A 57,671-nucleotide genomic window follows, 5' to 3' on the forward strand; every position below is an offset into this window, starting at 1 on the left:
CCTTTTGGTGTATAATAGTCTTGCATCTCAGAGTCCTTCTAATTGTGGTTGTCGTAGATTACAATTATATCTCTTTGAGATGTTTTTTTATACACTTAAGTGGCTAACTTCATTTTAGAACTTTCCTTCATTGAAATGATTTCACATTTCCCACGTTCTATGCCTTTTCTATTAGAGGAATATAGGCAGCTATGTTATAATTAAGTGATTAACTCTAAATTATGAGGAGAAATAGAATGAAAAAACAAAAAGTTGCAATTTTAGGTCCTGGTTCTTGGGGGACTGCATTGTCACAAGTATTAATTGATAATGATCACCAAGTCATCCTTTGGGGGGACTCTGAGCAACAAATCACTGAAATCAACACAAAACATACAAACACACGCTACTTCAAAGATATTGTTTTGGATGAACGCATTACTGCGACTACTGACTTAAAAGAAGCCTTAAAAGATACAGATGCCATTCTCTTTGTTGTCCCAACAAAAGTGACTCGCCTAGTTGCTAAGCAGGTCGCTCAAGTACTTGACCATAAAGTCACCATTATGCATGCGTCTAAAGGATTGGAACCTGGTAGTCATGAAAGATTATCAACAATTATTTCAGAAGAAATACCAGAAAACTTACGTAGTGATATTGTCGTTGTTTCTGGACCAAGCCATGCTGAGGAAACAATTGTTCGTGATATCACATTAATCACTGCCGCTTCAAGAGATTTAGATGCTGCTAAGTATGTTCAAAGCTTATTTAGCAATCATTATTTCCGACTATATACAAACAGTGATGTCGTTGGTGTTGAAACAGCAGGTGCCCTAAAAAATATCATTGCCGTAGGTGCGGGAGCCCTCCATGGATTAGGTTACGGGGATAATGCCAAAGCAGCGGTTATTACCCGTGGTTTAGCAGAAATCACGCGTCTAGGGGTCAAACTTGGTGCCAACCCACTGACATATAGTGGCTTATCTGGTGTTGGTGATTTAATTGTCACTGGTACCTCTATGCACTCTCGAAACTGGCGTGCTGGGGATGCCTTAGGTCGCGGTGAAAAATTAGAAGATATTGAACGTAATATGGGTATGGTTATTGAAGGTATCTCGACAACAAAAGTGGCTTATGAATTAGCTCAAGAATTAGGAGTTTATATGCCAATTACAAGTGCAATTTATCGTGTTATTTACGAAGGAGCCGATGTCAAATCCAGCATCCTTGAAATGATGTCAAATGAATTCCGTTCAGAAAATGAATGGCATTAAGAAGTAATACTGGAGGTATAAATGATTAAAGTAAGAAAAGCAATTATTCCTGCCGCAGGACTTGGTACTCGTTTTTTGCCAGCAACGAAAGCTTTGGCTAAGGAAATGTTGCCAATTGTTGATAAGCCAACAATTCAATTCATCGTGGAAGAAGCCTTGAAATCAGGGATTGAAGAAATTTTGATTGTAACTGGTAAATCAAAACGCTCTATTGAAGACCACTTCGATTCTAATTTTGAATTAGAGTATAACCTTAAAGAAAAAGGTAAAATAGAACTACTCAAACTAGTTGATGAGACGACATCTATTAATTTGCATTTTATTAGACAAAGCCATCCAAGAGGCCTTGGCGATGCTGTTTTACAAGCGAAAGCATTTGTTGGAAATGAACCTTTTGTTGTCATGCTTGGTGATGATTTAATGGACATTACTGATAGCTCTGCTATTCCCTTAACAAAACAATTAATGAACGATTTTGAAACAACACACGCGTCAACAATTGCTGTTATGAAAGTTCCTCACGAAGATGTTTCTTCTTATGGGGTAATTGCTCCGCACGGTCTAGCTAATGAGGGCTTATACAGCGTTTCCACTTTTGTAGAAAAGCCAAAACCTGAAGATGCTCCTAGTGATTTAGCAATTATTGGACGTTATCTGCTAACTCCTGAAATTTTCAATATTTTAGAAAAGCAGACCCCAGGTGCAGGAAATGAAATCCAACTGACCGATGCCATTGACACCTTGAATAAAACACAGCGTGTCTTTGCTCGTGAATTTACTGGCAATCGTTATGATGTTGGTGATAAATTTGGTTTCATGAAGACTTCAATTGACTATGCTTTAAAACACCCACAAGTTAAAGATGATTTAAGTAACTACATTATCCAATTAGGAAAAAACTTGGAAAGTAAAGCTAACGAAAAATAAAAAAAAAAGAGGATCTCATCCTCTTTTGTGTGAAGGCATTTGCAACTGTCTTCACTTTTTTATTGTTTAAACCCGTTATCTGTCCAAAAGCGTGCTCTCTTATCACTTCTTTTTTAGTGTAAATAAGTGTAAGCTAAAATAGCAAAGCTTATTAAACTAAAAAGAATTAGTGTCAGAAGTCGCAAAGACAATCTAAAACTGCCTTCTGGCCCCTTGTTATTAAGAAAAACCGCACCTAATAAGCCTCCAACTATTCCTCCAATATGTCCTGCTATACTAACATTTGGCATGAAAATATTCATAATTAAGTTGATGACAATTAAAGATTGGTAAGACTTAGATAAGGTTTTCAATGATACATTTTGACTATAATAACCAAGAATGGTAATAGCAGCGAATAAACCAAATAAGGAAGTTGATGCTCCCGCAGCCACTGTTGTTGGTGTAAAGGCCAAAACAAAGAGATTGCCCATTATGCCCGATAATAGATATAAAAGAAGGTAATTCAAGGATCCCCACAGTTTTTCTGCTAATTGCCCGACAAATACCAAGGTAAGACCATTGAGCAAAAAATGCTCCCAACCGATATGAACAAATATGGCACTTACTACTCGCCATAATTGTGAAGGTAGAACTTTAATAGCTAAACCGTACATGCCACCAAATTGGTAAATAGCTTGAACCGATTTAGCCTCTTGCCCGTAGTAAACTTGCATTGCTAAAAAGACAATTGTCATCAAAATGAGCAGAAAAAGAGTTGCTGGTTTTTTTCGTAAATCATAAATCATAATGTATACACCATTTCTACTGCAAGATCATGTGATTCAGGTATAAATTCAGCAACTTGACACTGATAAATAGTTGAACAAGTGCGACCTTGATAATCACTTAAATAACGATCGTAATAACCGCCACCATAGCCGATTCGATACCCTTCAGCATTAAAACCAACACCAGGAACATGAATCAAATCAATTTGGTCCTTTGGTAGTTCGACATCACTGATGGGCTCCATTAATCCAAAAGATGTCCTTTGTAACTCTTTTGGATGATATAATACAAAAATCATTTTCCCTTTACCATAAGTTTTTGGGATTGCAATTTTTTTACCATCACCAAGCGCACGCTTTATCAATAGGGAGGTTTTAAATTCGTGAGGCATTGCAAGATAGGTCGCAATAATTCTTGCATTCTGGTAAGACTCTGACTGACAAACCAAATCCAATAATTGCAAATCTTTCTGACTTTTTTCCTTTTTATCCATCTCTTTCATAGATGAAATAACTTGTGATCTTAATTCTTTTTTTATCATATGATTAGTTTACCATAAAACTCTTTATTTTCCTGTTTTGGTTGTTATTGAATTTTACTAGGACAAAGGTTAGAATAGAAGGGTATTGATAACATTTTTAGGGAGTGCAGATGCAACATTTAACCAAAGGAAATCCTCTTATAGTCATATTGGCCTTTACAGTGCCTTTACTTATTGGTAGTTTTTTTCAGCTTACTTATAACTTTGCAGACAGTATCATTGTTGGCCATACGCTTGGTCAAAATGCCTTTGCAGCTGTAGGTGCCACTGGGAGCTTAATGTTTTTGGTTATTGGTTTTGCAATGGGGTTAACTTCTGGATTAACCATTGTTACTTCTCAACGTTTTGGTGCTCAAGATTATACTGGTGTGAAAGCCAGTTTTGTACATGGTCTCTTTTATTCAACTGTCGTCAGTCTAGGATTATCCTTCATTTCTGTCCTTTTCTTAAGTCCTCTACTCTATCTCATGCAAACCCCTTCTAATTTAATTGATAATTCCTATCAATTTTTATTAGCCATGTTTTCAGGATTAATTTTTACAATTATTTTCAACTACCTATCAAGTGCCATTCGAAGTTTAGGTAATTCTCGCACGCCCTTAATTGCGTTAATTTTGGCCAGCATTCTCAATATCATCCTGGAATTTCTATTCATCCTCGGCTTTAAAATGGGGGTACTTGGAGCAGGTATTGCAACAATAGGGGCACAAGCCTTCTCTGTTTTTTACCTTATCATTTATATTCGAAAATACATTCCTTTTTTAAAATTAAGTCGTAAAGACTTAAAACTAGATAGAGAAAATTTAAAAACACACGCACGACTAGCATTTCCAATGGGATTTCAGGCTAGTATTATTGCTATCGGTGCCATTACACTTCAAATTACACTTAATAAATTAGGAACACAGGCTATTGCAGCGCAAGCTATTGCCAGCAAAACTGACCAATTGGCTATGCTTCCGATGGTTAACTTAGGTCTTGCGATTTCGACATTCACAGCACAAAACTATGGTGCTAAAGAATTCCAGCGTATCCTGCAAGGTGTAAAGAGTTCGCTCATTCTTTGTATAACCTGGTCTATCTGTTTTGCTATCCTACTTATCACTTGTCATCACTTCTTTTCTTCTTTGTTCATCGCTAACGCAGATCAGGAAGTCTACCATTTGGCATTACGCTATTACATTATTAATGCTTCCCTCTATTGGCTTTTAGCTATACTATTTATCCTACGTAGCTTCATCCAAGGTTTAGGATATGGATTTGTTCCTACACTTGCTGGTATAATGGAATTAATTATGCGAGCTGGCGTAGCAATCCTAGGATTAATTTATTTTGGTTTTACAGGTATCGCGGCAGCTAATCCTGCGGCATGGTTAGGAAGTGTTTTGATTCTTATTCCTTCAACTATTATCCTAATCAAACGACTGAAAGAACAAGAAAAGCAAAAAATTTCAAATTAAGAAAATTTTAAGCTAACTATATTATTATTAGTGCATCCTAAACAACGGTTTACCCAAACCGTAGGGTAGAAAGAATAATCTCTTTACCCTTTTCATAAATCTCCGGGGCACCTCCCTCATAGGTGCCTCCTTTTTTGTCACGAAATTACCTCCATGATTTTTTAATCAAGGAGGTATTGTCTTATAATAGTTTTCTAGAATTAATCTATATCAAAAATATCTCTTGTGTAAACTTTTTGCTCAACATCAGCTAAGGAATGATCAAAACGATTGGAAATAATAATCGTCGATTCTTTTTTGAAATCATCCAAATCAGTACTAATTTCATAATCAATTTCTTCTTCTAACATTGGTTCATAGATAAGTACACGAATTTGATAGCGACTCAATAAATCAATCACATCTTTAATGGCACTTTCCCTGAAGTTATCTGAATTACTCTTCATAATCAAACGATGAACACCAACGGTAGGAATTGCTGTAAAGTCTGTCTTATCTGTCAGCAATTCTTTAATGCGATTTGCAATAAATTCCTTTCGTGTTTGATTAGATGCAACAATAGCCGAAATCAAAGACTGTGGTGTATCTTCATAATTAGCAAGTAATTGCTTAGTATCTTTAGGTAAACAATAGCCACCGTAACCAAATGATGGATTATTGTAGTGCCCACCTATACGTCGATCACGACAATGCCCTTCAATCACTCGCTCTGCATCTAAACATTTTGCTTCAGCGTAAGTATCTAATTCATTGAAGTATGAAACACGCATAGCTAAATAAGTATTTGCAAATAACTTGACTGCTTCAGCTTCTTCTGCCCCATAAAAAGTAAGGGAACATCTTCAGCCAAAGCTGCATCCTTAAGAAGTTGACCAAATTGTTTTGCTGCTTCTTTTGTCGCCTGTGAATCATTATCCTCATAAGAAACAATAATACGGCTTGGATACAAATTATCATGCAAAGCTTTTGATTCTCTCAAAAATTCCGGGCTAAAAATAATTCTATCTGTCTGATATTGCTCTCTGACAGATGCAATAAATCCCATTGGAATTGTTGACTTAATAGCAATAATCGCTTTATCATTGACTTTAAGAGCTTGAGAGATAACTGATTCTACGTGTTTTGTATCAAAGAAATCAATATCACTATTATAATTTGTTGGTGTGGCAACAATAATTAAATCTGCTTGGCTATATGCTAAATCACCATCAAGTGTTGCTTGTAAAGATAAGTCTTCTTGAGCTAAATAGCGTTCAATCTCTTTATCTTGAATTGGTGATATTCTTTGATTTATTAAATTAACTTTTTCTTTAACAATATCAACTACGGTTACGTCATTGGTTTGTGACAGGAGAACACCTAACGATAAACCAACATATCCGGAACCTGCAACAGTAATTTTCAATTCTTTTTTCCTTTCTACGAATAATTAAGTAAGAGACTCTTTTTTACGTGTTCCCCAGTCGGCATTTCGAATAGTTAGGAGTGAATAAAGTTTTAAAGGTTGCAACACAAAAAGGTGAAGGAAGCCATAAAATGGTGATAAAAGAAATGCAAGTGGATGCTTAATCATATAGTGGACATTTCGGCAAAGGGCCACAATGAAGATAATGACAAGAAAAGCTAATAGTTTTAGCCATGAGAATGATTGAACTTCTCCGATGAACAAATTGCAAACTGAGTAAACCAACATCATAAACATTGAGACTTCAACTAGTGTCCAAACAGCAACAAGTGGACAAGAAAGTAATTTCTTAGCAGAAATCAATGACTTTCTAAAGAAAGATTTATTCCAACGGTTTTGCTGTTTCAGATAGGTTTTAAATTCATGAGGCACATCTGTATCGCATTTAGCTGTCGATTGGTAAACAGTCTTACCTAGATCAGTCGCATAATTAGTTAGACAGCGGTCATCACCGATACTAACAGGAACCCCTAAAAATGTTTGATTAGTATAGCGTTCAATGTTTGGGATAACTACTTGACGACGGTAGATACTCAAGGGACCTGAACACACTAAGATATTTCCAGTAACAGATTGAGCTGAACGCTCAACTCCAAAAGCGTTGTCATAACGAATATCTGTTAGTCTTGTAAGTAGATTAACATCTCTATTGCGTGCATTCAAATGACCAGTTGCGGCATAAACCTGTTCATCATTAAATGTTTTCAATAGTTCCTCTAAAGCATTAGGGTAAATATAGCTATCTGAGTCAACTGTTAAAAAGACATCCGCCTTTGAGCGTTCAAAAGCCCATGCTTGCGCATGACGTTTCCCCACATTTTCAGGTAGGCGCTTCACAATAATCTGATCAGCTTTGTTATTTTCTTTAACATAGTTCTCAATCAAATTAATACCAGATTGATCTGCACTCCCATCGTCTATGACAAAAATTTCTCTAATCGGATAATTTTGTGCCTCAACACTTTTTAGTGTTTCTAGTAATGATTCTCCATCTTCGTTATAAGATGGAATAATTGCTGCAACATGATAGTTGCCAGCTTGGCCTTTATATGGACAATACCAAAATGACAAACCCATTTTCACTGAAAGATAGATCATTAAGACAATCCCATAAACAGCTAAGCTCCCCTTTGTTCCAAAGACAAAAACATTAAGTGTGACTAAAAGTAGCCACAAGACTATAAAAGTGACGAAAGTGATTCCGTTTTTTAATTTTTCCATTATTACCTCTCTTTTTTATTTTTGACCCCCATCAGCAAATGGAGCTCACAAACTAAAAAATATTATAGTAAAGTGAAATCTGACTTTCAAACCTTTTTTTGATACAAAAATTTAGAAATTGAACTTGTCATTTTTTAAAAACAATGTAAAAAGCCTACCTATTTTTAAAATAGATAGTCTTAAAATTAATTGATAATTAATTGATGTAAAAAAGCCCCAACCTCTTCAACCGCAAAAGAAATAGCTTTTTCATTAGGACTCATTTTAGCATGATGTAAAGGATATGGGGTATCGACACCTAGCCAAAACATAACTCCCGGAATCTTACTGAGCAGATAACCAAAATCCTCACCTGTCATAGCAGGTAAGCATTCAATCATATCTACTTCTTTACGCTGGTTAAAAAAAGCCATTAATTCTTTAGTTAGTTGAGGATTATTTTCAACTGGCAGATAACCACCTTGTTTTAAGGTAATTTCCACCTTTAAACCAAAACTAGTAGCAACGCCTTCTGCTATGGCCCTAATGCGTTCTTGTGTTAACAAATTCATCTCTTGTGTTAAAGTGCGAATTGTTCCATGTAGATCTGCCCGTTCAGAGATAATATTGTTTGTGGTACCAGCATGCATTGATCCAAAGGTCACTACAGCTCCTTCGATTGGGTCAACGTTTCGACTGACAATTGTTTGAACCTGCGTCAGAAAATAGGCCGAAGCAATTAAAGCATCATTAGACTGGTGAGGAAAGGCTGCATGCCCTCCTTTACCTAGAAAGGCTACTTTAACTTCACAGGTTCCGGCAAACAAGGTTGAAGTATTAGTAGCAAGTTGACCAACTTTAAGATCAGGTCGGACATGCAAAGCATAGCAGGCATCTGGCATCCATCTATCAAAGGCTCCGCCTTGGTACATAAGCATACCTCCAGCTTCATTTTCTTCAGCTAGTTGAAAAATAAAGAGCATATTATGTTTTGGTTGGCGAAGGGACAATTGCTCTAGTAGGCCCAATGCTACTGTCATGTGAACATCGTGTCCACATGCATGCATATATCCCTCATGCTGGCTAACAAAGTCCAACCCCGTCTCTTCTTTTACGGGTAGCCCATCAATATCGGTCCGCCAAGCAATTGTCTTTTCTGGTCCATAACCTTGTAGATGGACCAAAATGCCTGTTTGCCAAGTTTGGACCGAAATAAAATCTTTTTGTTTGCTAATTGTGTCAATAATCTGAAGCAAGTATGTTTGTGTCTTATATTCCTCAAGGCCAATTTCTGGAATTTGGTGTAATTGTCGTCGTATCGCTAACAGATCTATCATACGGTTTGTCTCTTTCTTATATCAAACGGAGTGCTTCTTCAAGTGCCGTTTTTTGTTGCGTTTGAACATCTATTTCCTTGATAATTCGAGCTGGAACTCCTGCCACAACAACATTTTCAGGGACGTTTTGGGTAACAATTGCTCCCGCAGCAACGACTGAGCCATTGCCTACTTGTACGCCTTCAATGATGACCGCATTGGCACCAACTAACACATTATCCCCAACACGAACAGGTTCCGCTGAGGCTGGTTCAATAACGCCAGCTAAAACAGCGCCAGCGCCAATATGACTATTTTTCCCAACAGATGCTCTTCCACCAAGAATGGCCCCCATATCAATCATTGTCCCTGCACCAATTTCTGCACCAATGTTAATAATAGCTCCCATCATAATGATAGCGTTATCATCAATAGTCACTCGGTCACGAATAATAGCACCTGGTTCAATGCGAGCATTAATTGCACGCTTATCTAATAGAGGCACAGCCGAGTTACGACCATCTTGTTCTACAACATAGTCTTGATTCTCAGTTAAGTTCACCAGTAGTGGTTCAACATCTTTCCAATCACCAAATAGGACATTTCCCAAATTTAGAACACCTTCAGATACTGGTCCAGCTAATTCTCCTTGAAAAGTAACTTTAACAGGTGTCTTCTTTTGTGCATTACCAATAAAGGCAATTATTTCTTGTGCTGACATTTTTTGTGCTGTCATCCATCTATCTCCTTCAAATCGTTTTTCTTATTATAACAAATTATCAGAAAATTTGGAGATTTTTCGATTTGAAAGACAAAAAGCCCCCCATTCAATAGATTATTTATCTAACGAACGAGGCGCTATATATCATGGATATTTTTAGTTCAAAAAATTATAGTCGAGCATTTAATTCTGCACTAAGGTCTTCAAAGCCTGGTTTGCCAAGAAGAGCGAACATGTTTTTCTTGTATGCTTCTACACCTGGTTGGTCAAACGGGTTAACACCGTTTAAATAACCTGACATGGCAATGGCAATTTCAAAGAAGTAGATTGTGTAACCAAGTGTAAATTCATCTTGACCTGGTAATGTGAGGAAGGCATTTGGAACGCCACCATCTGTATGGGCCAATAATACACCGTCTGTAGCTTTTTTGTTTACAAAGTCAACATCTTTGCCTTGTAAGTAGCCAAGTCCATCAAGGTCAGCTTCTTCTGAAGGGATAGTGATGTTTTTACGTGGCTTGTCAACACGAATAACTGTTTCAAATAAGTTACGGTAACCTTCTTGGATAAATTGACCAAGTGAGTGCAAGTCAGTTGAGAAGTTCGCTGAAGTTGGGTAAATCCCTTTTTGGTCTTTACCTTCTGATTCACCAGCTAATTGTTTCCACCATTCACCAAAGTATTGGAGTGATGGTTCATAGTTAGCTAAAACTTCTGTGATATAACCTTTACGGTAAAGGATATTACGTAAGACAGCATATTGGTAAGCTTCATTTTCAGCAATTTTTTCTGATGAATAAGCTGTGCGAGCTGCGTTAGCTCCCTCCATCAACTTAGTGATGTCTGCACCTGATGCAGCAATTGGCAATAAACCAACTGGTGTCAACACTGTGAAACGACCACCAACGCTATCTGGAACAACGAAAGTTTCCCAATTGTTAGCATCCGCTTCAACTTTTACAGCACCTTTAGCTTTATCAGTTGTTGCATAGATACGACCATTTGCTTCTTCTTGACCATATTTCTCAATAAGCAGTTCTTTGAAAACACGGAAAGCAATTGCTGGCTCAGTTGTTGTTCCTGATTTAGAAATAACGTTAACCGAGAAATCTTTGTCTTTCACATACTCTACTAAGTCAGCAAGGTAGTTAGATGAAATTGAGTTTCCAGCGTAAAGAATTTGTGGTGCTTTACGTTCCTCAGCAGTTTGTAAATTAACAAATGATGAACTTAAGAAATCAATCGCAGCACGCGCTCCTAGGTATGATCCACCAATCCCAATAACAACTAGGACTTGGCTATCAGATTGAATTTTTTCAGCTGCTTTTTGAATACGAGCAAATTCTGCTTTGTCGTAGTCTTCTGGTAAGTTTAACCAACCCGTCATTTCAGCACCAGGACCAGTTGCTTGGCGCAAAGCAGCATCTGCAGCAGATACATGCATTTGCATATAGTCCAACTCATGCGGTGCAACAAATTGACCTAATACTTTTGAATAATCAAATTTAATGTGTGACATAATTTACCCCTTTTATTTTTTCCGTTCACTACTATATTAACTCTTTGAAAGCATTTTTTCAATCTTTTTGAATAATTTTTCACAAAAAAGAAAATAATTTTCAAACCAAAAATTTTCTAATTAAATTTATGTTTTTCCCTATCATTTGGCCTCTTTTAGCAGACTATTACTTATTATCTTGCTCCAATAGTTAATTTTCAGAATTTCACATTTCTAAAATCTTGCACATTTGTCAAAACTACACTTAAAGTGTATAATAGTCTTCTTGAGAAAATACGAGGAGAAAACATGTCAACTTTAGCAGAGAAAATCAAATTTTTCAGAAAAAAATGGCACTTGACCCAGAAGGAATTGGCTCATTTACTTGATATTGCACCAACTGCTGTTTCTGCTTGGGAAGTTGGACGAAACAAACCATTAATAGACCATATTGAGCAAATGGCAGATATTTTTCAGATTAAGAAAGCCCAATTATTAGGAGATGACTCATTAACAAGTAATGATTCTCAGAAAAATCAACTAGCTGACCTCTTTGAAAATCTCAATAGCGAAGATAAAAATAAATTACTAGAAATGGCCCAAGACATGCAAGAAGATACAAAAGAATTTTATGAAGTAACTGTAACAACAAAATTAGCAGCTGGAATCGGCTATGCCTTTAATGACTACGATCAAGAGAAAGTAATTGTAGGAAATCGCCCTCCCCGTTATGACGTCGCTTCCTTTGTCTTCGGCGACTCCATGGAACCCAAATACCATAATGGTGATATTGTCTATCTTGCTGACCGAGGTCTATCGAGCTATTCTGGTGAAATTTGCGCTGTTGCTTATGAAGGCAAAACTTACATCAAACGGCTCTATACAGAAGCCGGTTACTTGCGACTTGAATCCTTAAATTCAAAGTATGATGATATTTTTATTGATTTTCCACCTCAAGATGGTGGCTACATCAAAATTTATGAAGTCATTGGTTCTGATACATCAATTCCTGCTTAAAATCCATGCATCATTAAAATAAGCCCTTATGACAACATCTCACATGGGCCTTTTTGATGCAAAAAATAGAGCACACACCTGAAATCGCTTAGGGCTGCTGGATTCCTCCCCTGACCCACTTCACGCACAAGTGTTGCTCCGAATTCTATTATAACATACTCACTGGCATTCTGGCAAGTTGGACTTTTCAGCCTCTTGGGCTAATCGTTTAGCTTCTTTTTTGCGCAAGCGATTCTGCCGAAAGAATGATTGCATAATAGCTGCACAGTCAGCTTCCAAAACACCCCTTTCGACCTCGACACGATGATTAAGTCGCTCATCGGTCAAAATCTGATAGAGACTTTCTGTACCCCCAAATTTTTGATTAGCAGCACCATAGATAACCTTGGGAATTCTAGCCAGACCAATGGCCCCAGAACACATAACACAAGGTTCAATAGTCACAAACATAGTTGTCTCAAGTAGACGCCAATTTCCTTCATGGGCATTTGCTTCATTAATAGCCATCATCTCGGCATGCATAATGGCTTGGTTTAACTCCTCACGCGCATTATGCCCACGACCAATGATTCGTCCGTCCTTGACAATAACACAGCCAATCGGAATTTCCTCCTTGGCCAGTGATTTTTCAGCCTCATGAAGGGCCTCACGCATAAACTGTTCTTTTTCTTCTAGACTATATTCCATTAGGATAATGACCCCAAATCCCATGACAAATGTGGCATGGCTAAGTCGACTGGAATGTCTCCAGCATATTTCTGCGTTTCATCTTTTAAGATGGCCAAATGGTTTTCGGGGTCAATCCCTTGCGGAGCCACAGGTGGCATATGGGTCAAAACAAGTTTCTTAACCTTAGCTTGCTGAGCAATTTGCCCTGCTTCTTTACTAGTTAGATGAGCGAAATGATTCTCCTGCCCTTCATAAAGATATACATCTGCAAGAAATAAATCTGCCTCCTCTGCAAAGTCAGCTAGGTCATCAAAGTATCCAGTATCCCCAGTGAAAACAAAAACTTGACTAGTCTTTCGCTCAACAATCCTGAAAGCATAGCAAACAACTGGATGAACCGTTTTAATAAAAGCAATATCAAAAGGACCAATTGACTGGGTACCAGCAACATCGTAAGCAATTCCAACAGAGACTTCTGGCAAGGTTAATTTAGCAAACTCAAATTGATCTTCATTATGGCCATAAATAGGTAAGACTTTGGGTTCCCACAAATGCTTTGGATAGAGTTGACGGTAGTGTCTCAAGACACCTAAATCCGCCACATGATCTGGATGATAGTGGCTGATAATAACAGCATCTAAATCCAATGGACTGATTTCTTTTTCTAATTCATTTAAAGCTCGGCTTCCAGCATCCATTAGTAGTTGAAAACCATTATCTCCAGTAATTAAATATGAGGTTGTCCCACCATCTTGATAGGGATAGCCTCCCCAAGAGCCTAAAGTTGTCACTTTCATCTGTCTACCTGCCTTCTTCTTTTCCTCATATTATACCAAAATCTGATTAACTTTGGTTTTGAAGGCTTCTTTAGGCCAAGCTTTTTTTAGGACTCCTTGATTCTAGCTTGACACGGCTAGCTACTAAACAGGCTAAAATAGCTTTGATGGTGTCCCCAGGAACAAATGCTAAGTTAGATAATAAGGCTGTTTTCAGTGGCATGCCAATTCGGAAGGCTAGGCCAATTGACCCCAAAACATCAACCCATAAGACGCCGGTCAGAAAAATAGCTAGGAAGATCCAAATTGGATTTTTAGAGGCCTTGTTTGCCGTTAAAAGGCTGTAGAGACTTGGCACAAATAGCCAAGCAATAACATAACCAGTAGTTGGTCCTGAAAGTACTGGTAGAAGGGTGTTCCCTCCAGTAAACGCAGGAACAAAGATACTAATAGTGAGAAATAGAAGAATTGAGAGGGTCCCCTTTTTCCAACCTAATAGCAGCGCTGCCATCATAATGCCTAAGTTTTGCAGAACAATAGGAACTGGAATAAAGCCAAGTGGAATAGGCGGGATAAAGCCCAAGACAATGATTAGGGTCGTCATTAAGGCAATTTGGGTAAGTGTACGTGTATCTTTCATGAGGTCTCCTTTTGAAAATAGATTGATTTGTGAAGTTGACAGTTGGGATTGAATTGACTGAGGCAAGAAGGGCAAAAACCTTTGGCATAAATTTCTGCTGACAAATAGGTTCGACAGTTGCCACAGACAACTGGAAATTTTTCCGAACTTGGATTAGCGTGAAAAAGATGGTCTTCTAAGTTATCGTGACATTTGTAGCAAGCATAATACTTTTGACAAACTTGACATTTGAGTGCCACAATATCTAGCTCAGTATGATAATGCTGACAGCGTCCAGCATTATCCAGTTGTAGTCCATAAATTGTCATGTCTTCTCCTTACTTTGATAGTTTAAAAAATTTTAGTCTTTATGTCAACCTTATTTTTAAAATAGGTTAACATAAAGACAACAAAAAAACAGAGACCAGCTCTGTTTTAAAAATTTCGACTTGATTTATTATAGCCATAGCGTTCTAAAAAGTCTTCACGGAATTCTAATAAGTTATCATCCATAATGGCTTGACGCACTTTTTTCATCAAATTAACTAGGAAATAAAGATTGTGGTAACTTGTTAAACGAATACCAAAAGTTTCATCTGCTTTAAGTAAGTGACGAATATAAGCACGTGTGTAATTTTGACATGTATAGCAATCACAATCATGGTCAAGTGGCGTAAAGTCTTCCGCAAACTTAGCATTTTTAACCACAAGACGACCTTCACTGGTCATACATGTTCCATTTCTAGCAATCCGTGTTGGTAAAACACAATCAAACATATCAACCCCACGAATTACACCATCAATCAAGCTATCTGGTGCACCTACACCCATTAAATAACGTGGTTTGTTTTCTGGTAATAATGGTGTTGTGAAGTCAAGAACGGCATTCATTTCGTCATGGGTTTCACCAACAGCAAGTCCACCAATTGAGTAGCCAGGGAAATCCATTGACACTAAATCAGCTGCTGATTGGCGACGCAAATCTTCAAAACCAGCTCCCTGAACAATCCCAAATAAGCCTTGATCATGTGGACGACGGTGAGCATTTAAACCACGTTCTGCCCAACGACTAGTCCGTTCAATTGATTTCTTAACATAGTCATAGGGTTGATAGAACTGAGGACACTCATCAAAGCTCATCATAATATCTGAACCCAAATTATTTTGGATTGAGATAGCTTTTTCTGGTGAAAGGAACATTTTTGAGCCATTCAAATGGTTTTTAAAGGTTACACCTTCTTCAGTGATATTACGTGAATCAGCAAGTGAATAAACCTGAAAACCGCCTGAGTCTGTTAAAATGGGTTGGTCCCAGTTCATAAATTTATGAAGTCCACCGGCACGCGCAATTAGCTCATCACCAGGTCGGAGCCACAAATGATAAGTATTTGATAGGATAATACCTGAACCCATTTGCTTCAACTCTTCTGGTGATTGTGTTTTAACAGTGGCTTGTGTACCAACTGGCATAAACATGGGCGTTGGGAAGGTACCGTGTGGGGTAATGATTTCACCTAGACGGGCACCAGTACGTTTGTCTTTTTTGATTAATCTGTATGTAATCGGATAATCTGTCATTGGTTCCTCGCTTTCAAGATAAACAGTCCTGAGCATTTTTTATTTATTTGGCAAAGCCAAATTTCTGTAACTTACAGCCTTATTATTCTATCAAATTTCAATCAGCTTGTCATATGTTCTGAGAAGATTTTTCCAAATCTCAGTCTATTTCTAATCTGATTAGACTATGTTATAATATTTGAAAGGAGAAACTATGTCTATTTCACAACTAAAAAAAGAAGCCAAACAAGCTTTGAAGGGACTTCCCGGAAAAATAGCTTTGTTCATTGTACCCATCTTAATTCAATTTGCCTTAATTTTCATTCAAGCCCGTGAAGTCATACTTCAAAAACAAGGGATTGAACCAACTTTTGCAGCCTCCCTATTTCCATTGATTCTCAATATCATTTCAGCATTCTTTATTACCTCTGCAGCATTTACCATGTTACAAGTTCTCAGAGGCCGTCACAATGAAGTGTCCTTTCAAGATGCCACTATTACCCTTTCTAGTCAACTAGCCTGGAAATTAATCGGCCTATTCTGTTTACGTTTCTTATTAATTTTACTTTGGAACCTCATCTTTATTATTGGCCTAGTCATGTCAATTGTCGGATATGCTATCTTAAGAATCCAAGGCTCTTCTGCTCTCGCAATTGCTCTGCTTTTTATTGGTGTGCCAATTGCTCTTGGTGGCCTTTGCCTAGCAATCAATCGCCAGCTGGCTTACGCTATGGCAGAATACGTTTTATATGATCAAACAGTTGCCGATAATTATCAAGGTGCAGTAGCAGTAATTGATAAAAGTAAAGAATTAATGAAGGGTAATAAGTGGAAATTTTTCCTCTTACAATTAAGCTTTCTTGGTTGGTATATTTTAGCTTTCTGTAGTTTAGGAATACTACTCTTCTACGTGACACCATATTTCACAACTGCTTGTGCTAATTTCTACCGTCATTTAGATGATAAACTTGCAGCTGTACCAGTTGAAGAAATCACTGAAAAAGAAGAAAAGTCAGCCCCTATTTATGAAGAGCCTAAAGTTGATGTCCTTCCGCCAATCGAGCCAAAAGCTGACTCAGCAAACACACAAAAAAGTACCAATAAGTAAGACAAACAACTATGTCTTTACACTAAAACGAGAGTGGGACAAAAATCAGTAATTTCGTAGAGTTTTGATTTTGTCGTCCCACCTCCGCAAAGTTGAGTAGGGCTGTAACAGTTGATTTTCAACGTATTAGAGCCCACTCAACCACTGCGTTACATACATAAATCTATAAAAAATAGAGTCTGAGACAAAATGTTCTCAGACTCGTTTTAAAATAGTCGTTTTTTTGTTGATTTTTGACATTCTGGACAAATCCCGTAGGCAATAATTGGAATACGTGTAATTTGGTAGCCAGTTTGGTCATGAGCTTCCTTTGAAACATCCATAACATCCACATCCATAAAGTCAGCTATTTTCCCACAAACTTCACAAACAACATTAACGTGCTGGTGCCCCATAAAGTCATAGTAAGTTGTTAAATCATTTGAAATTTTAATTTCTGAAACAAAACCTTCATCAACCAAAACTTTCAAATTATTATAAACCGTTGCTAAACTCATATTGGGGTAGTCATCTTTTAGATCACGATAGATTCGATCTGCACTGGGATGCTCAGTCGACACAATCATATAGGAAATAATAGCCTTACGAGTTTCCGTAATTCTGATGTGTTTTTCGCGCAAATGCTCTAAGACATTTTCGAACATGTCCAAAGCTTGTTGATTATGTGAGTGAACGTCCATTGGCATCTCCTTTTCTATCGTTTATTTTTTGGTTAAAGAACTAATCTAATTGGTGCATGAGTGAGCGGTATTCGATTTTAAGACATTTGTTCATGACAATATTTTGACGACCCGCTGATCGTAAAATAGCTTCAGCATCTTGACTTTCTAAACCTAATTGCGCCCAAAAAATCTTGGCATCTGTTTGGACAAAATCCTTTGCAACTTCTGCAAGAGCATGACTAGGACGAAAAACATCTACCATATCAACCGAAAATGGAATATCTCTTAAACTAGCATAAACTTTTTTACCTAAAATTGTTTGCCCAACCATAGTCGGATTAACAGGAATAATCTCATACCCCATCGCTTGCATAAACTTTGCTACGCCAAAAGAAGCAGCTTCAGGCTTACTTGATAAACCAATCACAGCAATCTTATGTGTCATTTTCAAATAGTCTGCAATAACATCCTCACTAGGATTACTAAACTGATACGTCATTAAAAACTCCTATCCTATCAATTGGACTTTCTGTGCCTTATTATAACACAAAAAGTAAAAATCAAAAAGAAAGCTTGGCATTACTTAGCCTCATACCAGGTTTTACCTGTATTTTCATCAGCCAAGAGAGGAACAGATAAGGTAACAGCCCCTTCCATTGTTTCTTTCACCAAAGTCTTCACAGCATCTAATTCATCATTTGGAACTTCTAAGACAATTTCATCATGCACTTGAAGAAGCATTTTTGCCTTAAACTGCCCTTCAACTAAAGCTTTATCTAAGTTAATCATGGCAATTTTTAGGATATCAGCTGCGCTACCTTGAATTGGTGAGTTAATAGCTGTTCGCTCCGCAAATGACCGAATGTTGAAATTACGAGAATTGATATCTGGTAATTCACGACGTCGGTTAAAGAGCGTCTCAACATAACCCGTGTCTTTAGCATCGCGCACAACATTTTCCATGTAAGCCTTAATGCCTGGATAACGGTCAAAGTAAGTTTCAATGTATTCTTTAGCTTGTTTACGCGTAATCCCAAGGTTATTTGATAAGCCAAAATCAGAGATACCATAGACGATACCAAAGTTAACAGCTTTAGCATTACGACGATCATTTGGCGTAACATCTTCTTCTTTGTCAATACCAAAGACACGCATAGCAGTCGACGTATGGATATCAGCATTTTCTTTAAAAGCTGATATCAGATGCTCATCCCCAGAAATGTGGGCAAGCACGCGCAATTCAATTTGTGAATAGTCAGAACTTAATAAAACGGCATCTTCTGAAGAGGGTAAGAAAGCCTTCCGAATTAAACGTCCTTGTTCCAAACGAACAGGAATATTTTGCAGGTTTGGATCAGAACTTGAGAGACGACCAGTCTGGGTCAAATCTTGCACATAACGGGTATGAATTTTGCCATCCGCCATGATGTAATCTTGTAAACCAATCACATAAGTTGACTGTAATTTACTAATCTGACGGTAGTCTAAAATCTTAGCAACAATTGGCGCAATTGGTGCTAGACGTTCCAAAACATCCACGGCTGTTGAGTACCCTGTTTTAGTTTTCTTCGTCATTTCTAGAGGTAATTGCATCTTCTCAAACAAGATTGAGCCCAATTGTTTTGGTGAGTTAATATTGAACTCTTCGCCAGCCATCTCATATATTTCCTGAGTAAGGCTTTCAATGACTGCTTTGTTTTGCTCTGCCATCTCTTGCAGACTTGACTTATTAACCGTGATTCCCGCAATTTCCATCTTAGCTAAGACGTTGGCCAGTGGCAACTCAATATCAAAAAAGAGGTCTTCTTCCTTATTAACTGCCAACTTATCTAAGATAATTGCTCTGCTATCAACCAGAACCTGAATCTTCCGAGCCAAGTGCTCAAATAATAGGTCTTCTTCAGGAAAGGCACGCTTGACACCTTTGCCATAGACCAGTTCATCGGCTTCCAGACTGTGGTTGGTATGGAGGCGTGCTATGGTCGCTAGCTCATTGTCCTCGATATTTGATAGGAGGTAATTAGCTAGGCGAGCATCATATGTCGCTTGAGGCAGGTCGATTCCTAGGTGACTAAAGAGCACCTTACTACGCTTAAAATCATAGGTTGCAATTGGTTCTGCTAAGCGTTTTTTAAAACGAGGACCAGTCAGGAGTGTCCGATCTTTTGAAACATAAATATGGTCACTATTGCCCCATGCAAAAGCATGAATGTCTTCTCTGTGATAATTATCTTTGAGAATTTCAAAGTAGAAAAGGTCTTGATCCGTGAAAATAATTTGATCTTCACTGGTTACTACTTCAAAATGAATCGATTCCTTTTCTTGCGGTACTTCTGCCTCTAAAGCGGCTTTAAGCTGTTTAAAGTCCATTTCATCATAGAAGTCCATCAGAACTTGAACATTAGGACCATGATAAACTAAATCATCCAAACCAATTGTGATTGGAGACTCGGTATTGATTGTAGCCAAAGTTTTAGAAAGAAAAGCTTGTTCTTTGTCATTAATCAAGTTTTCTTTCATTTTAGAAGCTTTGAAACTATCAATATTAGCATAAATGCCTTCTAAACTGCCATATTCATGAAGTAATTTCAGACCTGTTTTTTCACCAATCTTAGTGACTCCAGGGATATTATCTGATTTATCACCCATCAGGGCCTTCAAGTCAACAAACTGTTCTGGTGTAAGCCCCATTTTTTCCATAAGGTAGTCTGGCGTAAATTCTTCAAATTCAGCAACACCTTTTTTAGAAATTTCAACCACCGTATTGGCATCTGTTAACTGAATTAAGTCCTTATCACCACTAACGATAGTCACATCAAATGGCACTTCTGTTTTTTCAGCCATCTTATCCAAGGTACCAATGATATCATCAGCTTCATAATTGGCAAGATCATAAAAAGGCACGCCTAGAGCTGTTAACATCTCACGGACATAGGGAAACTGTTCTCTGAATTCATCTGGTGTTTTTGCACGTCCCGCTTTGTAATCCGCAAACATTTCTGTTCTAAAAGTTGTTTTACCTGCATCAAAAGCTACTAAAATATGAGTGGGCTGAACACGTTTCATCATATGATCAAGCATTAAGTGAAAACCATAAATAGCATTGGTATGCAAACCACTATGATTTTTAAAGCGATCAATTTGATTATATAAGGCAAAAAAGGCACGAAAGGCTACCGATGAGCCATCAATTAATAATAATTTATTCTTGTTTTCCATAGTCTCATTATAACACAGTTACGTCCTTATACCGCAAAGAAGACATTGCTTTTGGTCTCTCAAACAAAAATCCCCGAAATTAATCGAGGATTTTTAGAGATAAGTTTTTTTGAGACTATTTTGTCCAGTCAGCTACTTTTTCTGGATTTGCTTTAATCCATTTCTTAGCTGCATCTGCTGGGTCCATACCTTCATTCATATCAAGCATGACTGATTCCATATCTTTTGTAGTCCAGTGGAATTTATCAACAATTTTATAGAGTTTTGGTTTATCTTTTTTCAAACCAAGTCGAGCAATTGTATTAATATTTTCTGAACTACCTAAAGTTTTCTTAGGATCTTTCAAATACTTCAATTTATATTTTGAGAACATCCAGTGTGGTGACCAACCTGTAACAACAATTTCTTGCTTATTTTTATAAGCTTTATCAAGTGAAGTCGTCATAGCTCCTGTTGAAGATAAAACTAACTCCCAATCAGATAAATTACCATAAGCTTTTATTGTTTTCTTCGTAGCAGTCGTAATACCTGCTCCAGGTTCAATACCTGTTATTTTCTTTTTAGCTTGGTCAGATAGGTCTTCTATACTGTTAACATCTTTCATGTAAGTCGGAACAACTAAGCCCAATTTAGTGCCATTTAAGTTTGGCCCCAAATCTTCTAGTTTATTCTTATATTTTTTCATGTGTTCTGCTTGTGTTACTGGTAACCAAGGACTTACTGAGAAATCTGCATCACCATTAGCAACTGTTTGCCACATCACGGCATTATCTAAAGGTGTAATTTCAACTTGATAACCTTTTTGTTTCAAGACTTCAGCAATGACATTTGTTGAGGCAATCTCTGAATCCCATTGCATATAGGCGATTTTAACCTTTTCTCCAATTTCACTATTCCCTGAAGCCATTTTAACTACTGTCTGGCCTAAAGCTGACAATACAAAAACAGCAATTGTCGCTAATCCAACTAATTTGTTTGTTTTACTAGATTTAGCTTTATCTTCTTGTTTGGTATTAAAACTTTGTGTTGTACGGTCTAAAATGATAGCTAAAATAACCAAGGCTAAACCAGATACAAATCCTGTTCCAATGTCCGCATGTTGTAAGGCTGACAAAACTTTTCGTCCAAGACCAGGAGCGCCAATCATTGACCCCGTAACAACCATTGATAAGGCGAGCATCATGGTTTGGTTAATACCTGCCATAATAGTATTTTTTGCTAACGGCAACTCAACTTTAAACAACTTTTGTTTGCTTGTTGACCCAAAGGAATCCGCTGCTTCAACTAATTCTGTTGAAATTTCACGAATACCTAAATTAGTAAAGCGAACGGTTGGAGGTAGAGCAAAGATAACCGATGCAAAGACCCCAGGAACCATTCCGATACCAAAGAAGGCTACTGCCGGAATAAGGTAAACAAAAGCTGGCATGGTTTGCATAAAGTCTAATATGGGATTAACAATATTTCGAACGGCAGTCTTTTTAGCCATCCAAATCCCCAATGGCACACCAATCACAATGGAAATTAAACTGGCAACTACCACCAAAGTAAAGGTATTAATTAAGTCTTCCCATAATCCTTGGTTGTAAATAAAAAGTAATCCTAATAGAGTAAATACCGGTAAGGGCCATTTCTTCTTTGATAAAAAATAAACTGCAATCGTAATTAATAGGATAAATAATAAGGCAGGGATAAATAAAAGGGTATTGGTCATCCAATCCATCAGATGGTTACCAACTGTTTGCATCACATCAAACAAACCAGAAAATGTTTTCGTTACCCATTCTGTTATATTTTCTACCAGTTGTGAAACTGGTATTTTCGTCTGTAATAAATTCTCCAAAATAACATCTCCTTCTGATTAATTTTGAGCTTGTAGTTCTTGTAATTCTTGCTCTTCTTGAAGCGTAGTAGTAACTTCTTTAGTATCTGTCGCAGTTACTTCCTCTTCTGAGTCATCAGATACATTGGCAAGAGCCTCAATAACACGTCCTCGAATAATGACTCCTAAGAGACGATTATTTTCGTCAGTTACTGCAATCGGTGCAGATGAATCATAGATTAATGGCATAATATCTGTAATTACAGTATCCTTGCTGACTGTGCGAACTTCAGGGTCAATGACTTCTGACAGTGGTAATGCTTTTTTTCGAGCTTCAATTGCTGCGTCGGTAGTCAGGGTACCAACCAATTGGCGACGGCGATTTGTAGCCATTAGCATTGAAACTTCTTCGGTGTGCATACGATTCAGAGCAACCTGAGGCCCATCTATTTCAATGTTTGCAGTGAATGGTTTAATCATAATATTTTGAGCTGTCAAAACTTTTGATCTATCAACATCTTCAACGAACTCACGAACAAAATCATTTGCTGGATTGGTCAAGATTTCTTCACCCGTTCCAATTTGCATAATTTTACCATCTTTCATTAATGCAATACGGTCACCAATTCTGAGCGCCTCATTGAGGTCATGACTGATAAAGATGATGGTTTGTTCAGTTGATGCTTGTAGTTCCACCAATTCATCTTGCATATCTCGACGAATCAATGGATCAAGTGCTGAGAAGGCCTCATCCATTAAGAGAATCTTCGGACCATTCGCCAATGCACGGGCAAGTCCGACACGCTGTTGCATTCCTCCAGATAACTGATTAGGATATTGATCTTTAAAGTTTAAGAGACCTGCATTTTCAAGTGCTTTTTCTGCTCTTTCTTGTCGTTCTGCTTTAGGAACCCCCCTCAATTCCAAACCAAATTCTGTATTTTCAAGAATGGTACGGTGTGGAAATAATGCAAAACTTTGAAAAACCATATTAATATCATGTCGTCTTACTTCCCTTAAATTCTCAGGATTCATCTTGGAGATGTCTTTACCTACTAATTGGATACTTCCTGAGGAAGGTTCAATTAAACGGTTAATCATCCGAACTAAAGTTGATTTACCTGAGCCAGATAAGCCCATGATAACAAATATTTCTCCTTCTTTAACATCAAAGCTAGCATCATAGACACCTACAGTAGCACCTGTTTGCTTTAATATTTCCGTTTTACTCTTTCCTTGTTTAACGAGCTCTAAAGCTGCTTTTTGTTTTTTTCCAAAAATCTTAGTCAGATTTTTTACTTCTAAAATATTACCCATGTAATAATCTTCTCCCAATCTGTATATTTTCCAGTGATAAAAAAACAAGTTTCTCACTTGTTCAGGAATAATTTTTAATAATAAAATAACATTATCAAACAGAACACTTTTATGTTATCATGTGTGGTCACTTTTTGTCAACTATTATGCTATCAACAAATGCTTTCACATCAAGGAAAACGTTAACAAAGTCAATGCTTTTTAAGATAAGTGACCTAACTAAAAATAAGAACAGTCTCAGAACTGTTCTTATTTTTTCTAATCTTTTTTACATGTATAAACTTTAATGTGTTTTGGCAGAATGGCTAGTGAAACAGGTAAGTGATCTCCTTGGTCACCATCAACATTTGTCTGGAGATCAGCTGATTTTACAGAAATATTGACTTTCTTAGCGCGTTTATAGGAAACTAGTGGCTTACTTGTTTGGTCTTTTTTCAATAATCCCGGTAAAGCTTCCAATGTTTCAAGGAAATTTTTATCTTTGGTCAGGATTAGATGCAAATAGCCATCATCTACTTTAGCATCAGGGGTAAAATTATCATAGCCTCCCACTGAGTTAGTTAATGCAATTAACAGCAGTGACCCTTCCACTCTTGCCTTTTTTCCATCATAAACAACTTGAAATTCATAACTTTTATTTTTTAGAACATGTTGTAAACCTGAGACAAAATAAGCTATTGGTCCCAATTTTGTCTTTAAGTTATCATCAACATGATTGATGGATTCTGGTATGTTTCCAATAGCAACGATATTTGTGAAGTAGGACTGATTGATTTTTCCGATATCTAATTCCTGTGTATCTTCCAAATTCATATTTGCAATTGCTTCTTCAGGATTAATAGGGATACCTAGTGATCGAGCTAAATCATTTACAGTACCAAGTGGAAAGAAACCAAAATGAGGCTTGTATGTTTGCTCTGCAATACCACTTATACCTTCATTAACGGTTCCATCCCCGCCCATTACAAAAACACTATGGTAACCTTTGTCAGCAGCCTCTCGTGCAAATGCTTTGCCGTCACCTAGTTTCTCAGTTATTTTAACATCCACGTGTTCAAAGTGACCCTTTAATTTCTTTATAGCTGCTTCTTTGTAAGACTCTGCTTTTTCCCCACCTGAAGCTGAGTTAACAATCAAAAGTGCATTTTTCATAATCTGTTTCCTTTCTCTTGTTCCATTTCTTGTCTTCATTTTAGCATAATCTCTACTATTTTCTGGAAATAAACCGTTAAAACTAAAAATACCAAACAAAGTTGGTATTTTTTTAGCTTATAATAGTGACTTAAATTGAATATTTGAATCTTCTAAGAAGCAATCATCAAATCCTCTTGGATGATGGTATTCAATACGATCCTTATCTTGAGGATAAGTGTATTTCCCTCCAACTTCCCATATAAATGGATGGAATTGGTATTGTAAACGTTCTTGACGCATTTTCCACAGTTCAAGGATTTCATCTGTTGATGCCATAAAGTTAGACCAGATGTCATAGTGAACAGGAATAATAACCTTGGCACGGAGATTTTCTGCCATTCTTAGAAGGTCTATTGACGTCATCTTGTCTTGAATACCAAGAGGGTTTTCGCCATAGTTATTAAGGGCGACATCAATTTTATAATCACGACCATGCTTAGCAAAATAGTTTGAGAAGTGTGAGTCTGCACCGTGATAGATTGTACCACCTGGTGTTTCAAAAATGTAGTTGACTGCTTTACGTGCCATTTCTTCATCAGTTACTGCTAAGCCAGCCAACTCACCACCTTGGTCGTCTGCACCTGCAACTGGAAGGGTTACTAAACACGTTCTATCAAAAGATTCTACAGCTGTTACAGTCATATCTTTGATAGTAAAGCTATCACCAGGCTTAACAATCATGATACGTTCTTCTGGAACACCCCATTTTTTCCAAATTTCACCACATTCATATGGGCCAACAAATTTAACATGGTCCAATTTAGGATTATTAATAATAGCAGCCGCAGTATTAATATCAATATGATCACTATGGAAGTGAGAAACTAAATAATAATCTAACTCATTAATCGCAAATGGATCAATGACCATTGGTTGTGCCCGAAGATTTGGTTGTAATTTACGAACACCAGCCATATTGGCCATTTGATGTCCACGAACCATATCTTTAACTTTTTTAGTTGACTTGCCACGGTTAGACCATAAGTCCATAACGATATTAGCGCCACCAGGTGTTTTCACCCAAATGCCACAATTTCCTAACCACCACATTGCAAAATTATCTGCAGGGACTACTTCTTCTTCAATTTCTTCATTTAACCAAGTACCCCATTCTGGAAATGTACTTAATATCCATGACTCGCGTGTAATATCCTGAACCTTAGCCATTATTAGCTCCTCCGATTTTCATTATTTCTACACTTTAAGTATAAGACGAAATCAGTCAATAAAAAAGACCAAGTGTCACACAAGTTTGTGTTCAAAAGTGGATGCATTTTGGTAAACAATTGCTCTGATAAAAACTAAAAATCCCCAGTCATTTTCTACCATTTAGAAATACTGAGGGCTTCACATTATTCAATTTGCTGACGATCAAGAACATCTTGTACAAGCTCTTGTCGCATTAACTTTTCAATCTGACTCTTTAATATATAGACATCTTCACTATTATCTATATATGGTGCAATTGTTTTTTCAAGGTGTTCTGAAAAATAAAGATGTTCAGTTACTGAGCCTTTCCTAGTAGTTCGTAAAAGAACGACTATATTTTCATCTGTTAAAATCGGATTAACAACTAAAACAGGAAATAGACTTTCTAAGCCTTCACTAGTTGTCACTACAAAATCAACTGTCAATAAATCACTAATACTCTGAAATTGTTCAGTCGTTAAAACAGCTTCTATTTGACTGTTAATGAGGTATTGTTGGCACTGCTTATACAGTAACTTTTGCAAGGCTATCCCGTCATCTGACACAATCACTACTGAAGACGCCTTTAATTTTTTTTGACTGTTTCTTAATTCACCACCTAAGTGAATTGTCAAATAAGCAATATCATCTTCAGATAGACTGAGATGCCATGCTTCTTCTAAAATCGAAGTACAGGTTTGTGTCATATTAAACAATTGTTCATATTTATATTTAATATGCTTGGTTAAGGGGTTTACCGATGAGATACCATAAGTTTTTCTATAAATTAATGCCTTACAGTGGGTTGTTAACTGTCTAATAAGATCACTTTTATGAGTAAATTTTAAATCAAAACGATCTTCTAAAGCATTTAGAAAATGTCGCAAAGTGACACGCATAGCATCATAGTCAGGACTTTCAACATGATTGTCTTTATCCTTCCGGAAAGATAGCATCAGCATGGCTACCAAGCCAATTTCAATATCATCTAAATGAAGTTTAAAGTGATTAAAGAGTTCTTTGGCCAAATCTTTGGCAATATAATATTCCTTGCGTTTCCAGATGAGATTAAAATCTTTTCGTAACGATTCCTTCACATCATTGCTGTACTGCATATTTCGGTAGCTAAGTAGGATAAAAGGTAATATTTGAATCATAAATTGGCTATCTTGACTGTTGATTCGTTTCCCCAAATTTGCCTGTGATACAGGTAAGTAAGCATTTAAAAATTGACCAACTTCCTTTGAAAAATAGGTCGTTGTTTCTAAGGTTTTTGCCAGTTTATGATCAAAATAATCAATGAAAGTCGAATTTTTCCCATGATAGATAGAATCCAGTAATTTATATAAAAACTGAATAAATGATAAGGGATGACATTCAAAATAGTAGCCTCTCGTTTTTGTAGAATGCAATTGAATAGAATATTCCTTACTTGCTAGGAGGTTTCTCAGTTCATTTAAGTCATTTAATACTGTATTTCTTGAGACATCATTAAGTTGCATTAGACGGTCTATTGTTACCCTTTTTGTTGAAACAACAATGTAAATGGCTGATAGTTTCATTCGCTCATCACTTTTCATGACATAGTTGTAATCATCTACATCCTGCAATAATAATTGGCAAGCTTTTTTTTGTTGGGCATTTAATAAAATACCAATGCGTGGTAATGATACAATCTGAGCTACTGAATCTGGCAAAGCCTCATTAATTTTCTCTAAGTGATAATAGACTTTTCTTCGAGATTGTTCTAAAGACTGTGAAATGGTCATAACAGTCTCAGCTTTCTCCAACTTAATTAAGTAAGATAAAAGGTCATAGCTTTTTTTATCCAGTAACATTGGTGACATCCCCCACACTCAATACTCTTTTTTTGTGTCTCTATAGTTGTTCATAAAGAGAAAACATTGCCATTATACCAAAAAAAGGTTGAGGCGACTAGGTCACCTCAAACAATGGTTAACAAACATTTAATCACATCTCTTCTCTATAAGAGTAAACGATGACAAGAATAACTTGACATTACCACCTTAACATCAAATGGTACAATTGTTACACATTTCCTATAACTAGTGAAATCCTTGGTTTCAATCCTACCTTCGAAGTCAACTTTTTTATAGTAAATTGGTGATTGATTTTAGTTTTATCAAATCAGTGCAGTTGCCCTTTTTGTCCATAGTAGGCATTTGGCCCATGTTTTCGCAAATAATGTTTATCCATAATATACTTAGGAGCCGGTTCAACCCTTGGATTGATCTGCTCAGTTAAACGATTCATTTTAGCTACTTCTTCTAAAACAACAGAATGATAGACTGCTTGTTCAGGTGTTTTACCCCAAGTAAATGGCCCATGATTTCGAACAACAATACCTGGAACAGCCAGGGGATCTAAACCACGTTTAGCAAATTCCTCAATAATAACTTGACCGGTCTCTTTCTCATAGGCTGTTTCAACTTCTTGAGAAGACAAGGAGCGAGCACAAGGTACTGGACCATAGAAATAGTCTGCATGTGTCGTTCCATAAAACGGTAAATCTCGACCAGCTTGTGCCCAACCAACAGCCTCAGTTGAGTGTGTGTGAACAATACCACCAATTTCTGGCCAAGCTTTGTAAAGCTGTACATGGGTCGCTAAATCTGAAGAAGGATTTAAGTCTCCTTCAATAATATGACCATCTAAGTCAGTAACAACCATATTATCTGGCGTCAGTTGGTCGTAGTCAACACCAGAAGGTTTAATGACAATTCGGCCCAATTCACGACAAATTTCAGAAACGTTTCCCCAAGTAAATTTGACAAGATTGTGTTCTGGTAATGATTTATTTGCTTCACAGACACGTTGACGCATCTCACTTAACGTTTTGACCATATTACTTCAAACCTGCTTTCTCAATTAATGGGTAAAGAAACTCTTGTGCCTCTTTGATAGCTTGACGAGTCTCTTCAATAGTCTCACAATTTTCAGACCACATTTCAATTAAGAATGGCCCATTATAATTGCTCTTTTTAATGACTGCAAACATCTCTTCCCAATTAACACACCCTTGACCAAAAGGTACATCTCTAAATTGTCCCTTTGATTTCTCTGTTACTGGATAAGTATCCTTCAAATGAAGCGCTGCAATGGAACGGTGCCCATTATAAAATTCACTCCATAAGTCATTATGCCAGGCTGAAACATTTCCTGTATCTGGGTAAACAAATAGGTAAGGAGAGTCAATTTCCTTTTCAACAGCTAAATATTTTTCGATGGAGTTGATAAAAGGATCATCCATAATTTCAATAGCTAGAATGACTTGTGCTTCTTCAGCCCAGTCACAGGCTTGACGTAAGTTTTTAATAAACCGCGCACGTGTTTCCTGTGATTTTTCTTCATAATAAACGTCATAACCAGCTAATTGTATCGTTCTTACCCCTAGGTCTTGAGCTAGTTCTATACATTTTTTCATTAAATCAAGAGATTTTGTTTCGCTTTCAAGATCATTTGATCCTAAAGGATAACGTCGATGACCTGAAAAACAAATAGTCGGAATTCGGATACCCGTCTGATAAATAGCCTTTACTAAATCTAAACGTTCTTCTTTGGTCCAATCTAACCTTGCTAGACGCTCATCTGACTCATCAACAGACATCTCAACAAAGTCAAAACCTAACTCTTTAGCAAATTCAAGTCGCTCTAACCAAGTAAACTGCTTTGGCGTTGCTTTTTCATAAATTCCAATTGGACGGCTCATCAGCTCACCCCCAAATACGTCTAATTTCGTCTTTAAAAGCACGCGCTGCTACAGCTGGCTCTGCTGCTTCTGTAATGCCACGACCAGCAATAAAAGTGAAAACATCAACTCCTTCAAAGAGTGATAGGGTTGTGACATCTAATCCACCAGTAACTGAAACACGGAAGCCCATGTCAATTAATTTCTTAACTTTTGTTAAGTCTTTTTCACCCCAAGTTTCACCAGCAAGTAGGGCATCACGTGATTGATGGTAGATTGCTTGTGAAATTCCCGCATCCAACCATAATTGAGCTTGCTCAAAAGTCCAATCACCATAGAGTTCTATTTGGATTTCTCCTCTATCACCACGGACTTCTTTAATCGCTTTTAAAGCTGCTTCCATTGTAGGAATAGTTGCACAGCAAATACAAGTCATCCAATCCGCACCACGCATAGCATTATTTTTAGCAACAGTGCCACCAGCATCTGCGCACTTGGTGTCCGCCACAATAATCTTGTCAGGAAAAAGACTACGTAGAACCTCTACTAATTCACTTCCAACTTGAAGTAAACAAACTGTTCCTGCTTCAATAACATCCACCTCATGACCCACTGAAACAGCTGCGCTAACAGCTCCTTGTAAATCAGAATGATCTAATGCAACTTGTAAATTTGGAATATGTTTAGACATGTTATTAATACCTCCTGTCACCATCATGATACTCTTAGGGGCTATTCCCCTTTTCGTCAGAACATCCACTTGTGACATCTTTCTATTTTTTCAATCTTATTTCCTGATTAACTCTCTAAATCTAACCCTTCTAGATAAGGACTATTTTTAGATTCATCCACTAATGCAAGGACCTCTTCTTTTGTTTTACAATCTACCAACCGTTGGATAGAATTGTCTAAATCAAATAAGGCAATAATTTGAGGAATTGCAACAGATGTATGGATTGCTGAACTAGTTGCTGCTAATGCAAGGATAACTTGCGCCTCTTTTCCGTCAGAGAATGTGACGGGTTTGGTTAAGGTGATTAATGAAAAGGCATCTTTTTGAACGCCAGCTTCTGGTCTTGCATGAGGCATTGCCATACCAGGCATTAAGATATAATAGGGACCATATTCTTCAGTTGATTCAATAATTGCGTGATAATATTCTTCAGTAACTGCACCACTCGCAATTAAGGGATCAACCGACAATTTGACAGCTTCTTGCCAAGTCTCTGCACTAAGTCCTAGTCGAATGGAATCATTTGCGATAAAAGTATGCTTTAAGTTCATTTATATTCTTTTCTCTCTTTCTAAGCCAAAACCTGAGATTATCAAGAATTAGCCCTGCTTATCTATTCGTATTAAAGAGAAAGAGTTGACTCTTGTTATCAACTCTTGTCTCTTCACTTTTGTGATAATTATAAAACGGCTTGTAACTTTTCTTTTATTTCTTTATCATCCATCAAATTGTCTAAACCAACTAAATGCCCTTTAGTACGTCCATCAAGTTCATGAATTAAGTGATTTGATGCTACAACAATATCATAGCCAGCTGCCAAACCTTTTGCTTCTCCAACAGAACAAGAAGCAGATTGGATATCTGTTACCCCTAATTGACGAAGGGCATTTTCAACTTTCATTTTAATCACCATTGATGATCCCATACCGTTTCCACAAGCTGTAAGAACTTTAACCATTGTATTCTCCTTTTTTGTCATAATATATTTAAGTTGATGTAATTGATTTATTAAAAATAGTGAGATAGGACAGACACTTTTGTTTAAGAATGCGGGCAATAATTACCCATTGTTCACTCTAAACTAAGCCCTTTCTCCATGATCAGATATTATTGAGCCTCACCACGGTAGTAAGCTTCTTTATCTTTAGCTTTTGCATATTGTAGTTGAGGAATAGCTAAGAAGAAGAGACAAACAAGCACATAGCCAATAATTCCAAGGTATTTGAAGATATATCCAAAAGCTAACCAAGGGAACTCAAAGTCAATATTTCCATGATAACCACCAGCTAAACCAAGTAAGCCTACTGCAACAGCTCCAAGGGCTACCTGAATAATACCTGAGATAAATGATAGGGCAACAGCTGCTTTCCAGCCACCACGTTTATCAGCATAGACAGCAATTGCTGCATTATCAAAGAATACTGGAACGAAACCTGTGATAATTAGAATTGGATTTTTAAAGATAACAAGCAAAGCAATTGTTACTAACTGACCAATCAAACCAAAAGCAAACCCTGATAGTACTGCGTTTGATGAGCCAAATCCATAAGAAGCTGCAACGTCTACTGCTGGGAATGAGCCCGGTAGAAGTTTATTTGAAATGCCTTGGAAAGCATTAGTCAATTCAGCAACGAACATACGAACACCTTGCATCAAGATAAAGAGATAAACTGAGAAGGTTAATGATGTTTGTAAGATATACATAAAGAAGGCTTGTTTAACTGGCACATAAGCTCCGGGTCCAATTAATTTAACATTTGACATGATTTCTGGTCCAAGGAGAGCTAAAATACCTCCAAAGAAGACAAGCATCAAAGTTGCAGATGCAACCACTGTATCATGGAAAATGTTTAAGAAAGTTGGTAATTTCAAATTATCAAGATTTTCTTCTTTTTTACCAAATTTTGGAGCAATTTTATCAACAAACCAAATAGCAAATTGTTGTTGGTGACCAATGGCAAAGCCACCTCCACCAGTTAACCGTTGTGTTGCTTCAACAGTCATATTTGAACTGATAGCCCAGTAGAGACCACAGATAATCCCGACAGCCCATGCACCAAATGCATTTTGGAATTGTGGGATAAGTAGAAGTACAAAGACTGAAATAGTCGCCGCTTGTTGTACCATGATGTGACCTGTGATAAATAAGGTTCTAACTTTTGTAACCTTACGAAGGGCTACCAATAACAGATTGACTCCAAAACCGATTAACAATGCAGTTGTCGCAACGCTGATAAATCCCATGCCTTCCAATTTTGTATTGGCAGCAGCTAGTCCAAAATAAGGATCAATAACAGCAGCTTCTAATTTAAACTTCTCAGCTAAGGCAACTAAGATCGGACGGAAAGTAGTAACCAAACCACCTGCTCCGACGTTTAAAATTAAATACCCAACTGTCGCTTTAATAAAGCCAGCAAACACCTCATGAATTGGTTTATTCAATAGCAGGTATCCAACTAAAACCAACAGACCTACAAAAAACGCTGGGTTCTGCAAAATATTTTGCGAGAACCAGTTTAGGGGAGCTAGGAAGAATTCCATGACGACTACCTCTTTTCAAGTTATTAATTATTTTATTTACATATTCATTATAATTTGTGTAAGCGTTTTAAAAAAGACCAAGTATCACACAGCCCAGTGTTCAAAATTAGACTTAATGATTTTTAAGATAAGAAAAAGACAAACTATCAATGAGATAATTTGTCTTTTTAACGAAGTAGTATTCGGTTATTCCATATAAAAATCAATTACAAAGAAACTACTACCTGTCTCTAAGGCGGAAATTAATTGGCCTAAGACACGGTCGACATCCGAGATATGATGTCAGACTAAGAAGACTCTGAAATTTTCTTCTGCGCTTGATCTAACATGGGCTGGCTGATATTAGCAATTATCCCCTGCTCAAAATGATTAACTAAGGCTATTGCTAAATTGCCCGTTCCCCCACCAAAATCTAAGAAGTGGTTTAGATGCTTATCACCTAGTCGTTCTGCAATAGCCTTGCTAAATTTATCAGCTAAAGCCAACTGACGCTCTGAGTCAAAAGTAGCTGCTTTCTCATTAAATCTATTAGCCATCCCTTACTCCCTCCAATAACGTGCCTTCATGATATTTGTCATGGTTCTTTCTAAGTTAGACAGGGTTTTCTCAGTAGACATGGCTTGATTGAGATCTAAAAATTCTCTTTGAATTGAGAAAGTTGCTGTGAATAGTTGATCCAGTTCTGGACTATCTTCAATGACCCCACAAATTGCAATAGTTGGCTTGTTGAAGCTTTTAGCCAGTCGACTGATAGCTACCGGTACTTTCCCTGCCTGACTTTGCCCATCCAACTTTCCTTCACCAGTAATCACCAAATCCGTTCTCATGATTGACTCCTCTAGCCTAATCATTTGTGCAATGGTCTCAAATCCGGGTTTGATTTGCCCGCCAAGGACGGCAATGGCTGCGCCAAGTCCCCCAGCTGCACCTGCGCCAGCTATGGATTGCAAATCCATCCCCCTTTGCTCTTTAATTCTATTGGCAAAAGCGCAAGCTATACTGTCCATTGCTGCAATTTCCTCTTGATTCCCACCTTTTTGCGGACCAAAGATTGGAGCAAAGCCATTTGGACCATAGTAAGGATTAGTCACATCAGCTAAGCCAATTAAGGTTAGCTGGCTAAAGTCAATGTCGGATTCCAGTTGACAAGTCTCAGGGTTAAAACCAAGACTTTTAAGGAAACCAAACCCACCATCAGAGGTACCCGTTCCACCCAATCCAATCAGAATTTCTTTACATCCACGCGACACAGCATCTTTGACTAGGGCTCCTAGCCCATAGCTACTTGCCTTAGCAAAGGTTTCTGGGCTTGGACTAATCTTGTCCAGGCCAATTACTTTAGCTGATTCAATAATAGCTGTTTGGTCAACTAGCAAGTAATCCGCCTGAATTTTTTGCCCCATCAAATCGACTGTTTGAACAGAAACTAATTGACCATCTAGATGGTCGTTTAAAGCATCAAGTGTCCCCTCGCCACCATCTGCAATAGTAAAAGTTTCAACCCAGGCTAAAGGCATTACTTTTTTGATTGCCGCTAAACTGGCTTGATTTAAGGCTTTTGAACTTGCTGATCCTTTGAAAGAATCAATGGCCAAGACTAACTTCATCTGGCTTCCCCCCTTGCTTGACTGGTCATTATAGCAAAAAAACACATGATGTGTTTTTTTACTTATTTTACAACAATGTTGACTAATTTGTTTGGTACAGCTATGACCTTAATGATTTCTTTACCAGCAATTTCAGCTTGGATTTTGTCATTTGATAAAGCGATAGCCTCTAATTGGTTTTTTGGTAAGTCTTTAGCAACAACTAACTTAGCCTTAACCCTACCTTTAATTTGAACAACAATTTCGACATCGTTTTCAACTAATTTTGACTCATCCCAAATTGGCCAAGCCTCATGCGTCAATGACTGACCGGAGCTTGTTAGGACTTGCCATAATTCTTCACCCAAGTGCGGTGCAAATGGTGCAATTAATTGGACAAAGCCTTTGGCATAGTCTATAAATAATTGATCTTCCTTGTTGGCTGCATTAACAAAAATCATCAACTGAGCAATGGCAGTATTAAACTTCAAACTGTCGATTTGTTCTGTTACTGCTTTGACTGTTTCGTGGTAAACCTTGTCAAGGGCTCCGCTATTGTCCGCAACAATCGTCTTGCTTGTAATCAAACGATAAACGCGATCAAGGAATTTACGGCTTCCTTCAAGGCCTTCTTCTGACCATGCAATTGAGGCATCAAGTGGGCCCATGAACATTTCATAAACGCGAAGGGTATCCGCGCCGTATTGTTCAACCACATCATCAGGATTAACAACATTTTTGAGTGATTTAGACATTTTAGCTGGTGCTTGTTCGAGCTCTTCACCTGTTTCAATGTTAAAGAATGAGCCATCACGTTTTTCAACTTTGTCACTTGCAACAAGTGCACCACGGTGGTCACGGTAGCTTGTTCCTAAAATCATTCCTTGGTTAAAGAGTTTTTGGAATGGCTCTTTAGTTGGTACAACACCTAAATCATAGAGAACCTTGTGCCAGAAACGGGCATAAAGCAAGTGAAGAACGGCATGTTCTGCCCCACCAACATAGATATCAACTGGTAGCCACTGTTTTAAAAGTTCTGAGTCAGCGATAGCTTGATCATTATGTGGGTCAATATAACGGAGGTAATACCAGCTTGACCCTGCCCATTGTGGCATGGTATTGGTTTCACGACGGCCTTTGACACCATCTTCGCGAACAACTTCCAACCAGTCAGTTAGGTTGGCTAATGGTGATTCACCAGTTCCTGAAGGACGAATATCTTTAGTTACAGGAAGAACCAATGGTAAGTCTTGTTCTGGAACCGCCGTTGATGTGCCATCCTCCCAATGGATAATTGGAATGGGTTCACCCCAATAACGTTGGCGTGAAAATAGCCAGTCACGAAGACGGTAGGTAATTTTCTCATTACCAACTTGATTTTCTTCAAGCCAAGAAACCATTTTTTCAATAGCATCAGCTTTTTCCAAGCCATTAAGGAATTCTGAATTGATATGCAGACCATCTTCTGTATAAGGTGCCTCTTGAACGTCACCACCTTCAAGAACAGGAATGATGTCTAGGTTAAATTGTTTTGCAAATTCCCAATCACGTTCATCATGCGCTGGGACTGCCATTATAGCCCCAGTACCGTAGCTAGCAAGGACATAGTCAGCAATCCAGATTGGCATTTCTTTGCCATTAACAGGGTTAATGGCATAAGAACCAGTCCAAACACCTGTTTTTTCTTTAGCAAGATCTGTACGAGCTAAATCAGATTTCAAACTTGCTTGACGTTTGTAGTCGGCTACTGCTTGTGCCTGTTCAGGACTTGTTATGGCTTCAACCATAGCATGTTCCGGTGCTAAGACAGCGTAAGTAGCTCCAAATAAAGTATCTGGACGAGTTGTAAAGACTGTAAAGTCTTGGTCTGAGTCTTTAACTTTAAAGGTAACATTTGCTCCTGTTGATTTACCAATCCAGTTGCGCTGCATATCTTTAATTGATTCTGGCCAATCAACTTCTTCTAGATCTTCTAATAAGCGTTCAGCGTAAGCAGTGATTTTCAACATCCATTGGCGCATCGGCTTGCGCACAACTGGGTATCCTCCACGTTCAGAAGTACCATCTGGTAGCACTTCTTCATTGGCGATAGCAGTCCCTAATTCTTCCACCCAGTTGACCGCTACTTCAGCTTCATAGGCTAAACCTTTTTCATACAGCTTAGTAAAAATCCATTGTGTCCATTTGTAATAATTAGGATCCGTTGTATTGACTTCACGGTCCCAGTCATATGAGAAGCCGAGGGCGTTTATTTGGCGTTTGAAGTTAGCAATGTTCTCTGCTGTAAATTCAGCTGGGTCATTACCTGTATCCATGGCATATTGCTCAGCAGGCAGTCCAAAAGCATCCCAACCCATTGGGTGAAGGACATTATAGCCTTGAGAACGTTTGAAGCGGCTCAAGATATCAGTCGCTGTGTAACCTTCTGGATGTCCTACGTGAAGCCCAGCTCCTGAAGGGTATGGGAACATGTCCAAAGCATAGAATTTTGGTTTGTTTTTGTCAGTTCCAGTTTTAAAACTTTGGTTAGCTGCCCAGTAGGCCTGCCATTTAGGTTCTATTTCTTTGTGATTATAAGTTGTCATGTGAATTCTCCCATGTAAAAAGTCTAGTCTTCTTATTATAGCACGATTTAAGGCTTTAATAAATGACATATTTTTAAAACATAAGTTCCTATCTGAACTCGTCTCAGCTCTAAAAAAGAGAATTATCAGGCAAACCTAAACTGACTTATCACTAATAGAAAAACAAAAAAGATTGAAGAATCAGGCTATAACCAACCTATGCTTCAATCTCTGATGAGTTTTTACCTCACCTTTGGTCAACAAACACGTTTTAATTTTCTTTTTTACGACTAATACCATAAGCAAGCATAGCTGATCCAGCAATGATTGATAATACTGCTGCATTAAGGGCTACACCATTTGAATCACCAGTACTTGGCAACATGTTAGCTACTTTCTTTTCAGCTTTCGGTGCCACTGCTTTTAGCGAATCAGCTTTAGCTACAGAAACTTTACCATCTGAATTATTCTCATCTTCAGATTTAGACATTTCAGTTGGAGCTACTTCTTCTCTTTCTGATTTCACAGGTACCTCAATCTCTGGGGCCATTGGCTTGCCTTCCTCTAAATGTTTATCTACTTGAGGGACTACTTCTTCTCTTTCTGGTTTCGCAGGCACCTCAACCTCTGGGGCCATTGGCTTGCCTTCTTCTAAATGTTTATCCACTTGAGGGGCTACTTCTTCATGTTCTGATTCAACTAGAGTTTCATTTGCAATTTCAAAAGCCTTAGCATTTTCAACAATTGCAGCCAATTCACTAAAACTATTTATTACTGATAGTTTTTCAAGAAGTGATTTCTTTTGTTGCTCTGTTAATTCTTCTGCTGATTCAATAGCCTTAGTAGTAAAATCTTTATTTTCCTTAAAATATGATAATTTGGCAGCTTCAAAAGCTTTTTCAAGTGCCGAAATTTTTGAAACGTCTAGTTCAACTTTTTTTAGTTGGTCCTTTAATTCTTCAACTACTTTTCTATCTATATGATCTCGTAAGTCAGCATATGCAAGCTTTTGCCATAATTTATCACGTTGACTCTCTGCAGCAGATACTTCCGACCTATCATCCACTCCTTCAGGAATCCCCGCATAACTTTGAGTATTCCCTACTGCAACGCTACCTACTTCATCCGCTGAGATTGTGGCACTTCCAATTAGAAAGGCTGCTGAGACAGACACTAATCCGTAAGCTGATTGTCTGAGGTAGTATCTTATGTTTTCATTCACTTTCATTACAAACTCCTTATTTTACGACTATTTACTATAGGCGTTCTATACAATAATATTTCTATTATATTTTAGTTAATTTATTAAGTCAATATAATCTTGGCATTAAGTTAAATTCATTTTTTTGATATCTAATTAAAATATTGAGTAACCAACAAAAGGCAACTATAATTTAGTTATAATATGTCCAAGTATGCGTTCCCTTCCATCACTATTCTCATTGGAGTAAAATACTAATCTGTCAGTCAGCCTCGCGATACATCTTCCACAAACAAGGAATCGTAGTTGCTGAAAATATAATAAAATAAGGTATTGGTTTTGCATACACTATTAGATTCGATTCATTATAATTTTAAAAGTAAAACAATAGCTTTATAATGAATACTCTTTTAAAGTTAATTTTGATTTAAAGTATTGAAATGTGTAACAAAAAAATAGAAAAACAAGATCACTCCCGTAATCTTGTTTTGATAGACTATTTTTATAGCTCTGCAATTTGATAGAGTTCAACTTCAGCAATTGTTTCTGATCCAAACATATTAAGCATCAGCTTGACTTTATTATTTTCAATTTCAACAACACGTCCCTCTTGACCCATGAAAGCACCATCAATGATTTGAACAACGTCACCTTCTTTGATATTAGTATCAAAGACATCAACAGTTTGTCCCATAGAAAGTAAGATTGCTCTAATTTCATCTTCTAACAATGGTGTTGGTTTTGAACGGTTTCCATGCGACCCTACGAATCCAGTTACGTTCGGTGTGTTACGCACGACAAACCACGCTTCATCTGTCATGACCATTTCAACTAGTACATAACCTGGGAATCGATTTTCTTCAATTTCTTTACTTTGACCATTTTTCTCAACATTTACTGTCTGTGTTGGAATTTCAACGCGTAAAATGTTGTCTAACATATTATAAGTTTGTGCACGTAATAATAAGTTTTCTTTGACTTTGTTTTCGTAACCTGAGTAAGTTTGCAGTACAAACCAACCTTTATCAAAAGAATCTAACATAAAATTTCCTTTCATCAGAAAAAAGCCTTTGGCGGCTTTTGGAATGATTTCGTTAGTTTCATTATAATTGATGAACTGTAGTCTGTCAATCATTTGAAGGTTAGACAAGAAAAAAGACTTGGCCTAAAGACCAAATCTTCATTATTATTTTTAAAAATAATTAATAATGCTTAAGATACCTTTTGATAGTAATTGGTCAAAGATAAAGATAATAACAGTAAAGAAAACAGTGTACTCAAGTACTGATATAAAATCTTTCCAACGTTGTTTTCTATTTGGCCATGTTGTATCTTTTAAAACATTAAAAATACCACTGATAAATCCCATCAGGCTCTCCTCTAACGTGTTTCTTTGTGTAAGGTATATTTCTTACAATGTTTACAAAATTTATTAACCTCTAGTCGTGTCGGTTTTGGCGTACTACTAACCGCAATTGAGTAGTTTCGGCTTCCACAATCCACACACGCTAGGCTTGCTTTTTTCTGTGCCATAACGCCTCCGTAGAGATTATTCTAACATGATTTTATTATTTACGCAAGTTATCTGAAATAGTCTATAACGCCATCCCAAAGGCTCTTAGCTTTTTCCCTAAGCCCATAATTATCAACAGCATCAGAAATTGATTTCGATGCATCTTCTGCAGACTTACGGATACTATCAATAATGTCTTGTGAATCACGTGCCGTCTCTGTATTTGTCTCATTGATACCATAGACTGCTGAAATGCCATTTTGGGCATAGGCATTATCAACTTCAAATCGGCTACCCTTTGTATAAGGTAAAATATAAGAGGCTTGTGTTGAAAAAATAGTTGAAGCAGTTCCAGCACTAGATCCTGTTAAATAATGATTTTCATCAGTTTTGTTAAAACCAATCCACTGACTGATAACAACGTCTGGTGTATAACCAATAACCCATTGATCTGCAGATAAATTCGGATTAAAATCTGTTTCTGTAGTCCCTGTTTTACCAGCTAAAGTATATCCATAGACATTAGCATTAATAGCTGAACCATTTGAGAATGTTCCAAGCATCATACTTGTCATCTTATCAGAGACTGAACGACTAATCACTCGTTTGGATTGGTCTTTATGAACCTTTATCACTTTGCCACTAGCTGTCTCTATTTTAGTAATAAAATGTGCTGTATGCATGACACCATGATTAGCAAAAGTTGAATAGGCTTGAGCCATCTCTAAAGGATTCGTAGTAACGTTTCCACCCAATGATATCCCTAATTCATTTGGGGCAGAACTCATATTTAGACCAAATTTTTTGCCATACTCTTTTGCTTTATCAATACCCAGTTCTTTGACAGTCGCTACTGCTGGAATATTGTAAGAATTGGCTAAAGCCTGATACATTGGAACATCTTCAGATTCAAAATTTCCATAATTGTGTGGCTTGTAACCATCAAAATCTCTTACCATATTGGGTAACGTTTTGTCAATCGACCAGCCCGAAGCAACAGCTGGTGTATAGGCAATGAGAGGTTTAATTGTTGAGGCTGGACTTCTCTTAGCCTGAGTAGCATAGTTGAAGCTTCTAAAACCTTGTTTCCCATTGCTATTAACACGACCAACAAGACCTCGAACTCCACCTGTTTTGGGATCTAATGCAACACTAGCCCCTTGTGAAGAAGAACCATCTTGTCCTGAAATAGGAAACAAACTAGCTGTGTTAAAGGTCGTTTGCATACCTGTTTGATAATTCTGATCCAATTCCGTATAAATTTTATAACCATTATTTACAATATCTTTTTCAGAAATACCATAGGTTGCTGACGCTTCGTTAATTACTGCATCAAAATAGGATGGATATTTATAATCATCTGATTTTCCGACATAGGTATTGTCTAATCGGTCGCCCATACCAACTTGCTCCGCTTCTTTTGCCTGAGCACTTGTAATTTTACCAGCATCAACCATAGCAGATAAGACTGTATTCCGGCGTTTTGTCGCATTCTCAACTGAATAGTAGGGATTATATATTTCTGGACCTTTTAGCATACCTGCTAGGGTTGCTGCTTCATCAAGAGTCAAATTAGCTGCGCTTGTCCCAAAATACTTTTGACTGGCGTCTTCGACCCCCCAAACCCCATTCCCGAAGTAAGAATTATTGAGGTACATGGTGAGAATCTCATTTTTACTGTATTTTTTGGTTAACTCCAAAGCTAAGAAAAATTCTCTGGCTTTTCGCTTAATGGTCTGATCTTGCGATAAATAGGCATTCTTAGCTAATTGCTGTGTAATGGTTGAGCCACCACCAAAACGCCCCAATGTAAATACCGCCAATAAAAAACGCTTCAGGTTGATCCCATCATTAGTATAAAAAGTTCTATCCTCAGTAGCAATGACGGCCTTTTCCATATTATCAGAAATTGCATCTAGTTCAACATAGGTCCCTTTTTGTCCAGATAACGAGCCTGCATACTCATGTTTTTTGTCATAAATCACAGTTGTAGCCTTCAAAGCATTCTGCAAATCTGATACTTTAGCAGTTTTAGACAGGTAAAATAGATAAGAGCCAAAAATCAAGACAAGCAAACTCACTCCAATAAGAAGTATTTTCCCAATGTGATAACGACGCCAAAATCGTCTAATGGGGTGCTGCGGAGAGGGGAAATAGGTTTCTAGTTTTCTGAACCACTTAGGCTGAGTTTTCTGAATCTCACCCTCATCGCGACTTCGTTTAAAACGCGTTTGAGTTGGTCTGGCTATGTTTGTTTGATCTTTTTCTGTTAAATGGCTTTGATCTTGATAAGCTTGATTATCGTTAACAAAATTGGTTTGATTTTTTTCTCTTTGTTTCTCCTGATAACGTTTTGGAGTAAACTTTTTTTGCAATAATTCTAAAAATGTCATACTGTATACATACCACTATGGTAAAATTTTAACTATTCTCCTGGGATAACAAAAGGCTTTGAATAGGCCACACCATCAACTTGGAAGAGGAGCCCCTCTGATCCACCTTGATGCGCAAATTCCGTCTGGATTGACTTTCTTGCAGGGTATTTACCATTAAATCTTTCTTTAATTACTTTTTCCATTTTGGGTAGATTCCAAACATCTCGAAAGAGACAGTCCACTTTCACAACAGCTTCGAGTGTTAGTCCAACTAATCCTAAACGACGTTCCATTTCATCAAAAGCACCATTAATTTGGTCCTCAATAGGAGCACCAATCTCACCCACACAATAGTTAAGAAAGTAAAAGTCCCCAGCTTCTACTAATCCTGTATGAGCCCGTTCCTCATTCACATCATAACGTCTTATACTTTTCATTTCTTTTATCCTCATTTAAGATTTCATTACATCATATTATAGCAAGAAATTGATAAAAGCCCTATAAAAAAGTATAATTCTTAACCTTACTGTTACTTTGTAATATTTCTTAGTTTTCTAGATAACTAATCCCTACACACAATCATATATTAAAAGCATTCTCAGGAGCAAAAAATGTTATAATAACAATAACTTGAAGACTTCACTTTAAGAAATGATAAAAGAACAGGAAATGAACTTATGAAAAAATTCGATGCTTTTAAAGAAACATTATCTGCTGAGAGCTTAAAAGCTATTTATAATGAAACACGTCTAGAAGTTGCTAATGATGAGCGTGAAGGTACGGAAGCTTTTTCAGCTGCTTTAGCGACACAAATGGCTATTAACCTAGTTGAAAAATATCACGATTGGCTTAATGAAAACTAAAAATACCTCATCTCAAGGATTTAATGTTTCATTTACCAGTCCGTATCCTGATACTAATATCAAAACTCTTTTAGAAGAGAAACTCTTGATTCCTCGTAAGATCAGACATCTCTTACGTACTAAAAAACATCTCCTCATTAATAATGAGAGCATCAATTGGCAAAGCCCTGTAAAAAAAGGAGATCTTATTAGTCTAACTTTTGATTCTGAGGACTACCCTGAAAAACTGATTCCTTTCGGTGATGCCTCCTTAGTCAACTGTCTTTTTGAAGATGAACATCTTATCGTGGTTAATAAACCAGAAGGGATGAAGACACATGCTAACCAACCTGAGGAATTAGCTCTTCTGAATCATGTATCGGCTTTTTGCAAGAAAACCTGTTATGTGATTCACCGTTTAGATAAAGAAACAAGTGGTGCAATTCTCTTTGCTAAGAATCCATTTATCCTACCAATTATGAATAGACTTTTAGAAAAAAGAGAGATTCACAGAGACTATTGGGCTCTTGTTAACGGTCACTTTCCTAAAAAAACGATTGTCTATAAAGATAAAATCGGAAGACACCGTCATGATCGTCGTAAACGTGTCGTTGATTCAAATAAAGGCCAATTAGCAGTTACCAATATTACGAGATTAGACTTTTTTCCAAATGGTAAAAGCCTTGTTAATTGTCAACTAGAAACAGGACGAACTCATCAAATAAGAGTCCATTTAAGTCATCATGGCTTTCCAATTGTGGGTGATTCCTTATATCAAACTCATCCAAGTAAAGAAAGATTGATGCTTCATGCACATCAGCTTCACTTTGTACACCCCTTAACACTAGAAGCCATCACCTTAGAAGCTAAGTCATCTAGTTTTGAGGCACTAGTATAATAAAAAGTTAGGAAGACACTAGCCAATTCAGTTGGAGGCTAGTATCTTTTCCTAACTTTTTTATTGTTTCTTCAACGTTAAACCAGGTAGTGGTTTACTAAAATCAAACTCTGAATTGAGTCCTGTTTGCCAAATGATTGGTGTCATACTATCACCAGATAGTTTTACTCCGTAGGCATATTGGACATTTGCCCCACCAATTCCTCCTCCAATTACCATAATCGAACCGTCAGTTGGCGATGCAAAGGTTAGCCGGTAATTACCATTAGATTTATCTTCTGATTTAGTAATCTTAGCAACCTTATTTTCATCCGGTCTCTTTGGATCTTTGTACTCAACTTTACGCGTCACTGTACCATCTTGAGCAATGATTAAGGTATAAGCGATACCATCTCTTTCCCCTGTCCAAGTTCCAACTAACCCATCTGGTAATAAGGACGGTTCTTTAATTTGGTTTTTTTCACTAGTTACACTGATACTTTTAGCTCCATTTTGACTGACAAGGTAGGTATTGCCTGATTTTTTCAAAACAAATTTTCCGCTGAGGTCTTGAAGCACATGACCTGATGAACCCTTGTCTTTATCCGTTTCTTTATTATATGTGTAATCGTAGCTAACTAAGAATTCGACTAAGAAAGAGTCTTTCCCCACTTGAGCAAGTCCATTTAAAATAACATTTGGAATGGCGAAGCTAGAAGCAAGTCTCTTATCAGTCTCCAACTTAGCTTTGATACTTTCTTTTAACCCTTTATAAAAATCATTGTTTGCACCACCTTCAAAAATCTTATCGAGATTTGCTGGGTCTTGTCGATTTGAACTGTAAATCATCAATTGATCAAAAACTGACAATAAATACTGACCAGCCTTGGCTTGATCTAATTGATTTTCAAAATCTAGGGCTACCTTATCATTTTCTTTGATATCAGCTAACTTAACCTTTTTTGATAAGACATCACCATCAGAAAAAGCTTTCTTCAAATAAATGTCCGCAGTTTCTGTCATTGGGTAGTCTTTGACTTCAAAATTACCATCTTTTAACATTCCAATCGGACTCTGATTAACAAAGAGTTCACCTTCTTTGGAATTACTCGTTACAGAAAAATTTTTAAAGGTGACTGTCAAGTCAATAAGATTTGAACCGCGATCATATGACTTACTTACTTTTATATCTCGATTTTTATATTGTCCATCAAGGCTAGCAACATAATCTGAAACAGGGAGTCGGTTTATTTTTGTAGAAAAATGATCTGAGTTAGAGGTTGCAACAAGTTTACGATTAAGCATAATGTCTACTGAAGGAACATTTGTTTTTATTTCTAATTGAATTGGCTTAACAGCTATCTTATAATCTGGAAAAATAAAAAATTTTCGTCCGACTAATTTAACATAGTAATCATCATCGGATGTTGCATTTTTTAAATCATCTTCCTGACTCTTTAATTGGCTCTGATCAAACCTTTTAAAGTCCGCATATTGAGCTTGGTCATTCGTTACTTTTTTATTGGTATCTGCCCAAACTAAATATTCCTTCATATTTTCAAAAGCCGTTCCTTGCTTTTTACTTCTTGCTAAAACGTATTGATGTATCAGAGTTGCTTTTGAATAATGATAAGAGCCGAAAGCGACTAATGAAACCAATAACGTTAACAAAATACCTGTACTAATTTTTACCCATTTTTTCTGAAATATTTTTTTCATATCTGATCACCTCGCTGTTTTTCAATTCTATTATACCAAAATCTAAACTAAGTAATTGGGAAATTTGAGGGGAAAATATCATGAATCATTTCTTTGAATCCTCTCAAAATTTAGATAATTTACAATATAATATTATTTAGCAATATTATTGAAAAATAATAGATAGTACATTATAATACTCGTGGAAGCGCTCGCATAAATTATTTGGAGGTTCACTATGAACAAAAGAAAAATAACTTTAGGAGCTGTAGCAATGTTAACAGCAGTCACTTTACAGAGTTCCGTTAATGCCTGTACTGGTTTTATCATCGGTAAAGATTTAACTACGGACGGCAGTACACTTTATGGACGTACGGAGGATTTAGAGCCAAATCACAATAAAACGTTTATTGTGAGAGAAGCAAAAGATAACAAAGCAGGGGCCAAATGGAAAGATCAGGCAAATGGATTTGAATACCCATTACCTAGTCATTCGTTCAAATACACTGCAGTACCTGATGTCACACCCAAAGATGGTGTCTATGATGAAGCCGGAATGAATGAGTATGGTGTCTCAATATCTGCAACTGTATCAGCAACAGCAAATGATAACATTCTGAAAAAAGATCCTTATGTCAAAAATGGCCTTGCTGAATCGTCAATGACGAGTGTCATTTTACCAAGTGTAAAAACAGCTAAAGAAGGAATTGCATTAATTGCTAAAATCGTAGAGGAAAAAGGCTCAGCTGAGGGAAATATCGTAACAATTGCTGATAAGGACGGCATTTGGTACATGGAAATTTTATCGGGTCACCAATACGTAGCCATTAAATTCCCAGATGATAAATTTGCTGTTTTCCCAAATACATTCTATCTTGGTCATGTTGATTTCACAGATAAAGAAAACGTTATTGCTTCAAGGGATGTTGAAAAATTGGCTAAAGAAGCTAAAACATACAAAGAAGTCAATGGTCAATTTCATATTGCACAATCGTACAATCCACCAATGAATGATGCCAATAGGTCACGTGTCTTCTCAGGTATCAAATCACTAGACCCTGATTCTAAGGTCACTTACAAAGATGATAACTTTGAATTACTCCAAAGTACGGATAAGAAATTCTCTTTAGAAGATGCCATTAAATTGCAACGTAACCGTTTTGAAGGCTTGAATTTGAAGCCTCTGGATCAAATGGAACTTGATGGTAAAGGAAAACCAACATCGAAAGATGCTATCAAAGGTTATGCTTATCCTATTTCTAATCCAAATGTTATGGAAGCTCATGTATTTCAACTTAAAAATGATATTCCAGCAGAACTTGGTGGTGGGGTCATGTGGTTATCAATTGGTAGCCCTCGGAATGCACCATATCTTCCATATTTAGGAAACATCACTAAGACTTACAAAGCTTATCAAGAAAGTAGCACTAAATACAACAAAGATTCTTGGTATTGGACAATTTCACACATCAATGATATGGCTGCTAAATATCCTAAGAAATTTGGCACATCAGTAGTTGACGAAATGAAGGAATTGGAAAAAACTTGGATGTCTGAACAAGATCAAACAAACAAAGAGGTTAGTGGCTTACAACAAACTAATCCAAAAGCAGCGCAAGAAAAAGCTGACCAAGTTTCAATGGACCGTGCTGAAAAAGTTTTCAAACGTCTAAAAGAAATTGAAAGTAAAATGGAAAAACAACTATCAAAAGACAAAAAGACTACTAAAAAATAAACAATAAAAGTACCTAAGAATTCTAGCTCTATAATTTCTACAGTGGGTAAAAGCACCCAAGAGATTATGGGGCTTTTGTTTATAGAAAAAGTTCCATCTAACCTATAATGAAAGCAACAAAACTCACACTATGAAGAGATCATATGGAACAATTTGATAGTATCACAATACTCTATATCAAAGACCGACTTAATCACTAAAAATCAGTAACTCGCAACTGCTGTTATGACAAAATCAACCAGAAAGTGATTGAAATGAACGCGATGGCTACTCTCGTAAAAAATATGTCGATTGCCACTTCAACTATTAATAGCAAATATCAAACTACACATTTTAAACTAATTAAACAAAACTATCTCCCCTATCTCTTGAGCTAAGCATAGTTTTAAAAAACTTGCTATGTATAAAGACAAGAAAAAATAAACATACTAAGATTAGGACTAGGTACTTTCTCTCGACGGAGTTTCCCTCACTTCTAATATCAGTATGTTTTAGTTATATGGTGATTATAAATTATGGAAAATACGCCGATTTTCTAAAGTTTTTAAGAAAGTATGACCTAGAAAAGTATGTATTGGTAGTAGAAATACATTACGTAAGGATCTCCCCCAAAACACTGCACTAAAGTCAGCTTTATAAACGATAGAAATAAACCAAGAATTCATCATTAAGCTAACTACTAGAAGTATCAAAAATTGAGCAACAAAAATATTTCTTAACCTAAGCTGACTACGATAGAGAAATATGCCATTAATGGCCCCTCCTAGAAATGCCGTAATAAGAAAAATAGGATGAAAGTTCCCAGTTCCAAAAAGTGTTGAATTGATAGTTGTTGACAAGACTTCTAAGAATCCAGCCCACATCGGACCATAAAGATAACCCATTAAAGCCATTGATAAAAATCCAAAACTTACTTGAAAATATGACGGACCAAAGGCAAGCTTATAAAGCACCACATCCATCGCTAATAATAAAGCTGACATAGGTAAGGTTTTGGCTCCTAACGGAGGCAAGTAAGTCCAACGGTTGTTAAATATCCTATTCACAGGTAACCTACTTTCATATTGATAGTACTATTATAGGTTAACAATTTACATGTGTCAAGACACCTGTGGATACATATGGAGATAATCCAGCAATAGACAACCTTTTTAAATAATATGATGATTGATTTAGAAATAGCTATGCTAACTAAAGGGAGGTTTTTAAAATGAATGCAACAAAACAGCAAAAGACAAAAGGACTCTGCTAACAAAATAAAAGCACTTAAGGAGACTTAAGTGCTTTTAAGGAGGTTATGAAAGTATTCTTTTGTGTAAGAATAAATTAGGAATAACCTAAGTATAGACAGACTAGCTTAAAATTAGCTTAAGCTTTTAGCTTCTGTCTTTTTTTGATTTTTTTGAAATTGCTAACCCCATTACAAGTAATACACCACTTGAAATTATCGCTGACAAACTAGAGGAGTTGTCTCCAGTTGTTGGAAGCTGTGCTTCCTTAGCTGGTTTAAAAGCTACAGACGCCATACTTGGTCGCATTTCTTTCTTAGCAGCTTTCATATTAACTTGTAGAACAGGACTTGTTGAGGGAACGAATAATCCCACTTCAATAATTTTATTTTGAGCAGCAATTATCACCGGATTACTATATTCAATAGAGGTAAAATGACTTTTTACGCCATCTTCCACAAACTGATGTGACACAACTCTTGCTTCGGAACTACCATCTTTACCTTCTGCCAAAACAATCTGAGTCCCTAATGGTAAAGTAGGATTATCTCGATACTCTGTTTGGAAAGTGATTGGCATTACTTTTAAAGCCCCTACTTTATATTGAACAAGCATTGGACGCATAGTAGTCATCATTTCCAGTTGGGAACTAGATGATAAAACTCCCGTATTTGGATCAACTGAATAAGTAGTTGTTGTACGTGTCAGTCCATCTTGACCTTGATCAGCAACTTTAACTTCCCAATCACTTAATGAATTGTCTGTCACTTCCTGATAGGTAATTGTTTTTGTAATAACTTGATCTGTTAGTGAAGGTTGACTACCTACAGCGATGACACGATTCTGTGCAGCTACAATAACTGGTTCAGCATATGTAATAGACTCAAAGCGGCTATTAACACCATCTTGAACAAAGTTATAAGTATCAACTTTACTGGTTGAACCACCATTAGTTCCTTCTGTTACAACAACTTGAGTTCCAACTGGAATACTATTATCAGCAACATATTCTGTTTGGTAAGCAATTGTTGTCACTTTATCAGCACCAACTTTATATTGAACAAGCATCGGACGCATGGTTGTCACTGTTACTGTTGTCGTTGATGGTGTAATACTCCCTGTTACAGGATCAAGAGTATAAGTTGTAGTTGTTCTAACAAGACCTACCTGACCAGAATCTACAACTTTAACTTGCCAATCAGCTAAGGAGTTGTCTGTTACTTCTTGATAGACTACTGTAATTGCAACTGTTGAATCACTTGTTGTTGCTTGTGTCCCTTTTGTAATAATTTGATCTTGTGCTGGTTTATCAGAAATAACTGTTTCAGTTGCAACTAATTGATTATTGGCATCCAAGGCATATGTTGTTCTAACAACTGTTTGACCTTTAACACCTGCTTGAATGATATCAGTCTGTCCAGTGGGATCATAGACTTCATTAGGATCTGCAACATAAACAGTTTTATAAGCCGTTGTTATAGATGAATCTGTTGGCTTTGCTCCATAAATAACCTGACCATTTACAGGAGCTATCTGTGTTACAGTTGTTACATATGGTACAACACTAGCAGTTCTTGGGTAGTCAAATAATCTATTATAGAGACTTGCAAAGTAAAACTCACTTGCTGCAAATGGACTGTAACCTGTCCCATTCCCAGGATTATAAGCATCACCTGTATATGGATTTGGAACATACGTTGCATAAGGCGTGCCGTATAATCGATGCATGATATACTCACTTAAGCCTTCTGCAAAGGCTTCTGCACTATTATCTCTATAATAAGACCAAACATCACTACGATCAAAATAGGTATGGTAAATATCTAAAAATTCTTGCGTATCAGATAAAGCAGGAACTGTTCCAATAGTGCCATCTGTATTTCTATCGGTCACTTCTTGATATAATCCACTCTTAAAATCAATAATATGCGTCATTTCATGTAAGAGTGTCGCTAACAGTTCTGAATTACTTGCATTATATAGTAAATCAATTGATTGAGTTGCAGAATTGGCTAAACCTAACGTTCCAGATCCCATACCAGGAATCTCAGTATCATAGATGGCAATATTTCCTAGAACACGTTGAATTTCTAACGGTAGTGCTTGAATTTTTGCTTCAAAATCAGCTTTCTGTTGGGCTGTCATAGTTGCGGTGTGGCTATAATCAATTGCCGTAGAGATACTACCTTTGTAATTATTATAACGATGCGTAAGAGATTGGAATTGTGCCGTTGTCCTATCTAAATCAGCTTGTTGCTGGTTTGTCCAGGTTCCTAAAGCGGTCAACTCTTGTTGCGCTAACAAGGCACGTTGATAGTCAGCCTTGATATCTGCATAAAAAGCATCATTAATAATATTGCTATTATCATAGCGCAAGAAATCGTCAGCAGATGTTGTTAAATCTTCTGGAACAATCTCTACACCATAATCCTGAGCAGATGCTGTCCACATATCTTCTTGAGCTGTCGTTAACAGGCGAGAATAGAAGTCAGTATCATTCGTCAACCCCAGTAAACTTCTTAATTGTGTATCTGTCGGATCTAACATTTCAGCTGTGATCGTTCTAACATATTTAGTTTGTGTTGTTGTTCCATCAGGATTTGTCACGGTTAGATATTCATAGATATAGTTTTCACTAAATTGAGCTAACTCACGAACTGTAGATTCACTTGTATTATAGTCCGCTGTTAAAGGTGGTCTATCCACAAATAAGGTATCAATGACTACGCGATCACTCGGTAACGGTTGCGTCGTATCTATATGATAAAATGGTTGGTCTATCCATTTATAGCCTTCTGAATAGACAGCTGGACTAGTTGGAGCAGTTGTTTCTGTTTGAATAGTATTAGTTATCGTTGTTGTTTTAGTTCCGTCTTGCGCAGGAATAATCACATCTGTGCCAACTGGCTTTGTCACATCAATGCTATAATCAGTAGTCGCTGGTGTCGTTTCAACAGTAGTTGTTACTGGTTTTGTTCCCATAACAATAACCGTTTCAGTTGGTTCAATGCGTTGTACTGTCGTCGTTCCATTAACTGTTGTATAAATTAGTTTCCCAGATGTTCCTTGCGTTTGAACAGACTGGTAGCCAACTGGCTGTGTGTTATCTGCTACATAACGAATTGGACTTGCAATGACTGTTTCTGTAACAACGGGATCCCCAACTGCAGCTGCTGTAATTACTGGACTTACTGTTGTCGGGGTGTTCACAACCGTCGTATCGGCTGGAGCAGTTGTTGCAGCCTTTTCAATAAGTGTTGTTGTATCTGTGACATTAGCAACTGTTACTGTTTCATCAGCGGAAACCAGATTAGTTGTCAGCATGACACCTAATAAAACACTTCCTACTCCTAGAAGTGTTTTTCTGATGCTAAAAATTTGTTTTTTATTCCTAAACATAGGTGGACTCTCTCTATTTTTTAATTTTTCTACATATTTATCTTGATTGTAGCATAACCACTAGCCTTTTACAAAGTAATTTGACGAAAAATTAAAAAGAGTCTGAAAATTTATGAACTGCACCCCAAAAGTTAAACCAAAAATCTAACGATTGAGGTGTTTTTCTTATGAAATTAAGTTACGAAGACAAAGTACAACTATATAAGTTACGCCAAAAAGATCTACTTTACTCTCTCTTATCTAAACAATTTGCAGTAAGTGAAGCTGGAATAAAATACGTGATTCGATTAATAAATCGTTATGGTATTGAAATTGTTAAGAAGGGTAAGAATAGCTATTATTCTAAGGAGTTGAAGCAGAAAATAATTAATAAGGTCCTTAATGATGGAAACTCTCAACTTCAAACGTCACTTGATTATGCCTTAGCTAACTGGGGAATACTTTCAAATTGGATAGCACAATACAAGGAAAACGGGTATACTATTCTTGAGAAATCAAAAGTGAGACCTGTACAAATGGGATGTAAATCAAAGAAAAAACTAGAAGAGATGACCGAATTGGAGCGTCTTCAATATGAAAATGAATACCTTAGAGCGGAGAATGCCGCGCTAAAAAAGCTAAGGGAATACCGTCTGAAGGGCGAAGCAAGACTCAAAGAGCAACAGTAATCACTCAAGGGCTGATTCCTGAATTTTCATTGTCAGCGTTACTTGATGTTCTGAAACTATCGCGTTCAACTTACTATTACCACGTCAAAAGACTATCTTCAGAAGATAAAAATGCGGAATTAAAAGAAGTCATTAAAACTATCTATGCAGAACACAAAGGTCGGTATGGCTATCGTCGGATTCATCTTGAATTGCGTAATCAGAAGTTTGTGATTAACCACAAAAAGGTTCAAGTCTTGATGAGAGAGCTCGGTTTGAAAGCTAGAAGTCGACCTAAACATCGTTATAATTCCTACAAGGGAGAAATTGGGAAGAAAGCTGACAATCAAGTTAACCGTCAATTTGAAAGGGCTAAACCACTTGAAAAATATTATACAGATGTCACAGAGTTTCTATTCCAGCTAGTGACCAGAAGTTATATCTGTCCCACTCTCAGAAGAATCCTATCAGGGAACAATTCTTCACAGTGACCAAGGTTGGTAATACCAACACAACAGCTACCACCAGTTCTTAGAAGAGCATGGCACGAGACCATCCATGTCACATAAAGGAAATAGCTTAGACCATGGAATGATGGAATCATTCTTTGACATTTTAAAATCTGAGATGTTTTATGGATGTGAGAAGAACTTTAAATCACTTGATGAGCTGAGAGACGCTATCTCAGACTACATCTATTATTACAATAATAAAAGAATCAAAATAAAGTTAAAAGGACTAAGTCCTGTACAATACAGAACTCAATCCTTCAACTAAATATAAATTGTCTAACTTTTGAGGGGCAGATCAATTTGTCCCAGACTCTTTTATTATTGTAATAGGTTCTTATGAGTAAATTACATCATGCCACCCATCATACTTGGATCCATTCCTGCTGGCATAGCTGGTGCTGAAGGTTCTGGTTTAGTTGCCACAACAGCTTCTGTAGTAAGAATTAAACTAGCCACCGATGCTGCATTTTGCAAGGCAGAACGCGTCACTTTAACGGGATCGATAATTCCAGTTTCAATCATATCAACCCATTCGCCATTAGCCGCATTGAAGCCTGTTCCTTTTGAACTGTTTTTCAAACGATCAATGATAACTGACCCTTCATAACCTGCATTGTAGGCAATTTGTCTTACAGGCTCTTCGAGGGCACGCAGAACAATGTTACGTCCTGTCGCCTTATCTCCTTCAAGTTCAAGAGCTTGAACTTTCTCGATGACTGAAATCAAGGCAGTTCCCCCACCTGCAACGATACCCTCTTCAACAGCAGCGCGAGTTGCGTTGAGGGCATCTTCAATACGTAATTTCATTTCTTTTAATTCAGTTTCTGTCGCAGCACCAACCTTGATAACGGCAACACCACCAGCTAACTTAGCCAGACGTTCTTGCAATTTCTCACGGTCAAAGTCAGATGTTGTTGTCTCTAACTGAGATTTAATTAGGCCTACACGGTTGGCAATCGCTTCCGCACTGCCTGATCCCTCAACGATTACTGTTGAATCTTTATCCACAGAAATCTTAGCTGCTTGGCCTAGCGCAGCCATTGTAGCATCTTTAAGCTCTAAACCAAGATCTTCAGTAATCACAGTTCCACCTGTTAGAATAGCAATGTCTTCTAGCATAGCTTTGCGACGGTCTCCAAAGCCTGGTGCTTTTACCGCAACAACATTAAATGTTCCACGAATTTTATTTAATACTAATGTTGGTAGGGCTTCACCATCAACATCATCAGCAATAATCAATAGTGGACGATTTGTTTTCAAGACTTCTTCTAAGAGTGGAAGAATTTCTTGGATATTTGATACTTTTTTGTCAGTGACTAAAATAAATGGATTTTCAAGGTCGGCAACCATCTTCTCATTGTCTGTTACCATGTATTGAGAAAGGTAGCCACGGTCAAACTGCATCCCTTCAACCACTTCTAATTCTGTTTCCATCCCACGTGATTCTTCAATGGTGATGACACCATCATTGCCAACACGTTCCATGGCTTCAGAAATGTACTCACCAACTTTTTCTGAGCGTGAAGAAACAGCTGCAACTTGCGCAATAGCTTCTTTACCAGTAACAGGTTGCGCAATAGCTTTTAATTCTTCAACAGCTGTTGCTGCAGCTAATTCAATGCCTCGACGAATGCCAATTGGGTTAGCACCGGCAGTCACATTTTTAAGTCCTTCACGAACAATAGCTTGTGTCAATACAGTAGCTGTAGTTGTTCCGTCACCTGCAATATCATTTGTTTTTGAAGCAACTTCAGAAACCAATTTAGCTCCCATATTTTCAAAGTGATCTTCTAACTCTATTTCTTTTGCAATAGTCACTCCATCATTAGTAATTAATGGTGAGCCAAATGCTTTTTCAAGAACAACATTACGTCCTTTGGGGCCTAAGGTAACTTTAACAGTATCTGCTAAAATATCGACACCACGTACCATTGCTGCACGCGCATCTGCTGAGAATTTAATATCTTTTGACATATCTATCCTTCCTTCTATTTCTATCGTTATTAAACTGATTAATCAATAATAGCTAAAATGTCTGATTCACGAATGACTGTCACAGTCTCATCATCTATTGTGACATCTAAACCAGGATCATTTGCAACCAATACCATGTCACCAACTTTAACAGCTGGTGGTACAAGTTCACCTGTAATTGTTCGTAACCCTGTTTCGCTAACAGCAAGAACTGTCGCTTTTCTGGTAGTCTCTTTATGAGCCCCTGCCAAAACAAAGCCACTAACCGTTTGCTCTTTTTCCTCTTCAAGTTTGACGACCACACGATCTCCTAAAGGTTTTAACATTTATATGCCTCCTATTATTGTCTGAATTTATTAGCACTCTTGTCATAACAGTGCTAACTTACTCTCTTATTTTATCACTTGGTCAAAAATAGTCAAGAAAAAAAGATTCCTTTTATACCTGAAATACATCTCTCATTCAAACATAAATCCTGTTAATCTTAGAAAAAAACAAAAGCTGAGAATATCATCTCAACTTAGCTAGTTATACAATTTCAAATTTAAGTTTCCCATAGGACATGCCAATTTTCAACTCATGTCCGCTTGACAAGTCATCAGAAAGAATTAATTCTGACAACTTATCTTCGATGTGGGTTTGAATTGTTCTGCGGAGTGGTCTTGCCCCCATTTCCACATCATAACCTTCCTCTGAAAGATAGTTGAGGGCTGATGGTTGGATTTTCAGACTAATTCCTTTTTCCGCCAAATTATCATGCAATGGTTTAAGCATAATCATGACTACTTGTCTCATATCCTCCTTGCTGAGGCTATGGAAGACCACCTTCTCGTCAATCCGGTTAATAAATTCTGGTCTGTAGGATTTTTTCAACTCTTCCAAAATGCGTTTTTCCATGGCTTGGTGGTCTTGACTAAAGTCTTTAGCCCCAAAACCAACAGTTTTATCATCACGAAGAGCTGTTGCTCCCAAGTTACTAGTCATAATAATGATCGTGTTTGAGAAGTCAACGCGGCGACCACGACTGTCTGTTAATATCCCATCGTCTAAAACCTGCAATAGAACATTAAAGATATCTGGGTGGGCTTTTTCGACTTCGTCAAATAGTAGAACAGAATAAGGTTTATTTCTAACTTTCTCTGTCAGTTCGCCACCTTCTTCATAGCCGACATAGCCAGGAGGTGCCCCATTTAATCGACTAGCCGCAAATTTTTCCATATACTCTGACATGTCGAATCGGATTAGTGCTGATTCATCATCAAAAAGGACTTCTGCTAAAGCTTTTGCTAATTCTGTTTTACCAACACCCGTTGGCCCTAAGAACATAAAGGAACCGATTGGTCGTCTTCCAGTTCTAATACCTGATTGGTTACGACGAATAGCTCTTGAGATAGCTGAAACAGCATCTTCTTGACCGATCACGCGCTTATGCAATTCTTTTTCCAAGTTAAGGTACTTTTTGCTATCGGCCTGTGTCAACTTTTCAACTGGAATACCGGATAGTTTGCTTAGAGTGGACATGATATCGTCTTCAGTGACAGGAGTTGGTTTTATTGTTTTATTTTTCTGGGATGATTTCAGTAACTTGGACACCTTTTTAAAGTCTTTGTCCAAAATTGCTTGGTCAATCGCTGATAAGATTGAAGGTCGCTCTTTTTTAACCAATCCTTGCACAGTTGCACTAGCTTCATCTAATAAATCAATGGCAGAATCCGGGAGATTTTTGCTAGTAAGATAGCGATGAGCTACCTTAACAGCTGTTTTAACAGCTTGGTCAGAAATTGTAACGTTATGGAAGTTTTCATAAGAAGCTTTCAGTCCCAGTAAAATCTGATAGGCATCTTCCAAATTTGGTTCTTCAATCAGCACTTTAGCAAAGCGACGTGACAAAGCGGCATCTTTTTCAATATGCTTTTGGTACTCTTCTTGTGTCGTTGCCCCAACCATATGTAGTGTTCCACGTGATAAGGCAGGTTTTAAAATATTAGCTGCATCTAATGTACTATCAATGCCACTGCCTGACCCCATAATTGTATGGAGTTCATCGACAAAAAGAATGATTTTCCCATCACTTTCAATATCATCAATGATTTGATTCATTCGTTCCTCGAAATCCCCACGGAAACGCGTTCCAGCAACAACACTCATCATATCAAGTTCTAAAACACGCATATCTTGCAGTTCATAAGGAATAGAACCATTGGCAATACGTTGTGCTAAGCCATAAGCAAGAGCT

Annotated in this window: 48 protein-coding genes, 1 other RNA gene and 2 pseudogenes (1 of these 51 running past the window's edge); 9 read left to right on the forward strand and 42 right to left on the reverse strand. The window is 37.2% G+C overall.

Going from position 1 to position 57,671, the window contains the following annotated elements:
• Positions 1 to 236: 236 nt before the first annotated feature.
• Together ACVRZD_RS08675 and galU are read left to right on the forward strand one after the other, a co-directional pair.
• A complete protein-coding gene (locus ACVRZD_RS08675) occupies positions 237 to 1,253 on the forward strand; it encodes an NAD(P)H-dependent glycerol-3-phosphate dehydrogenase (protein WP_037626506.1) in 1,017 nt (338 codons plus the stop codon).
• Between the two features lie 21 nt (positions 1,254 to 1,274).
• Positions 1,275 to 2,180, forward strand: a complete 906-nt coding sequence (gene galU, locus ACVRZD_RS08680; protein WP_037626508.1) for a UTP--glucose-1-phosphate uridylyltransferase GalU — start codon at positions 1,275 to 1,277, stop codon at positions 2,178 to 2,180.
• 113 nt (positions 2,181 to 2,293) lie between these two features.
• Here the strand turns inward: galU and ACVRZD_RS08685 are convergent, their stop codons facing one another.
• Together ACVRZD_RS08685 and ACVRZD_RS08690 are read right to left on the reverse strand one after the other, a co-directional pair.
• Positions 2,294 to 2,968 carry a rhomboid family intramembrane serine protease gene (locus tag ACVRZD_RS08685; protein WP_037626509.1) on the reverse strand — a complete coding sequence of 225 codons (675 nt, stop codon included), beginning with the start codon at positions 2,966 to 2,968 and terminating at the stop codon, positions 2,294 to 2,296.
• Complete coding sequence (locus ACVRZD_RS08690; protein ID WP_037626510.1) at positions 2,965 to 3,492, reverse strand: 5-formyltetrahydrofolate cyclo-ligase; 528 nt, start codon at positions 3,490 to 3,492, stop codon at positions 2,965 to 2,967. The genes ACVRZD_RS08685 and ACVRZD_RS08690 overlap by 4 nt, the downstream gene beginning before the upstream one ends.
• Before the next feature lie 110 nt (positions 3,493 to 3,602).
• Here ACVRZD_RS08690 and ACVRZD_RS08695 point away from each other — a divergent pair, with 110 nt between their 5' ends.
• Complete coding sequence (locus ACVRZD_RS08695; protein WP_037626512.1) at positions 3,603 to 4,952, forward strand: MATE family efflux transporter; 1,350 nt, start codon at positions 3,603 to 3,605, stop codon at positions 4,950 to 4,952.
• Positions 4,953 to 5,152: 200 nt separating this feature from the next.
• Here the strand turns inward: ACVRZD_RS08695 and ACVRZD_RS08700 are convergent.
• The 5 genes and pseudogenes from ACVRZD_RS08700 to ACVRZD_RS08720 form a co-directional block, all read right to left on the reverse strand.
• Positions 5,153 to 6,357: pseudogene (locus tag ACVRZD_RS08700) on the reverse strand (nucleotide sugar dehydrogenase).
• A 24-nt stretch (positions 6,358 to 6,381) separates the two neighbouring features.
• Entirely contained in the window at positions 6,382 to 7,638 is a 1,257-nt protein-coding gene (locus ACVRZD_RS08705; RefSeq protein WP_037626514.1) for a glycosyltransferase, read from the reverse strand.
• A gap of 185 nt (positions 7,639 to 7,823) precedes the next feature.
• The gene (locus ACVRZD_RS08710) at positions 7,824 to 8,954 is read right to left on the reverse strand and encodes an N-acetyldiaminopimelate deacetylase (protein WP_037626516.1); all 1,131 of its coding nucleotides are present in this window, start codon (positions 8,952 to 8,954) and stop codon (positions 7,824 to 7,826) included.
• Between the two features lie 16 nt (positions 8,955 to 8,970).
• Entirely contained in the window at positions 8,971 to 9,669 is a 699-nt protein-coding gene (gene dapD / locus ACVRZD_RS08715; RefSeq protein ID WP_447450436.1) for a 2,3,4,5-tetrahydropyridine-2,6-dicarboxylate N-acetyltransferase, read from the reverse strand.
• 154 nt (positions 9,670 to 9,823) lie between these two features.
• On the reverse strand, positions 9,824 to 11,173 hold the full coding sequence (locus tag ACVRZD_RS08720; protein WP_037626518.1) for a glucose-6-phosphate isomerase: 1,350 nt from the start codon (positions 11,171 to 11,173) through the stop codon (positions 9,824 to 9,826).
• A gap of 288 nt (positions 11,174 to 11,461) precedes the next feature.
• Here ACVRZD_RS08720 and ACVRZD_RS08725 point away from each other — a divergent pair, with 288 nt between their 5' ends.
• Positions 11,462 to 12,169: an XRE family transcriptional regulator gene (locus tag ACVRZD_RS08725; RefSeq protein ID WP_037626519.1), complete on the forward strand. Its 708-nt coding sequence runs from the start codon at positions 11,462 to 11,464 to the stop codon at positions 12,167 to 12,169.
• 56 nt (positions 12,170 to 12,225) lie between these two features.
• On the opposite strand, the gene ffs is transcribed toward ACVRZD_RS08725, so the two are convergent.
• The 6 genes from ffs to tgt all read right to left on the reverse strand — a co-directional run bounded on the left by ffs (position 12,226) and on the right by tgt (position 15,811).
• Positions 12,226 to 12,319: signal recognition particle sRNA small type (gene ffs, locus ACVRZD_RS08730), an RNA gene on the reverse strand.
• A 9-nt stretch (positions 12,320 to 12,328) separates the two neighbouring features.
• Positions 12,329 to 12,856, reverse strand: coding sequence for a tRNA adenosine(34) deaminase TadA (tadA, locus tag ACVRZD_RS08735; RefSeq protein WP_037626525.1), 528 nt, complete (start codon positions 12,854 to 12,856; stop codon positions 12,329 to 12,331).
• Positions 12,856 to 13,635, reverse strand: coding sequence for an MBL fold metallo-hydrolase (locus ACVRZD_RS08740; RefSeq protein WP_037626526.1), 780 nt, complete (start codon positions 13,633 to 13,635; stop codon positions 12,856 to 12,858). Before ACVRZD_RS08740 ends, tadA begins: the two co-directional genes overlap by 1 nt.
• Before the next feature lie 70 nt (positions 13,636 to 13,705).
• Complete coding sequence (locus tag ACVRZD_RS08745; protein WP_447450437.1) at positions 13,706 to 14,254, reverse strand: biotin transporter BioY; 549 nt, start codon at positions 14,252 to 14,254, stop codon at positions 13,706 to 13,708.
• Positions 14,251 to 14,562, reverse strand: coding sequence for a CHY zinc finger protein (locus ACVRZD_RS08750; protein WP_037626527.1), 312 nt, complete (start codon positions 14,560 to 14,562; stop codon positions 14,251 to 14,253). The genes ACVRZD_RS08745 and ACVRZD_RS08750 overlap by 4 nt, the downstream gene beginning before the upstream one ends.
• Positions 14,563 to 14,668: 106 nt before the next feature.
• Entirely contained in the window at positions 14,669 to 15,811 is a 1,143-nt protein-coding gene (gene tgt / locus ACVRZD_RS08755) for a tRNA guanosine(34) transglycosylase Tgt (protein WP_037626529.1), read from the reverse strand.
• 193 nt (positions 15,812 to 16,004) lie between these two features.
• Here tgt and ACVRZD_RS08760 point away from each other — a divergent pair, with 193 nt between their 5' ends.
• Positions 16,005 to 16,898, forward strand: coding sequence for a DUF975 family protein (locus tag ACVRZD_RS08760; protein WP_037626531.1), 894 nt, complete (start codon positions 16,005 to 16,007; stop codon positions 16,896 to 16,898).
• Between the two features lie 206 nt (positions 16,899 to 17,104).
• On the opposite strand, the gene perR is transcribed toward ACVRZD_RS08760, so the two are convergent.
• The 23 genes from perR to ACVRZD_RS08875 all read right to left on the reverse strand — a co-directional run bounded on the left by perR (position 17,105) and on the right by ACVRZD_RS08875 (position 42,959).
• The gene (gene perR, locus ACVRZD_RS08765; RefSeq protein ID WP_037626532.1) at positions 17,105 to 17,578 is read right to left on the reverse strand and encodes a peroxide-responsive transcriptional repressor PerR; all 474 of its coding nucleotides are present in this window, start codon (positions 17,576 to 17,578) and stop codon (positions 17,105 to 17,107) included.
• A 40-nt stretch (positions 17,579 to 17,618) separates the two neighbouring features.
• Positions 17,619 to 18,059 carry a CoA-binding protein gene (locus ACVRZD_RS08770; protein WP_037626533.1) on the reverse strand — a complete coding sequence of 147 codons (441 nt, stop codon included), beginning with the start codon at positions 18,057 to 18,059 and terminating at the stop codon, positions 17,619 to 17,621.
• Between the two features lie 80 nt (positions 18,060 to 18,139).
• Positions 18,140 to 20,779, reverse strand: a complete 2,640-nt coding sequence (polA, locus tag ACVRZD_RS08775; protein ID WP_037626534.1) for a DNA polymerase I — start codon at positions 20,777 to 20,779, stop codon at positions 18,140 to 18,142.
• 115 nt (positions 20,780 to 20,894) lie between these two features.
• A complete protein-coding gene (locus ACVRZD_RS08780; RefSeq protein WP_037626535.1) occupies positions 20,895 to 22,622 on the reverse strand; it encodes an ABC transporter permease/substrate binding protein in 1,728 nt (575 codons plus the stop codon).
• Between the two features lie 18 nt (positions 22,623 to 22,640).
• Positions 22,641 to 23,918, reverse strand: coding sequence for a quaternary amine ABC transporter ATP-binding protein (locus ACVRZD_RS08785; RefSeq protein WP_447450438.1), 1,278 nt, complete (start codon positions 23,916 to 23,918; stop codon positions 22,641 to 22,643).
• 258 nt (positions 23,919 to 24,176) lie between these two features.
• Positions 24,177 to 25,070, reverse strand: a complete 894-nt coding sequence (locus tag ACVRZD_RS08790; protein WP_037626536.1) for a diacylglycerol/lipid kinase family protein — start codon at positions 25,068 to 25,070, stop codon at positions 24,177 to 24,179.
• A gap of 117 nt (positions 25,071 to 25,187) precedes the next feature.
• Positions 25,188 to 26,279: an L-ascorbate 6-phosphate lactonase gene (ulaG, locus tag ACVRZD_RS08795; RefSeq protein ID WP_037626538.1), complete on the reverse strand. Its 1,092-nt coding sequence runs from the start codon at positions 26,277 to 26,279 to the stop codon at positions 25,188 to 25,190.
• Between the two features lie 185 nt (positions 26,280 to 26,464).
• Entirely contained in the window at positions 26,465 to 28,138 is a 1,674-nt protein-coding gene (locus ACVRZD_RS08800) for a BglG family transcription antiterminator (protein WP_037626571.1), read from the reverse strand.
• A gap of 310 nt (positions 28,139 to 28,448) precedes the next feature.
• A complete protein-coding gene (locus ACVRZD_RS08805; RefSeq protein ID WP_447450439.1) occupies positions 28,449 to 29,165 on the reverse strand; it encodes an L-ribulose-5-phosphate 4-epimerase in 717 nt (238 codons plus the stop codon).
• A gap of 1 nt (position 29,166) precedes the next feature.
• Positions 29,167 to 30,030: an L-ribulose-5-phosphate 3-epimerase gene (locus tag ACVRZD_RS08810; protein WP_037626539.1), complete on the reverse strand. Its 864-nt coding sequence runs from the start codon at positions 30,028 to 30,030 to the stop codon at positions 29,167 to 29,169.
• 4 nt (positions 30,031 to 30,034) lie between these two features.
• On the reverse strand, positions 30,035 to 30,700 hold the full coding sequence (locus ACVRZD_RS08815; RefSeq protein WP_037626574.1) for a 3-keto-L-gulonate-6-phosphate decarboxylase UlaD: 666 nt from the start codon (positions 30,698 to 30,700) through the stop codon (positions 30,035 to 30,037).
• Between the two features lie 107 nt (positions 30,701 to 30,807).
• Positions 30,808 to 31,293, reverse strand: a complete 486-nt coding sequence (locus tag ACVRZD_RS08820) for a PTS sugar transporter subunit IIA (protein WP_037626540.1) — start codon at positions 31,291 to 31,293, stop codon at positions 30,808 to 30,810.
• 128 nt (positions 31,294 to 31,421) lie between these two features.
• Positions 31,422 to 31,700 carry a PTS sugar transporter subunit IIB gene (locus ACVRZD_RS08825; protein ID WP_037626541.1) on the reverse strand — a complete coding sequence of 93 codons (279 nt, stop codon included), beginning with the start codon at positions 31,698 to 31,700 and terminating at the stop codon, positions 31,422 to 31,424.
• Positions 31,701 to 31,849: 149 nt separating this feature from the next.
• Positions 31,850 to 33,283 carry a PTS sugar transporter subunit IIC gene (locus ACVRZD_RS08830; protein WP_037626542.1) on the reverse strand — a complete coding sequence of 478 codons (1,434 nt, stop codon included), beginning with the start codon at positions 33,281 to 33,283 and terminating at the stop codon, positions 31,850 to 31,852.
• Positions 33,284 to 33,570: 287 nt separating this feature from the next.
• Positions 33,571 to 33,819, reverse strand: a complete 249-nt coding sequence (locus ACVRZD_RS08835) for a class I SAM-dependent methyltransferase (RefSeq protein ID WP_052128142.1) — start codon at positions 33,817 to 33,819, stop codon at positions 33,571 to 33,573.
• Positions 33,820 to 33,822: 3 nt separating this feature from the next.
• Positions 33,823 to 34,890 carry a glycerate kinase family protein gene (locus ACVRZD_RS08840; protein ID WP_037626544.1) on the reverse strand — a complete coding sequence of 356 codons (1,068 nt, stop codon included), beginning with the start codon at positions 34,888 to 34,890 and terminating at the stop codon, positions 33,823 to 33,825.
• 62 nt (positions 34,891 to 34,952) lie between these two features.
• Complete coding sequence (gene leuS / locus ACVRZD_RS08845) at positions 34,953 to 37,454, reverse strand: leucine--tRNA ligase (protein WP_447450440.1); 2,502 nt, start codon at positions 37,452 to 37,454, stop codon at positions 34,953 to 34,955.
• Between the two features lie 250 nt (positions 37,455 to 37,704).
• Positions 37,705 to 38,661, reverse strand: coding sequence for a YSIRK-type signal peptide-containing protein (locus ACVRZD_RS08850; RefSeq protein WP_447450441.1), 957 nt, complete (start codon positions 38,659 to 38,661; stop codon positions 37,705 to 37,707).
• A 475-nt stretch (positions 38,662 to 39,136) separates the two neighbouring features.
• A complete protein-coding gene (nusG, locus tag ACVRZD_RS08855) occupies positions 39,137 to 39,676 on the reverse strand; it encodes a transcription termination/antitermination protein NusG (protein WP_037626548.1) in 540 nt (179 codons plus the stop codon).
• A 150-nt stretch (positions 39,677 to 39,826) separates the two neighbouring features.
• A complete protein-coding gene (secE, locus tag ACVRZD_RS08860) occupies positions 39,827 to 40,003 on the reverse strand; it encodes a preprotein translocase subunit SecE (protein ID WP_037626550.1) in 177 nt (58 codons plus the stop codon).
• A gap of 11 nt (positions 40,004 to 40,014) precedes the next feature.
• Positions 40,015 to 40,167 (reverse strand): 50S ribosomal protein L33, encoded by a 153-nt coding sequence (gene rpmG, locus ACVRZD_RS08865; protein WP_080730858.1) that lies wholly within the window; start codon positions 40,165 to 40,167, stop codon positions 40,015 to 40,017.
• 48 nt (positions 40,168 to 40,215) lie between these two features.
• Positions 40,216 to 42,540, reverse strand: a complete 2,325-nt coding sequence (pbp2a, locus tag ACVRZD_RS08870; protein ID WP_447450442.1) for a penicillin-binding protein PBP2A — start codon at positions 42,538 to 42,540, stop codon at positions 40,216 to 40,218.
• 32 nt (positions 42,541 to 42,572) lie between these two features.
• Positions 42,573 to 42,959, reverse strand: coding sequence for a RidA family protein (locus ACVRZD_RS08875; protein ID WP_037626551.1), 387 nt, complete (start codon positions 42,957 to 42,959; stop codon positions 42,573 to 42,575).
• Between the two features lie 240 nt (positions 42,960 to 43,199).
• Here ACVRZD_RS08875 and ACVRZD_RS08880 point away from each other — a divergent pair, with 240 nt between their 5' ends.
• Both ACVRZD_RS08880 and ACVRZD_RS08885 read left to right on the forward strand, forming a co-directional pair.
• Positions 43,200 to 43,385, forward strand: coding sequence for a hypothetical protein (locus ACVRZD_RS08880; protein WP_037626552.1), 186 nt, complete (start codon positions 43,200 to 43,202; stop codon positions 43,383 to 43,385).
• Positions 43,375 to 44,262, forward strand: coding sequence for an RluA family pseudouridine synthase (locus tag ACVRZD_RS08885; RefSeq protein WP_447450443.1), 888 nt, complete (start codon positions 43,375 to 43,377; stop codon positions 44,260 to 44,262). The genes ACVRZD_RS08880 and ACVRZD_RS08885 overlap by 11 nt, the downstream gene beginning before the upstream one ends.
• 60 nt (positions 44,263 to 44,322) lie before the next feature.
• Here ACVRZD_RS08885 and ACVRZD_RS08890 read toward each other — a convergent pair whose 3' ends face one another.
• A complete protein-coding gene (locus ACVRZD_RS08890) occupies positions 44,323 to 45,960 on the reverse strand; it encodes a zinc ribbon domain-containing protein (RefSeq protein ID WP_037626554.1) in 1,638 nt (545 codons plus the stop codon).
• Positions 45,961 to 46,177: 217 nt separating this feature from the next.
• Here ACVRZD_RS08890 and ACVRZD_RS08895 point away from each other — a divergent pair, with 217 nt between their 5' ends.
• Entirely contained in the window at positions 46,178 to 47,674 is a 1,497-nt protein-coding gene (locus tag ACVRZD_RS08895; RefSeq protein ID WP_037626555.1) for a C69 family dipeptidase, read from the forward strand.
• Positions 47,675 to 48,180: 506 nt separating this feature from the next.
• Here the strand turns inward: ACVRZD_RS08895 and ACVRZD_RS08900 are convergent.
• Together ACVRZD_RS08900 and ACVRZD_RS08905 are read right to left on the reverse strand one after the other, a co-directional pair.
• A complete protein-coding gene (locus ACVRZD_RS08900) occupies positions 48,181 to 48,657 on the reverse strand; it encodes a folate family ECF transporter S component (protein ID WP_080730859.1) in 477 nt (158 codons plus the stop codon).
• A 393-nt stretch (positions 48,658 to 49,050) separates the two neighbouring features.
• On the reverse strand, positions 49,051 to 52,302 hold the full coding sequence (locus ACVRZD_RS08905; RefSeq protein WP_080730860.1) for a G5 domain-containing protein: 3,252 nt from the start codon (positions 52,300 to 52,302) through the stop codon (positions 49,051 to 49,053).
• Between the two features lie 167 nt (positions 52,303 to 52,469).
• On the opposite strand from ACVRZD_RS08905, the pseudogene ACVRZD_RS08910 reads away from it, so the two are divergent.
• Positions 52,470 to 53,726 (forward strand): annotated as a pseudogene (locus ACVRZD_RS08910) (IS3 family transposase).
• Positions 53,727 to 53,806: 80 nt separating this feature from the next.
• Here ACVRZD_RS08910 and groL read toward each other — a convergent pair.
• The 3 genes from groL to ACVRZD_RS08925 form a co-directional block, all read right to left on the reverse strand.
• Positions 53,807 to 55,435, reverse strand: coding sequence for a chaperonin GroEL (gene groL / locus ACVRZD_RS08915; RefSeq protein ID WP_037626560.1), 1,629 nt, complete (start codon positions 55,433 to 55,435; stop codon positions 53,807 to 53,809).
• A 38-nt stretch (positions 55,436 to 55,473) separates the two neighbouring features.
• The gene (groES, locus tag ACVRZD_RS08920; protein ID WP_037626561.1) at positions 55,474 to 55,761 is read right to left on the reverse strand and encodes a co-chaperone GroES; all 288 of its coding nucleotides are present in this window, start codon (positions 55,759 to 55,761) and stop codon (positions 55,474 to 55,476) included.
• Between the two features lie 202 nt (positions 55,762 to 55,963).
• Positions 55,964 to 57,671, reverse strand: the 3' portion of a protein-coding gene (locus tag ACVRZD_RS08925; RefSeq protein WP_447450444.1) for an ATP-dependent Clp protease ATP-binding subunit. The gene runs 737 nt beyond the window's last position; only the last 1,708 of its 2,445 coding nucleotides appear in the window; the start codon falls outside the window, past its right edge; the stop codon is at positions 55,964 to 55,966.

The organism is Streptococcus hongkongensis (assembly GCF_053206145.1).

What these genes read in the sequence shown, in the direction of transcription:
- pbp2a (WP_447450442.1), bottom strand. Translation starts at nt 42,540, where the DNA reads ATGACATTTTTAGAATTATTGCAAAAAAAGTTTACTCCAAAACGTTAT.
- groL (WP_037626560.1), bottom strand. Translation starts at nt 55,435, where the DNA reads ATGTCAAAAGATATTAAATTCTCAGCAGATGCGCGTGCAGCAATGGTA.
- ACVRZD_RS08675 (WP_037626506.1), top strand. Translation starts at nt 237, where the DNA reads ATGAAAAAACAAAAAGTTGCAATTTTAGGTCCTGGTTCTTGGGGGACT.
- ACVRZD_RS08685 (WP_037626509.1), bottom strand. Translation starts at nt 2,968, where the DNA reads ATGATTTATGATTTACGAAAAAAACCAGCAACTCTTTTTCTGCTCATT.
- ACVRZD_RS08815 (WP_037626574.1), bottom strand. Translation starts at nt 30,700, where the DNA reads ATGTCTAAACATATTCCAAATTTACAAGTTGCATTAGATCATTCTGAT.
- ACVRZD_RS08710 (WP_037626516.1), bottom strand. Translation starts at nt 8,954, where the DNA reads ATGATAGATCTGTTAGCGATACGACGACAATTACACCAAATTCCAGAA.
- ACVRZD_RS08770 (WP_037626533.1), bottom strand. Translation starts at nt 18,059, where the DNA reads ATGACGTATCAGTTTAGTAATCCTAGTGAGGATGTTATTGCAGACTAT.
- ACVRZD_RS08790 (WP_037626536.1), bottom strand. Translation starts at nt 25,070, where the DNA reads ATGAAAAATGCACTTTTGATTGTTAACTCAGCTTCAGGTGGGGAAAAA.
- ACVRZD_RS08750 (WP_037626527.1), bottom strand. Translation starts at nt 14,562, where the DNA reads ATGACAATTTATGGACTACAACTGGATAATGCTGGACGCTGTCAGCAT.
- nusG (WP_037626548.1), bottom strand. Translation starts at nt 39,676, where the DNA reads ATGTTAGATTCTTTTGATAAAGGTTGGTTTGTACTGCAAACTTACTCA.
- galU (WP_037626508.1), top strand. Translation starts at nt 1,275, where the DNA reads ATGATTAAAGTAAGAAAAGCAATTATTCCTGCCGCAGGACTTGGTACT.
- polA (WP_037626534.1), bottom strand. Translation starts at nt 20,779, where the DNA reads ATGGAAAACAAGAATAAATTATTATTAATTGATGGCTCATCGGTAGCC.
- ACVRZD_RS08810 (WP_037626539.1), bottom strand. Translation starts at nt 30,030, where the DNA reads ATGAGCCGTCCAATTGGAATTTATGAAAAAGCAACGCCAAAGCAGTTT.
- perR (WP_037626532.1), bottom strand. Translation starts at nt 17,578, where the DNA reads ATGGACGTTCACTCACATAATCAACAAGCTTTGGACATGTTCGAAAAT.
- ACVRZD_RS08825 (WP_037626541.1), bottom strand. Translation starts at nt 31,700, where the DNA reads ATGGTTAAAGTTCTTACAGCTTGTGGAAACGGTATGGGATCATCAATG.
- ACVRZD_RS08785 (WP_447450438.1), bottom strand. Translation starts at nt 23,918, where the DNA reads ATGGGTAATATTTTAGAAGTAAAAAATCTGACTAAGATTTTTGGAAAA.
- ACVRZD_RS08880 (WP_037626552.1), top strand. Translation starts at nt 43,200, where the DNA reads ATGAAAAAATTCGATGCTTTTAAAGAAACATTATCTGCTGAGAGCTTA.
- ACVRZD_RS08705 (WP_037626514.1), bottom strand. Translation starts at nt 7,638, where the DNA reads ATGGAAAAATTAAAAAACGGAATCACTTTCGTCACTTTTATAGTCTTG.
- ACVRZD_RS08840 (WP_037626544.1), bottom strand. Translation starts at nt 34,890, where the DNA reads ATGAAGTTAGTCTTGGCCATTGATTCTTTCAAAGGATCAGCAAGTTCA.
- ACVRZD_RS08890 (WP_037626554.1), bottom strand. Translation starts at nt 45,960, where the DNA reads ATGAAAAAAATATTTCAGAAAAAATGGGTAAAAATTAGTACAGGTATT.
- ACVRZD_RS08875 (WP_037626551.1), bottom strand. Translation starts at nt 42,959, where the DNA reads ATGAAAAGTATAAGACGTTATGATGTGAATGAGGAACGGGCTCATACA.
- ACVRZD_RS08895 (WP_037626555.1), top strand. Translation starts at nt 46,178, where the DNA reads ATGAACAAAAGAAAAATAACTTTAGGAGCTGTAGCAATGTTAACAGCA.
- ACVRZD_RS08885 (WP_447450443.1), top strand. Translation starts at nt 43,375, where the DNA reads ATGAAAACTAAAAATACCTCATCTCAAGGATTTAATGTTTCATTTACC.
- groES (WP_037626561.1), bottom strand. Translation starts at nt 55,761, where the DNA reads ATGTTAAAACCTTTAGGAGATCGTGTGGTCGTCAAACTTGAAGAGGAA.
- ACVRZD_RS08900 (WP_080730859.1), bottom strand. Translation starts at nt 48,657, where the DNA reads ATGTCAGCTTTATTATTAGCGATGGATGTGGTGCTTTATAAGCTTGCC.
- ACVRZD_RS08805 (WP_447450439.1), bottom strand. Translation starts at nt 29,165, where the DNA reads ATGGTCAAAACGTTAAGTGAGATGCGTCAACGTGTCTGTGAAGCAAAT.
- dapD (WP_447450436.1), bottom strand. Translation starts at nt 9,669, where the DNA reads ATGACAGCACAAAAAATGTCAGCACAAGAAATAATTGCCTTTATTGGT.
- ulaG (WP_037626538.1), bottom strand. Translation starts at nt 26,279, where the DNA reads ATGGCTAAGGTTCAGGATATTACACGCGAGTCATGGATATTAAGTACA.
- ACVRZD_RS08760 (WP_037626531.1), top strand. Translation starts at nt 16,005, where the DNA reads ATGTCTATTTCACAACTAAAAAAAGAAGCCAAACAAGCTTTGAAGGGA.
- ACVRZD_RS08850 (WP_447450441.1), bottom strand. Translation starts at nt 38,661, where the DNA reads ATGAAAGTGAATGAAAACATAAGATACTACCTCAGACAATCAGCTTAC.
- ACVRZD_RS08695 (WP_037626512.1), top strand. Translation starts at nt 3,603, where the DNA reads ATGCAACATTTAACCAAAGGAAATCCTCTTATAGTCATATTGGCCTTT.
- leuS (WP_447450440.1), bottom strand. Translation starts at nt 37,454, where the DNA reads ATGACAACTTATAATCACAAAGAAATAGAACCTAAATGGCAGGCCTAC.
- tgt (WP_037626529.1), bottom strand. Translation starts at nt 15,811, where the DNA reads ATGACAGATTATCCGATTACATACAGATTAATCAAAAAAGACAAACGT.
- ACVRZD_RS08745 (WP_447450437.1), bottom strand. Translation starts at nt 14,254, where the DNA reads ATGAAAGATACACGTACACTTACCCAAATTGCCTTAATGACGACCCTA.
- ACVRZD_RS08820 (WP_037626540.1), bottom strand. Translation starts at nt 31,293, where the DNA reads ATGAACTTAAAGCATACTTTTATCGCAAATGATTCCATTCGACTAGGA.
- ACVRZD_RS08800 (WP_037626571.1), bottom strand. Translation starts at nt 28,138, where the DNA reads ATGTTACTGGATAAAAAAAGCTATGACCTTTTATCTTACTTAATTAAG.
- ACVRZD_RS08835 (WP_052128142.1), bottom strand. Translation starts at nt 33,819, where the DNA reads ATGGCTAATAGATTTAATGAGAAAGCAGCTACTTTTGACTCAGAGCGT.
- ACVRZD_RS08690 (WP_037626510.1), bottom strand. Translation starts at nt 3,492, where the DNA reads ATGATAAAAAAAGAATTAAGATCACAAGTTATTTCATCTATGAAAGAG.
- ACVRZD_RS08740 (WP_037626526.1), bottom strand. Translation starts at nt 13,635, where the DNA reads ATGAAAGTGACAACTTTAGGCTCTTGGGGAGGCTATCCCTATCAAGAT.
- tadA (WP_037626525.1), bottom strand. Translation starts at nt 12,856, where the DNA reads ATGGAATATAGTCTAGAAGAAAAAGAACAGTTTATGCGTGAGGCCCTT.
- rpmG (WP_080730858.1), bottom strand. Translation starts at nt 40,167, where the DNA reads ATGGCACAGAAAAAAGCAAGCCTAGCGTGTGTGGATTGTGGAAGCCGA.
- ACVRZD_RS08720 (WP_037626518.1), bottom strand. Translation starts at nt 11,173, where the DNA reads ATGTCACACATTAAATTTGATTATTCAAAAGTATTAGGTCAATTTGTT.
- secE (WP_037626550.1), bottom strand. Translation starts at nt 40,003, where the DNA reads ATGGGATTTATCAGTGGTATTTTTAATGTTTTAAAAGATACAACATGG.
- ACVRZD_RS08725 (WP_037626519.1), top strand. Translation starts at nt 11,462, where the DNA reads ATGTCAACTTTAGCAGAGAAAATCAAATTTTTCAGAAAAAAATGGCAC.
- ACVRZD_RS08830 (WP_037626542.1), bottom strand. Translation starts at nt 33,283, where the DNA reads ATGGAATTCTTCCTAGCTCCCCTAAACTGGTTCTCGCAAAATATTTTG.
- ACVRZD_RS08905 (WP_080730860.1), bottom strand. Translation starts at nt 52,302, where the DNA reads ATGTTTAGGAATAAAAAACAAATTTTTAGCATCAGAAAAACACTTCTA.